We start from the raw sequence: 57,671 nt of genomic DNA, 5'->3' as shown, positions 1-57,671 counted from the left end.
CAATCCATTGGCAGGACAACTGGCCACCCTAAAAATCATCACAGTTTATACAGGGGTGGGTGGTATAGTATTGGCCACTATTTTAAGCCTGCTTTTCTCAAAGAGAATCTCCCAACCCCTATTGGATATGAGTAAAACTGCTTTGGCTATGGCCAGTGGGGATTTTTCCCGTCGCGTAACAGTAAAGTCAAATGACGAAATAAGCTTGCTGGCCAACTCCTTGAATACCCTTTCTGCCCAACTCCAGGAGAAACTGGCTCAATTGGAGAGGCTTGACCGTACACGCCGGGAGTTTGTCACCAATCTGTCCCACGAAATGAAAACGCCACTTAGCATTATTCAGGCTTTTACGGAAGCTTTGCAGGATAACCTTGCCGTTGATGAAAACGAAAAAAAACAATATTTGAACAACATAAGTGAAGAGGTCCAACGATTAAGACGTTTAGTAACCGAAGTATTAGATCTTAAGAAAATGGAAGAGGGATATGACGACTTTGAGAAAGAATATGTAGATTTAAGAGTAATTGCTGAATCTTTACAGAGTAAATTTTGCACCCTGGTAGAAGAAAAAGGTATTGATCTATCATTTAAGATAGATAAACGAATACCACTGGTTTTCTGTAACAAAGACAGGATAAAACAGGTACTAATCAACCTCATTGATAATGCTCTACGTCACACTCCCGGAGGCGGGCAGGTATTAGTCACTATTTCTACGAAGGCAAACAATGTTCTCATTGAAGTGCGGGATACGGGTGAAGGAATCCCTAAGGATGATTTACCGATGATTTGGGAGCGATTTTATAAAGTAGACAAATCCCGCACACGGGTTACTGGGGGGACCGGTTTAGGCCTGGCCATTGTTAAGAGAATAGTTGAAGCCCATGGCGGATGTATTGAAGTGCAGAGCAAACCTGGTGAAGGTACCGTATTTACCATTATCATTCCTTGTGATAAGTGATAATATCACGAAAAGTTTAAAGTAAATAACCAGCTTTGTGAAATCTTTAAGGTAAACTGAAGAGGTATAATCAATAGCCTTGGAGGTAAAAACAATGCTCGGTTATAGAGTGGGTATATGGGGGTTTATCGAGAGTTTCATGCTTATTTTAATTATGGCCATACCTTTGATGTTTCTTATCGGAGTGATTATCTATTGGATAGAATGGTTAAAACAAGGCCAATCAGTGGATAAAAGAACGCTCCCTTCTTTAGAAAAAAGAAAATATAATGAAACACAAGATGATGCGGGCTTTGACAGGAAACGGCTCGTTGATGATAAAATCCCTCTATCAATAGATAAGGCGTCTAAAGACTTTAACGGTCTTTAGACGCCGCTTTTTTTTATCGACCCATCATGCCTCTGCCCATAGGACCACGGAAGGATTTGTTGGAACCATCTTTTTCACTGGCATTATGCATACCGGCAAATCCCTGTCCCATTGAATGTTGAGGCATATTTTTGTGGAATTCGGCCATTTCTTTCTGGTTGTTTTTGTGGATTTCAAGCATTTGCTGGTAAGAAGCGGTGCCTTCTTGCATCATCTCTGGTCCCATCACAAAAGGCTTGTTAGTATCCGACAGTTGAGTGGTCTGGGAACTGGCGGATGAATCGGCAGACGTAGTGTCTTGGGAAAGACCTGCGGCTGCATCTACATTTTTTGGCGTAAACATGTCTTGGGGCCGGTTCTGGTTCATATACACCCGTTGCTGGACAGTTTCGGGGGGTTGACCCACGAAGGCAGCCTTCATGGTGCTGGCATTGGCAATGCCTACTAAAGAGAGACCTAAGGCTACAGTGGTTACGGTAAGGAAAATACGGTTTTTGTTCACTTGATACTCCTCCTTATGTTTTTAGTGATTTGTGGTATGACGGCTGGAGTGAACCTTCCAGCGCCTTCACTAACTTTTTCGAGGAGGAAGACACGGTATAGGGGGGTAAGGTTCATGTAAATTTTGTCACAAAAACGTTAGACTGTTGCGAGAGGCTTGTTAAAGTTATCTGTTAGTATAGCTATGTCAATAATTAATGCTCTAGGAAAGGAGAGGGTTTTAAAATATATGTAAATTGATTAGAAAGTTTAAGTACTTGTGTTCTTTGAAAATTAAATTAAGTGAGGTTAAGACGGTGAAATTAGCTAAATCAAGGTTTATCGTGAAGTTAAGTTCTGTGGCTTTAGTATTTTTCATGCTGTTAAATATGATCTCTTTTGGTGGTATGAATACTGCTTTAGCTGATGAAACCCATACGGATCATAGTACCACAGTAACGGAGGAAGTCTATGCTGCCCCTGAAGAGGTACCTGCCGACATTAATGACAGTAACAGTAAAAGTGATAGTAGCGCCCCTAGTGAGAATGAAGTTACTTCTGATGTAAGCAATTCAAACAATGAAAGTGGTGAAAGTCCCAATGATCCCGTTCCAACCGGGGACAACGGCACCGGTAGTGAGACGGATATTGGCGACACTGGTAGTAATGAGGGGCAGGTTAGCCTTACGCCCGCAAATGGTGATTCCCAAGAAACAGTGACGGAAAATGAGGAAGGACTGGGCTTTATTGTCAGTGGAAAAATCTACGGGATAGCGGACAGCGAGCAGGTACAATTAATGTTAATGCGCGGAGAGGATATTTTCCAGGAAGTAACCCTGGAAGAAGGTGTGGTAGAATTCAGTTTTATAGATGTACCTGCAGGTGATTACGTTTTTTGTGTCAATATTAACAGTGTCGCGGCGGCCATGATGCCCATAAAGGTTGAGGATAGCGATGTCACTGCTGATCTGCATATTAAACAAATAACCGGTGTGATAACAGGACTGGAACCGGGTGTAAATGTCAGTATCTCTCTTGTGCAGCCTGGTAAAGACATGAGCATGGATCCTATGCCTCTAAACCTGACCGCAGAAAGCCAGGAAATAAATTTTACCATTAAGGTCGTCCCAGGAAATTATATTTTAAAAGTGTCGGCCCCTGGTTATGAGGAATATCTCTCAGAAGAGATTCTAGTAGGTGAAGAGGATGTTACTTTGGACCCTATAGAGATGGTCCCAACGGATGACTCGGATGACGATTCCTCTAATGACACAGGTAACGATTCCTCAGATAACAACGATACTACCGCACCTCAGGGCACCTTTTCCAATGACCAGATACAGCAAGCTATCAGCCAGGCTGACGAACAAATTAGCCTGACGGCAAGTACTGGTGCTGATAAGGTTGAGCTTACCGAAGCGCAACTAGCGCGATTAATTGAAGCAAATAAACCCGTAGCATTATCCTTAAACGGGGTTAAGTTCATTTTTAATCCCCAGATTCTGGACGTACCCCGGAACTCAACGGTGAGTTTTAGTGCCCAGGCAGTGAGTACAGGGGATATTAACAAACTTGTGGAAGGTACCTCCTTTAAACTGGCTGATAAGATTTATGAATTTAAGATAATTGTCTCTGATAACGGGATAGAGGAAGAATTTAGCCAATATAGTGAAGCTATTAAGGTAACAATGCCTGTGCCGGAAAAATACTGGCAGGACACATCACACTTAACCCTGGATGCCTTTTACCTTAACGAACAGGAGTCTAAAGTGCAGCCTCTGCAAGCCAGCCATAATGTTGAGGAAAGAACATTGACTTTTACCACTAACCACTTTAGTAAATATGCCATCTTGAGTAGAGCGGGAGGGGTGGATAATTCCGGCGGTGAAAGCGAAGATACTTCCAATGAAAGCCCCGTACGAGATTTTACAGATACTCAAGGTCATTGGGCTCAAAATGATATTTTGGAAATGGCGGGCAAGGGGTTGGTTAGTGGATATGAGGACCATGCCTTTAGACCGGAAGTAAATATCACAAGGGCAGAATTTACAGCAATCTTGGTAAGAATACTAAAACTTGAGGATAAAGCCTCAATTACTTTTAAAGATGTGTTGCCAGACCAGTGGTATTTTGAGAGCCTTGCCAAGGCCTATCAGGCAGGAATCGTCAGTGGTTATAGTGCGGAAGAGTTTAGGCCCAATGAATTTATTACACGGGAACAAATGGCGGTCATGATTGCAAATGCCATGACCTATGCAAAGTTGGATATGCAAAAAATCGGGCACGTAACATTAGACCTGGAGATGTTTGCAGACAAAGGACGCATTGCAGGCTGGGCTAAGGAGAGCGTTCAAAAGATTATGCGTGCTAATATAACGAAAGGTATTCCCTTAGAAGGGCAACTCTTGTTTTATCCGCAAAAAAATGCCAGTAGAGCTGAAGCAACAGTTATGTTATTAAGGTTAAGCCGCTTATTTTAAAGGTTAAGGGGATCAGGATTATCCTGACCCCTTTTAAATACACAAAAATGACAAACATGACAAAAGTCTTTGTTAAACTCATGCATATACGACCTCGCCCAAGATACCCAAGATATATTGTATGAAGTTTCGTATGACCACCTACCCAAACAGTTTACTTTTTTACGAAGTAATTAAGGGGTTGATGAATTTTGTTCTTACTAGGTCTAAAACAGCATATTCAGCGAGCCCAAAGAGGTGATGAGTACGCCCGGGAACAGCTAATCCGCAATCATCGCAACTTTGTGGCTCAGATCTGTTCAATGACCTGTAAAAGGTATCTTAACTGGGAGAATGACGAAGAGTTGAGCATTGGTTTACTTGCCTTAAATGAGGCCATCGACGGATTTGACACTAACGGAAAAGTAAAGTTTACCACCTATGCCCAGATGGTGATCAAGCGCCGTCTCATTGATTATTTTCGAGGGCAGGCTAAGTTTCAACGTGAGGTACTTACGACACCTCTTGAGGAAACCAATGAACTGGAAAGGGCCGCAGAGGCCCAGGCCTTTTTAAGTTACCAGGAAAGTAACTCCCAGGAGAGTCTGGTCCATTTGATAGATTATTACCGGAGCAGATTAGCAGTGTACGGGATAGATCTAAATGAACTACCTGAATATTCCCCAAAGCACAGGGACACCAGGGAATCCCTTCTCCAGGCTGCACTCGCTCTTGTTAATGACAGGGATATGCTAGATTTCTGGAAAAAAAACGGACAGCTCCCCCTGAAAGACTTGTGTGAGTCTACCGGTTTAAGTAGAAAGGTACTGGAGAAGGGGAGAAAATACGTAATTGCCCTGGCAGTAATTTTTACTGACTCCCGGTTAACTCCTTTAAAGCAATTCACTAATATTCCTTGAAAAAAAGGGAGTGGTTATCATGAAATCTAGCAAGGCAATGATCATGTCTGTAGAAGGCCGCTGTACAGTGGCCTATACTGAGGATGGGCACTTTATGAAAATACCAAAAAAAAGTTCCCATCAGGTAGGACAAGTATTAAATATTGAAAATGTAGAGTATAATCGACCGGCAGCTAGCGGAATGTGGCGGATAGCTGCTGTCGCTGCGGCAGTCCTGCTTCTTGTATTTATGGGTACGGTATACCCTGTACAACAGGCCCAGGCTTACTTAAGTATGGAACTAAATACGGGTGGTGTAGAATTCTGGACTGATCAAAACAATAAGGTGATTAAAGTCAAATATGCCGATTCCATTAACGATTTAACAAATATCCAACTGAAGGGTAAAGATGTGTATGAAGCCGTTTCTGCATTGACCTCTGAGGTTAAAAGAATGGGAATGCTGGAAGACAAAGATGGTATATTGTTGGTAAATTTAGCTGAACTGAAAAATCAGGGAAAGAATCCCTTAGAAGAATCTAAAATTAAAGAGGCCATTATGAAGGCTCTTAATGAGGAGCAGTATAGCGGTATGATGATGGTTGTAAGCAAGCATGACAGAGAGTTTATAGAGAGGGCTAATGAATTGCGACTCACTGCCAGTCAGTATTATGTTTATGAACAGGGTAAGGCTAAAGGTTATGAATTAACAACAGAAAAAATAAAACACGGGCAAATGCGCAATGTGTTAAATGAGGTGGGAACATCACCGGAAGAACTGTTTGGTATGCATAGAACGGTCACTAAGAATAGTCTCCAGGGACAGGAGGATAGCTCAGCAAATAAGGGTTCCCGTATGCAGTCTGGATCTGGCTGGCGGACCCCCACTTCTAATCACATGAGTATGCCTGATAATAATCAATCACCAACACCAAATACTTTTGAAGGTTCGCCCATGACCCCCAAACAACCGATGAACATGAGGTAAAAACAGAATCCCTTCATAACTTTGTGGAAGAAGGTTTTCCTTTAGGAAGACCCTTTTTTTTATATACAAAACCAAAATGAAAAAGGGGGTATGAGCTGAAAGGTAATACCTTTGTCAATAGCTCCTTCTTTATCTAATGTAAATGTCACGAAAAAGTCAATTCCACGACAATGTTTCGTAAATTTGCTCATTTACAATTAAAGTGTCGATGGGAGGTGGAAGCCATTTTCACAGGAGTTTATGGTATGTCAGATAGATATTTCAGATAATAGGAGGATTGTATAAATGCAAATTAATCGACGGGATTTTCTGAAATGGATTACCGCTTCTGCAGCGGCATTAGGATTGACTTCTTTAGATCTGGTAAAAGTAGAGCAGGCCTTAGCTGCTAGTACAAGCCCCCCGGTGATTTGGCTGCAGGGTGCCATGTGTACCGGGTGTTCTATATCATTGTTGAATGCGGCCAACCCCACTATTGATGATGTGCTGCTTAATAAAGTCAGTGTGAAGTATCATCCCAACCTTGCCGCGGCCGCCGGCGACCTGGCGGTTACCTCTATCATTGACACCTCGGATAAATATGCGGGTGAGTTTATTCTCTGTATTGAAGGGGGTATCCCTACTGGTGTTAACGGAAAATACTGTGTTATTGCCGATAAAGGGGGTAAAGATTGGACGATGCTGGATGCCGTAAACGAACTGGGATCCAAAGCCAAATATGTGATTGCGGTCGGGACCTGTGCAGCTTTCGGCGGCGTAGTCAAACCTTCAACTTATACAGGCATCAAGACAGTGGCTCAAGTTTTAAAAGGCAAAACGAAAAATACCATAATCAATTTACCATCCTGTCCGGTCCATCCTAATGTGATGGTGGGCACCATTGTAACTTTATTGACCAAGGGCATGCCCAGGTTGGACCGGTATGGCCGGCCTGTGGAATATTACACAACTTATGTTCATAATAATTGCCCCCGCCGACATACCACCATGGTAGACCAATACGGCAAATTTGGCTGTTATAAAGGAATTGGCTGCAAAGGGCCAAGTACCGTGTTTACCTGTCCACTCCTCAAATGGAATAACGGTGTCAACTGGTGTATCGATAAAGCGAATATGCAGTGTATAAGCTGTGCTTCACCCACTTTCCCCGCTGGTCCCTTTTATTATGGAGGTATGGGAGACATGGGTTCCCACTCCATGAGTTCCGGGGGCATGGGTTCCGGTGAAATGGGCTCTGGTGGTACGACTTCCGGCGGAACGGGATCTGGTGGAATGAGCTCCGGTGGAATGTAATGTTGATAAAAATCTACGAGAAAGGAATCATGACATATGTCTAAGAAAGTTATTACCATAGACCCGGTAACCAGGGTAGAAGGCCATTTGAAAATCAAGGTTGAACTGGATAAGGACAACAAAGTAGCTTCAGCCAATGTTACGGGCAACCTTTACCGCGATATGGAGAATATACTAAAGAACAGACATCCCTGGGATGCCATCCACATCACCCAGAGGATTTGCGGGGTCTGTCCTGTCTCCCATGCCATAGCCTCGGTCAAGGCCAATGAGCAGGCCATGGGTTTTACCCCTAGTGAACAGGCTATTCTGCGCCGTACGGTCATTCAGAGCAGTAATTACATGCAGGACCACATCCTCCATTTTTACCACTTGAACCTCATGGACTACATTGTAGGACCCCAGATGAATCCCTGGACGCCCGGCTATAGTGTGGATATGCGGCTGAGCAGCACGGAGACGGAGCGCCTGATTAACAATTACGTGGAGGCCCTGCAAGTCCGGCGCCAGGCCCAGGAAATGGCAGCTATTCTAGCAGGCAGGGTGCCTCATGTCATGAGTATTGCTCCGGGTGGAGTGACCATGGCCCCTGATGCCGACCAGATCAGCAGGATGAAGGATTATCTGGCCACGGTCACCAGCTTCATCAATAATAAATACCTGTCTGATGTGGAACTGCTGGCCCGGGTTTACAGCGATTATTTCGATATTGGTAAAGGTCCGGGGAATCTTTTGAGTTATGGGGTTTTTGATCAGCCTGATGGCAGTACCCTCTTTAAACAGGGAATCATCAAAGAGGGAACCTCCGGTAGTGTAGATCTGGATAAAATTAAGGAATATGTGGGGTATTCCTATTACTCCAGTCCCAGCGGCTTAAATCCTGCCCAGGGTCAGACCATACCTCAATACGGTAAGAAAGACGCCTATACCTGGTTAAAGGCGCCACGCTACGAAGGAGAAGTATATGAAGTGGGACCCCTGGCTCGCATGAAAATCAACGGCGATTATGCCGGGGGCGTATCTGTGATGGACCGGATTAAAGCGAGAGCCCTGGAAACGAAAAAGATAGCTGAAGCCCTGAAAGGCTGGTTGAATGAGCTGGCCCCGGGGGTAAACGCCTACGAGAAAATCACTACGCCACCGGATGCAGGGATGGGTATCGGCCTGACTGACGCTCCCCGGGGCGCCCTGGGACACTGGCTCACAATCACCGCTAAAAAAGTTACCACTTATCAAGTAATTACTCCTACCTGCTGGAATGCCTCACCCAAAGATGACAGCGGCATTGGGGGTGCCATGGAACAGGCCTTGATTGGCACTACGGTAGCCGATCCCGACCAGCCTGTAGAACTCCTGCGCATCGTCCACTCCTTTGACCCCTGTACCGGCTGCGCAGTCCATGTCATTAATCCCGAGAAAGGTGTAGACAAGGAATTTGTCATTGGTTATCCCAATGCTGTGGGGGTCAATGGATGAAGAAAACCGCGGTTCTAGGCATTGGCAATATCCTTTTGCAGGATGACGGGATTGGGATAAGAGTGGTCGAAAAACTGAAGGAAAAAGGTTCACTGCCTTACGTTGACATAGTGGACGGAGGGACTTCCACCCTGGACATGCTGGATTTGTTTTTAGACAATGAACGTGTAGTGATAGTAGACAGCCTGAAAGGAGGATATTCTCCCGGTACCATCTACCGTCTTAAGCCAGAACAATTAGGCAGTTATTACTCCTCGGAAATTTCTCTCCATGATACCCAGGTTTTAGACCTTATCAGGCTTGCGGCTATGATGGGGAAATATCCGGAAGTCATCATTATTGGCGTTGAACCCAAGGAAATCAAAGAGTCCCTGGAGTTAACTCCGGAGATAGAAAGGGTTCTTCCCCTCATTATGGATACGGTGGAAAAGGAAGTACAGCAGATTCATTAATAACGGGGGCTTTGACCCCCGTGACCACCTCACGAAAGGATGTAAGCAATGCACGAGCTTTCCATCATGCAGAGCATCTTTGAGATCGTTATGGAAAATGCCGCCAAACACCGCCTGAAAAAAGTGGAGAAAGTCCATGTGGTGGTGGGGGAACTTTCCGGAGTAGAACCGGAGGCCTTAAAGTTTGCCTTCTCCTTTTTTGCCCGTGATTCAGTGGCTCAAGACGCCGAGTTTTCTATTACTACGGTAGGTGTGAGTGGCAGGTGCCGTGCTTGTGGAGAAAAATTGGCCGGCATCACTAATTTAAGATGTAAGTGTGAAGTCAAACCCGATTACGAGATGCTTACCGGTAAAGAGCTGTATGTGGATACCATAACCGGAGAAAGTGAACTGGAGGAAGAAAAAAGTGTGTAAAAAAATTCATGTGGTCTCCGATATTTTACAAGCTAATGATGTATTGTCACTGGAATTAAGAAAAGAATTTAGCCGTCGTGGGATCTTTGTCATCAACTTTATGGGTTCGCCCGGGGCTGGCAAGACATCGATCCTGGAGAAATTGATCAGGGAACTGAAGGATGAAGTAAAAATTGCAGTCATCGAGGGAGATGTCTATACCTCCAAAGATGCAGAACGTATTGAACAGCAAAGGGTTCCCGTAGTCCAGATCAATACCGGCGGCGGCTGTCACCTGGACAGCAACATGATTAAAGAGTCTCTCGCTAACCTGCCCCTGGAGGAAATAGAACTGCTGGTGATCGAAAATGTGGGCAATTTAGTATGCCCGGCCAGTTATGACCTGGGGGAAGACCTTAAAATGGTGGCGCTCAGTGTAACCGAGGGTGACGATAAGCCTGCCAAATATCCTGCCATGTTCCAAAGGGCCAATCTCGTCATTATCAATAAGATTGACCTGATAGAGCAGACTAATTTTTCTGCCAGGCAGGCCCTGGCTGATATCAACATCATCAATCCCGGGCTGGAAACTTTTAATGTATCTTGCCGTACGGGAGAGGGTATCCCCAGGTTAGCGGAGCATCTCAAAGAAAGAGTTAGGAAGAAACAGGCTTTTTTCAAGGGGCAGGATCCTTATCAACAGGCTATTTAGGTACTTTTCTTTATAAACAGGTTTTGACGAACGGGGTATGGCCATGATCATTAATTATGTAAAGATAGTTGACCGGCTGGAACGGCTCCGTAAGATTCTTATCTTTTCTGCAGTAACAGTGCTGGCTGTGACTGTCCTTGTTTATTGGCGCACAGACCTGCTGATTACTTTTTTGGCAAGGCCTCTGGGTCAGCGGCAGTTGGTCTTTCTTTCCCCTATGGAAGGCTTTATGACCAAAATCCAGATCGCTTTCTTTACTGCCCTTGCCCTGTGCCTGCCCTTGATACTCTGGCAAGCTATCCGTTTGGCGGCACCCTTGCTGGGGGAGAGGCAGAAGAAGGTGTTTTACTGGGTGATACCATTGGCAACCCTGTTGTTTACCGTGGGTGTGGTCTTTGGTTTTACTGTAATCACGCCTGTTACCCTAAACTTCCTCTTAGAGACGGGACAGGCCTACATGACGGCAATGTTATCGGCCGGCCGCTATTTTTCTTTTGTTATCATACTCTCTCTGGGTATGGGGGTTGTGTTTCAGCTGCCCCTCATTGTGGCGGTCCTGGCGGCAGTGGGGATTATAACTTCCCGGATGCTGCGGGAAAAACGCAAGTTTGCTCTTCTGGGCATTTTGTTACTGACGGCTCTTATTACGCCCACCCCTGATATCTTTACACTAATGGTGGCCAGTGTTCCGGTGTTTATCTTGTATGAACTGAGCATTTTAGTGGTTTCAACTCTGGAAAAGTCCAGCAAAAAAAGACAGGAAACTTTACAGGAGGTATAAATTATGCCAAGCTTAGGTTTACCCGAATTAGTACTGATTTTAGTCATCGCCTTGATTGTCTTTGGACCCGGAAAACTGCCTGACGTGGGCCGTGCAGTGGGAAAAGCGGTTCGGGAGTTTAGAGTAGCTAAAGACAGTGTTCTCAGTGAAGCTAATGATGAACCCAAAAAAGAAGTGAATCCACAGGAAGCAGGTAAATAATATTTCATTGATCATACAAAGACAGGGGTTAGGTATGGATAAGAAAATGTCGGTAGTTGAGCACCTGGGAGAACTGCGCTATCGCCTGCTCTTCTCTCTTACAGCTTTTCTCATAGGTGCACTTCTGGTTTATCTCAATATGGATAATGTCATCAGGTGGCTTCTTGCCCCTCTGGGGGGGAAGACTCTGCATTTTACCGGTCCTGCCGACGGTTTTTTTATAACCATTCAGATTGCGGTGGTGGGGGGGATTATGCTGGGGTTGCCCGTCTTTGTCTACCAAGTATTAGCCTTTATTCTGCCGGGCTGTACCCCCAAAGAAAGGAGAGTTATTTTCTCTTCCATACCCCCGGCCATTATCCTGTTTTTTCTGGGTGTTTTATTTGGTAAACAGATACTTTTTCCCTTCGTATTACATTTTTTTATAGGTATTGGCGAGGCCTATCTTAACCCTATGCTCCTTGGCAGTAAGTATTTTTCTTTTTTGGTTCTCTTAACCCTGGCCATGGGACTCCTTTTCCAGATCCCCCTGGTTATGGTAGCTTTGAGCAGGCTCGGCGTGATTAAATCCTGCAAGCTCAGAGCTACCAGGATGTATGGATATATCAGCATCTTCATGGCCATGGGTATCATTATCCCGTCACCGGATCTTTTGACATTAGCTGGGGTGTGTTTACCCGTTATCCTGCTCTATGAATCCAGTATCTGGTTTATTTACCTGATGGAAAAAGTTAAAGCCAAGAAAGAGAAGATCAACTATGCCTAAGACAGTAAGGATTCATATGCATATCAAAGGTGTGGTGCAGGGGGTGGGTTTTCGCCCCTTTGTTTATAACCTGGCCCAGAGTTTAGGGGTAAAAGGCTGGGTTAACAATACCGTCCGGGGTGTGGAACTGGAAATAGAAGGTGAGGAACCAGTTCTCTTAAAGTTTTCGGAACGGATGAACGAGGAAGCCCCTCCTCTGGCTCTCATTGAGGAAATAACAGCAACCAGACTGGCTCCGGTTAATTATGAGAATTTTGTCATCAAGGATAGTGAGGGAGGAGAAGAGAAATTTACTCTCCTTTCGCCGGATACTGCCACATGTCCCCAGTGCCTGGAAGAGTTAAAGGATCCGGAGAACAGGCGTTATCGCTATCCTTTTATCAACTGCACCAATTGTGGTCCCCGTTTCACCATTATCAAAGACGTCCCTTATGACCGTTCCCTGACCACTATGGCCGGCTTTCTTATGTGTCCTGACTGCCAAAGAGAATATGATGATCCCCGGGATCGCCGTTTTCATGCCCAACCCAATGCCTGCCCGGCCTGTGGTCCCCAGGTTAGCTTGCTGGATGGCCAGGACAGGCCCTCGGAGGTAAAGGACCCGGTAGCAGAAGCCGTAACCTTACTCAAAAAAGGACACATTCTGGCCGTTAAAGGACTGGGGGGGTATCACCTGGTATGTGATGCCTTTAATAGTAGTGCAGTACAGGTGTTAAGAAGCCGCAAGAACCGGGAGGCCAAGCCCTTTGCCGTGATGATGCCGGACATGGAGACTGTGAAAAAACATTGTCTGGTCTCAAGGGAAGAAGAGACAGCCCTGAGCAGTCAGCGCCGTCCTATCGTACTGTTAGGGAAAAAGGCGGGCTCGCCCGTAGCTCCCGAAGTGGCGCCCGGTAACCGGTGTTTGGGTGTAATGCTGCCGTATTCTCCTCTTCATTACCTGTTATTTGACCAAGGTCTGGAAGTGCTGGTCATGACAAGCGGGAATAAAAGCGGGGATGCTATAGAATATGTGGACAGAGAAGCCCTTACTAATCTTAGGGATATTGCCGATTTCTTTCTTAGCCATAACCGGGATATTCATATACGTACCGATGATTCAGTGGTCCGTATTTTCAGGGGGAAAGAGATGGTGTTGAGACGTTCCCGGGGTTATGTGCCTTTACCGCTCAAACTGCCTTTTCAAGTGGACAATATCCTGGCTGTGGGAGGAGAACTGAAAAATACCCTCTGTCTTACCAAAGGAAGCAGGGCTTTTCTCAGCCAGCATATCGGTGATTTGGAGAACCTCAGTAATATGCAGGCTTTTGAACAGGCCGTAGAACACCTGCAAAAGGTATTCAATATTAGACCCCGGGTGGTGGCCTATGATCTTCATCCCGATTACCTGAGCAGTAAATTTGCCCAGGAGATGGGGAAATGTGCTCAAGTTGCCGTGCAGCATCACCACGCCCATGTAGCTTCCTGTATGGCTGAAAACGGCTTAATGGAAGAGGTGATAGGGGTGGCTTTTGATGGCAGCGGTTATGGTACTGACGGCAACATTTGGGGCGGTGAATTTTTCGTTGGAAGTTACGGAAATTTTGCACGCTGGGCCCACCTGGAATATGTGCCTCTACCTGGGGGCCCTGCCGCTATCAGACAGCCCTGGCGCATGGCCGTAAGTTACCTTTCCACCCTGCTTCCGGGAAGCATGCCCGAAAGGTTTTTACCGGAGTTGCAAAACATCGATGGGCAAAAGTTAGCCATGGTAAAAGGTCTCGTGACACACGCACATAAAAAATTGCTGACTTCCAGTGCGGGCAGGCTTTTTGACGGCGTGGCGGCTTTATTAGGTGTGAGACAGGAAATCAGCTATGAAGGACAGGCCGCTATCGAACTGGAACAGCTGGCCTTAACCGATGTCAATGTTCCAGGCTATAGTTTCACTATTAAGAAAGATACATTACCGTGGAAGATTGAACTAGGACCTATGTTTGATGAGCTTATCGCTGACCGATTGAACAAATATCCTGTGGAAATGATTGCTGCACGTTTTCATAAGACTGTGGCGGATTTAATTTTTATAGGTTGTATGAATATCCGGAAAGAGACAGGGATTAAGGGTGTGGTTTTAAGCGGTGGTGTTTTTCAGAACATTTTGTTGCTGAGTCAAACAGTACAACTATTGGAAAGGGAAGGTTTTACAGTTTATACCCACAGTAAGGTACCTGCCAATGACGGGGGCATTTCCCTGGGACAGGCGGTAATAGCGGGAGCAGGCGTGAGAAAAAGGAGGAATTTCTAATGTGTCTTGGTGTACCGGGACAGGTGATAGAGATAAAAAACAACATAGGGGTAGTGAAAATATCAGATACGCTGATCAAAGTAGGCTTGGATTTGGTAAGGCCGGTAAATGTGGGAGATTACGTGTTAATCCATGCGGGTTTTGCTATTCAAGTTATTGATCAAGAGGAAGCATTACTTACCTGGCAGTTGATAAAGGAGATGGTGGACAGTGCTTAGTACAATTGAAAAAAACAGTACTCAACTCATCGGTCCCTTACTGGGGAAAAAAATGCAAAATCTTCGTCTTGGCCGTACAGTAACCTTAATGGAAGTATGTGGGACCCATACTCATGCTATTTTTAGAAGCGGGCTCAGGTATTTGTTGCGGGAAAGTATAAATCTCCTCTCCGGACCCGGCTGCCCGGTGTGCGTAACGCCTCAGGGTTACATTGACCTGGCCCTGGAATTGGCAGGCTATCAGGATGTCATCATTACCACTTTTGGGGATATGATGCGTGTACCTGGTACCAAGGGTTCTTTACAGCAAGCCAGGGCGGGGGGAGCCGCTGTTCAGATAGTCTATTCACCGCTGGATGCTCTAGAAATAGCCAGAGAAAATACGTTGAAAAAAATAGTTTTCCTGGCCGTGGGTTTTGAATGCTGCCATCATCGGGCAGGTAGTAGATCAATTCCAGGGTAAAGTGTACCTGAACACCATTATTGGCGGTAAACGTCTTGTGGATGTCCTGGTATCGGACCAACTGCCGCGAATTTGTTAGGGATATGATGATTTATAATTTTTTAAAGTAGGGTGAGACTAAAGATGAAGGCGACGAGCTTAGAAGGGACAGGCAAAAAATCAACATTCTTACCGTCCTGGTTTGGTTATGGCCTAGTGGTGGCTGGCATCCACATTCTTGGCCTAACGCTTTTGTTATGGCAGGGACGGGAATACCCTGAATTGTTGGGCATGGGTTTTTTAGCTTATACCCTGGGCTTAAGGCATGCTTTTGATGCAGACCACATTGCAGCCATTGATAATATCGTGCGCAAACTTGTGCAGCAGAAAAAGGACGCTACGGGGATTGGCTTCTATTTTTCTCTGGGCCATTCTACCGTGGTTTTTCTCATGACTTTAGTTACCATCCTGGCCATGCGCTGGTCCCAGCAAAATTTGCCCCAGCTCCAGGAGATCGGCGGTTTAATCGGTACCACAGTTTCAGGAGGATTTCTTCTCATCATCGGTTTTGTCAATCTTTATATCTGGCTGGATATTTATCGTTTGTTTCTGCAAGCGGGGCAAAAGAAGTATGATGACCGTCAGCTTGAGCAGCTTCTTGATGCCAGGGGATTTATCGCTCGCTTTGCCGGTTCCTTCTACCGTTTTATCAATAAAAGCTGGCATATCTATCCCCTAGGTTTTCTCTTTGGCTTGGGATTTGATACGGCCAGTGAAGTAGCGCTAATCGCCATTTCTGCCGGGGTGGCCAGCCAGACCATTCCCATTGCAGGTATTCTATCTTTTCCCATTTTGTTTGCCGCGGGGATGAGTTTAATGGACACTGCCGACGGAATTTTTATGATTACAGCCTATCGCTGGGCTTTTGCTACTCCCCTGCGCAAGATTTACTATAACCTGACCGTCACGGGTTTATCGGTGATAGCGGCCCTCTTTATTGGGGGGATAGAAATTGCTCAGGTGATTACACCGAAATTAGGGTTGCAGGGTTGGTTTTGGACCTCGGTACAGGGTTTGGAATTTAGCGGCATGGGATATTTACTGGTAGCCTTGTTCGTTTTCGTATGGGCTTTCTCTTACGGTGCCTGGAAATTGTTTAACCTTGAAAAACGGTAAAGAAGAAACTATTTAAGTGGTTACCATATCCAAAGGAGTGGATCTAATGAACAATCTAAAGGTTCTAGTAGCTGATGATGAAAGTAAAATCCGCCAGGCCATCGGTGTGTATCTTAAAAAGGAAGGGTATGAGGTAGGAGAAGCGGAGGATGGGGAAGAAGTTCTGGCTAAATTTAAGGCAGAGTCCTGGGATATTATCATCCTGGATGTGATGATGCCGAAAATGGACGGGATTAAGGTATGCCAGGAAATCAGAAAAACTTCTCATATCCCCATCATTATGTTAACAGCCAAAAACGAAGAGGTTGACAGGATTCTCGGTTTAGAGTTCGGTGCCGATGATTATATGGGTAAGCCCTTCAGCCCTAGGGAACTGGTAGCCAGAATCAAGGCTATTTTTCGCCGTATGGAAAAAGGCTCACGGAAAGAAGAGCATATCTTGAAGTTTCCCGGAATGCTCATAGACCTGCTGACACGTGATGTTTTCGTGATGAACCAACAAGTTAATCTGACACTAAAGGAATTCGACATGTTGACCCTGTTAGCCAGGTATCCCGGCCGGGTCTTCAGCAGGGAGCAACTGCTTAAAGAGGTCTGGGGTTTTGATTATTACGGAGATTTGAGAACGGTGGATACACACGTTAACCGGCTGCGAGATAAACTGCGGGTTAATGACGCACCATCATATATTAGCACTGTCTGGGGGGTTGGATATAAGTTTGAGGTATCCCAGCATAAATAGAAGGAAACTAAAGAACCCGAAGTTTTGCAAAACTTCGGGAAGGCTGAAAATATAGTAACCGTAGAAAGGTGGTTTAATTTTGGAAATCTTTATTGCGGAGGATGCTCCCAGTTCATCAGGCAAAAAGGTGGAAATATCTTAATCTACGAGGGTCTGGCCAGCGGGTGCTGCGCAGGGTCTGTGCCTGAACCTGGTCTGGAACTTAGCAAGCCCCGCCGTAATCCGGAAAATTACCAAGAACGTCAGGTGGGGGACATTACAGTCTACTTGGATAAAGCCCTTGCTTCCCTAAAAGGGTGGGCCGAAATTACTCTAACCAGTGTATGGCGTTGGAAATCCCTTTCATTTAGCTACAAAGAGGATTGATTAAGGGGAGGTTGGCTTGGCCTGGAGGACAGCTTCATGCACTGTAACCCCCTATATTCATAGATTTAGCTCCAACCGTTACGTTGCTTGTCATCATAACCTTGATAAAGGCATCGACTACCTGTGGGTCAAATTGAGACCCTTTATTTTTTTCCAGTTCTTTAAGGGCAGCTTCCACCGGAAGGGCGCCTCTGTACGGGCGGTTCGTTGTCATGGCATCGAAAGTATCCGCGACAGCCACAATCCGGGCCATCAAAGGGATTTCTTCGCCTCTTAAACCATCGGGATAACCCTCGCCGTCAAATCTTTCATGATGATTGCGAACTATAGAAAGGTATTTTTGTGCTTCTTTAATATTGGATAGTATCTGTGCACCTATCACGGGGTGAAGTTTGATGATCTCATATTCTTCCTTACTCAATTTTCCTGGCCTACTCAGGATATCGTCTCTGATGCCAATCTTGCCGATATCATGTAATTTAGCCAAGGCTCCTAGGATTCTTATTTCACTTGCAGAGAAACCCAGTTCTTCAGCAATCAGAGTGGAGTAATAGGCCACATTCACTGAATGATCCCTCGTATAATTGTCTTTAGCATTAATACTGTCAACTAGGCTGTTAATAGACCCATCAAATAATTCTTTACGGTTTTCCAGAATCTCGGCAAGCTTAAAATTTGTAAAAGAAAAAAGCATAGTTAAAAAAAAGAATGCGTAGATGATATAATTCTTAACTTTTTTGCTATCTTCCACCAGGAAATGAGCGTTGACATCGACGCCTACCAAGCCTACTGTTGTTTCTCCCTTCTTAAGTGGGGCGAAAGCTCTTATGAATTTACCACTGTCATTCGTATATAATTTTTTATCATAGCCTTCCTTGTCCCCGGAAAATGTATGTGTAAAGTTATCTATCTTTAAAGGGGTACCCATAGCGGAGTTTTTGGTATCTACAACCAGGAGTGGGCTGTTATACGACATAATTTTCCAATATCCTTTAAATTAATATTAAAGGAATATGAGTGGAGAATTTGGTGGTAAGTGGTAAAGAAAATGATAATATTGTTTAACAAAAATGTGAAGAGGGGTACACCTCCCGCGGTGTACCCCTTTTGGTATCCCTTATTATATATTTATTCTCTGAAAGAACCCTTGCGGGTGTGGAAAGTAAAAGCCAAATATAGGCCTGCTCCGGCTAAAAGTGTAAAGTTATAGCCCAAGGACATGGCCAGGACCAGAGACAGTACAGAACCCACCACTGACATCCAGCCATTAATACCCCAGATAATTGGTATCATTTCACTCATATCCTGTTCTTCTGCCCAGCGAATACCGGTAGGAAAAGGGATACCCATGAGGATGCCCAGAGGCAGCAGGAGAGCCAAAGTAGAAATTACTTTAAGCCCCAGGGTAGCCCCTTGGAAATAGGCAATAAAACCGGGAAGGGCAAGATAGAGAACGCCGGTGTAGAGGAAAATCATTAAACCAATAACCGGAAGAGGAATTTTTCTGGTCAGGGTTTTACTGAACAGGCTGCCAAGCCCTGTCGCAAAAAGCAAGATAGCTATAACTGTGGAGAAAGTCAGGGTTGGATGACCGAAGAGTAAAATCAGTTTTTGTAAGAGAGGAATTTCGATGAGCATAAAGGCCACGCCAATGAGAGAAAAATAGTTTCGTACATAGCGGACTGGCGATTCCTTTATCTCCAACCAGGGCTTAAAGAAACGGACACCAACTAAATATACGGCTACCAGGATTAACAAGATAGGCAGAGGAACTCCTTTACCGGGATTATAAAAGAAAGGATTATTATCGGTTACTATATAAGATGGTAAGTCTTTGGCGGGAGGAATAATTGACTCTGAATTATCCATAACTAAAGGTAGATGAATAATGGGCTGGTTAGACAGAGTCGCCATAGCTTGAAGCTGCTGGCTTTCTTCTTTGGTAAAAGGCGAATTTTTTACCATTAAGAGAGGGTACATGATACTGTTGTCATGGGCATGGGTCTTCCCATCACGGTATGAACTGTTAATAACCGCCAGGTACTGGGAAGCTTTTTCCTGGGGTACCCCCCGCTCCTCCAGGACTTTGAGCACAGTGGCCAAGGCTTTCTGCAGGTCCTCTTTGCCGTGCAGGACAAAAGCCAGGGTACCATCAGGTGTCAGGTGGTTCAAGTAGGCATTAAAAGCTTCTTTAGTATAGATATAGTTTTCGGAGAGAGCATAACCAAGGGTCTCCGAGGCCTGTGTCATCACCAGGGAAAGGAAGATGACATCATACTTGTTGTTGTCGCGGGTAATAAAACTGCGGCCGTCTTCTACAAATACCTTTGTTCCTGCAAAACCGTAGATATTGCCGTTATAGCCTTTGAAATACTCTGCTGCTTTCACCGTACCCGGGTTAATTTCTACAGCCGTAATATCGTGGATACCGCCCAAATGGGCCAGCAGAATATCCTTTCCGCCACCGGGACCTATTAAAAGGGCCGAGTTCTTGGCGCCAAGGGCAAAGGGGAAATAACCTACTTCCTGGGTTAGGTATGCCACTTCCCAGGGATCACCGTTAAAGGCGATCATCCGGGAAGTAGCGCCACCATCTACCAGCACTGTCTTATACTTAATGTCATCTGTTTCCACCACGTCAGTACGGGCTAGGGAATTCCAGGTGGTAAAAACGATGCGGGGATTTTTCTCCGACAGGGCTCCCAGGGTTTTGGGATTCCCTTTATAAGCAGTAAAATCTTTGGCAAAAGAATCTAAGAAAGCGCCGCCGGCAACAGTCAATATTAACATCACTGCCGTCAGACTGCTTGCTAATATTTTCTTTTTACGTGTGGTAAGGTTGAAGGAAAAAACCAATAGGACTATCAAACTTAAAATTATACTAATCCTGATGAGGCTAAAGTTATTTAAGAAAAGAATAATGAGAAAGCTGCCACAGGCTGAGCCTAGAAGGTCAGCAAAGTAAATGGTGTTGCTGTTTTGGGCATTTTCTTTAAATACCAGGGAGAGGTAATAGCCCCCCAAGATGAAAGGGAGGGCACTGGTTAAGGTATAGAGGAAAACCAGGGAGAAGTTAAAAGGAACCTTATACATGAAGAGGATGGCCAACAGAATACTCGCGGCGAGAGCAGCCAGTAGACGCTGTTTCTTTATGGGTAGAGCATCTTCATTAAAAGGCGATTCCTCCAGGCTTTTCAACCATCTATGAGCATAGACTCCGCCTACAGCCCAGCCTAACATGGCCAGGGAGATAGCGAAAAAGACAAAGTGATACCACATGAGGGCGGAAAAAAGGCGGGTTAGGGTAATCTCAAACATGAAGAGGGTAAAACCGACAAGAAAGACGGAAAAGTGAAGGACGATAGATTTTTTCTGCTGCATTATCATTCCCCGTTCCTATCCTTGAACAAAATAATAGATGGCTGTTGATACGATAATCAGAAGAGCAGTGAAAAGCAGAGTGCTTAGAGGTGAAGCGTTCTTTTCCTTATTTTTTTCCAAGGGATAAGTCTTCTTAAGATATGCCGCCAAGATAAGACCTGCTATGATACCAACAATACTTAAGAGGTGAGAAACGGATAAGAAACCAAAAACCGTGGGATTAAACCGGAAGAATTCTACGATTCCTCTTATTATGGAAAAACCAATGAGATAATGGACAAAGATCTGTCCCTGATAAGAGGCAGAGGTTCGTCTAAGCCACAGGTAGGCAAAAAGAAGATAGTCAAGGATTAATTCATACACCTGGGCAGGATGGACCAGTATACCGTTCACCTTTACTCCCCAGAAATAGGGTTCTGCCATGGGGATACCGAAAACATCGCAGCCAATACGGCCGATGGCTTGTCCCAGGATTAGAGCGGGAGCAATTATATCCGCAATCTGCCAGAGTGAAAGCTGGTGTTTTTTGATGCGCCAGATACCGGAGAAAACGCCTCCCAGGATACCCCCGTGGATAGAAAGCCCCCCATTATTGATAAAAATGATTTCTAAAGGGTTGGCAAAGTAGTAGGATGAGTCATAGGCCAGTATATAGACTAAACGCGCTCCCAGGAAACCACCTAACAGGGTATATAAGAGGACATCAAAAAAGGGATCCTCAGGGATACCCTGTTTTTTTGCTTCCCGCGAAGCCAAGAGGATGCCCGCTAAGGCACCGAGAGCTACTGTCACACCGAAAAAATAGATGGATATATGACCGAAAGAAAAGAGTTCTTTCAAAATGTATTACCTCCTTTTTTACTGGGTGGGGGCGTCATGGTCTTTATTGTACAAAAAAGAAGTGTACAAACTTTCACCAAAGTGTGAAGATATTGTGAACATATAAAGTTCATAGTTCTTTCACAAATTGATAAAAGTTTAGACACTTATTTGTACTAAACTATGGTCAGGAAAAAGAAAACGGAGGATTTCTATGAGTCTTTATTTACTATCATTTCTGGCAGGGATCGTCTCTTTTGTTTCACCCTGTATCATCCCTATGCTGTCGGGTTATTTTACCTTTATTACCGGTCTGTCCTTGAAAGAATTGCGCAACCTCCCGGATAACAAAGAATTGAAAAAGGAAATATTCCTTAAAACCCTCATGTTTGTGTTAGCCTTTACTATTATCTTTACGCTGGCCGGTGGTGCAGCCGGAGCCTTTTCTAAGTTATTAAAGGAATACAAACAGGTCTTAAACTTCATCGGGGGAGCAGCCGTAATTCTATTGGCCTTAAATATCCTTGGCCTTATAGGCAAGAAAGGTCCTGACCACTGCAAGATACCCGGTGCTGAGGGAAAAGGAAAAGCAAGTTATTTAAAGGCATTTGGCATCGGTATTGTTTTCGCTGTAGCCTGCTCTCACTGCATTGGTCCAGTCCTCTACTCTATCCTGATCATGGCAGGTTCTTTAGGGTCTATTTCCAGCGGTATGACGGTCATGTTCTTCTTCTCTACCGGTTTAGCCATACCTTATCTACTGGCCAGTCTTTATATGGACAAAATTATCAAAGCCATCCACAGGACCTGGCAGGTAGAAAAAACAGTCAATCTAGTTTTAGGTTTGATTATGCTGGGAATGGGCGTCTTAATTATGCTTGATAAGTTCACCTTATTAACGGCCTTTACCGCTAAACTGTTACCCTTTAAGCTTCCTATCGGTATGTAATAATAAAATTTTTAGAAGAATGTTGAAGGAGGAATTTAATTATGAATCACAAAAATCATGGTCCCTTACAAGGTCTGTTAATGATGTTGTGCTGCCTGCTTCCTATTGTCGCTTTCATGTTTTTTGCTCCCCAGCTCAAAAATTCGTTCTCCGGTGCCAATCTTACCTGGCTCTTTCTCCTGGCCTGTCCCCTCATGCATGTTCTCATGATGTTTGGTATGCGCGATAAAGGTCAAAACTGCCATGGTGAAGACAACAATAAGGCTAAGGAACAGAAGGCATCTCCTGTTGAGTAAAAGGAAAGGAGACACACCTGCTGAAGTTCGGGTCTGTCTCAGGGACAGGAATGTCCCCAAAAAATTATGGAAGCCCACCTAAATATTATGTAAAGGTGGGCTTTCTAAGTCACTTTATCAATTATTTTAGATTATTTATTTGGAGTAATCTCAGCTCCAGGTCCAGGTTATCCAGGTGTATAGAGTTTATTTTGGTCGTAAGAAGATAATAATTTAGTCTTTCTTTCCATAATAATAAGTTCTCCAAATCCTGGATTAAAGTGAGTTTTTGTTTTTCCAGATAAGCAATTTGTTCTGCCATAAACAGTTTTTGTGCTTCAGGTATATTTCCGGCAAACTGATCATCACGTAATTGAATTATGTAGTGGTCAAGTTTCTCCAAATAATACTTGGTTTTGTTCTCCTGCTCCTTTAAGAGATTGAGAAGTTTTGGCAAATTTACATCATCGTCTTTATGCTCCTTGTTATCACCAAAGAGGATGATGGAGAGGATATTTTTGAATTCAGAGGACAAACCAATCACTCCAAACTAATTATGTGAGTATGTAAATTATATTATTTAATCTTGACAAATCTGTTGGGGAATCGTGAAAATTTTATGAAGATTACTGTTAGGGAGTTTTCTCCAAAAACCTTCATAATTTGTACACAAATTGATAACAGTTTAGACACGACTTCATGTTATCCTTACGTTAAAAATAGTTTGAGGTGGATGAAATGAATAAAAGAGGAATCAGCATACTGGTTATTTTAATCGCGGCAGTTGTTTTAGCCGCCGGCTGTAGTGCCAAAGCAGGTAATGACCAAAAAAATAACGTGCAAAATGTAAGTTCTTCACCTACACCGGGTGAGGTTGGGAAAAAGGAAAACCCAAGCGGTAAGATTAGTTCAAAAGATTTAGAGCGTGTGAATGAAGAAGGAGCAGTGGCTGTATCGGCAACATACGCCAATCCCATAGGCCAAGGGAAAAAAGGTAATTTGACTTTTATCGTTTCCCTTAATACCCATTCGGTAGACCTAGCCAGGTATCCTTTAAATCAATATGCCAAACTTTATGATGCCAAAGGAAATCTCCTTTCCTCCATATCCGAATGGGAACAGGTAAGCGGGGATGGTCACCATATCGTCGGCAATCTACATTTTAAAGACACCGGTTTCAACTTACAAAACCTTGATGGTATCAAATTGGTTATCGAAAATTATGGTGGTGCTGCCAAACGTGAACTTGTCTGGGAGAAAAAATATTTAACCCCATAAAGGAGGTATAAAAGATGTTTCCATTCTTTTTCGACTCAACTTTTTTAATCTTGATTCCCGCCATGATCCTGGCCTTCTATGCCCAGAACCGGGTGAGAAGTGTATTTGAACGGTATGCCCAGGAAAGGAATATGGCAGGTCTTACCGGTGCGGAAGCGGCTCAGAGTCTTCTCCATATATATGGCTTAGACCACATACAGGTAGAAATGACCGAATCCCCTATGGGGGATCATTACGACCCGAGAGAGGGTGTAGTGAGACTTTCACCTCAGGTGTATAGTACTGCTTCTGTAACCAGCCTGGGGGTGGCCGCCCACGAAGTTGGCCATGCTGTTCAACACAGCCGGGGATATCTGCCGCTAAACCTGCGAAATTCTCTGATCCCCGTTGCCCAGATTGGTTCCTCCCTGGCTTTTCCCTTGCTCTTCTTAGGGCTGATTATGACTATACCGTCTCTCATCAAAATTGGTGTTTTTGCCTTTATCGGCGTAGTAGTGTTTCAGCTTATAACCTTGCCGGTAGAATATAATGCCAGTCACAGGGCTCTGGCCATGTTAGAAGAGAACAACCTGGTAACACCTTTTGAATTCCGATCTTTGGATGCCGTTTTAAATGCTGCTGCCCTCACCTATGTAGCCGCTGCTTTTATGGCGGTCAGTAACCTGGTAAGATTGTTAGCTTTAGCTGGAATCTTTCGTGATGAAACTTAAAGGAGGTCGTGATCATGGAACAATTACAAGCTTATTTACCTTATCTGGCTTTAGGTCTGCTCATGTTCTTCATGATGAGACGCGGTGGCTGCTGCGGTGGTCATGGTGGGCATTCCCACGGGAATCATGGAAACAGGAGAAGCTCCGAATCTTCAGAAGAAAATAATAAAAATCAAAAAAGCTGCCATTAAATAAGAAAAATCCTCCCCATTTTGGAGGCATGTGTTGGAGCGCACATGCCTTTTTATTCAATGAAATAGGTCTAAAAAGGGCCTTAACCGGGTTTAAGGTTAAGGCCCTACTTCTACGTTTATTTTTTTACTGCATCCAGGACGTCCTTCATACGGGGGTCAGACATCATTTCAATCATAAAATCCTTCATTTTAGGGTCCGACATAATTTTTAGCATAGCTTCACGGGTTTCTTTAGCCTTCATGACTTCCATCATTTGAGCTTGCATTTCGGGTGACTGCATCATTTCCATCATCATAGGTTTCATCTTAGGCGAACTCATGACGTTTACCATGGTGTTTTTCATATCTTTCGATGACATTACGTCAACCATCATATTGGGATTTTGCATCATTGTTTTGGACATATCTGCGGGAGTCATCATCATGTTTTGTGAGGTTTTTCCGGAAGAACAACCTGTGACAATAAGAGCTAAAATGATCATCATACCTAGAATAATTAAGACTTTCTTCATAATTAACATCCTTTCTTTAGGAAAATATAGAATTTGGTGAATTTAGTATGTAAGTTTGTTTTCTTAATCACCCCCTCTGGTAAAACATGCCATCCTTACCATAGGGAATTATATACCAATAATGTCAACAAATTGTGACAAAAATTTGTAGAAAATGTGAAAAATATGCGGGTCGTTGGAGGTAGAACGTGTGAAAAAAAGAGGAATTATTGTATGGACTGTACCGAAAATCATTAACTTCACAATTTGTTCAAAATTTGATTATAGATTTTACAATTTTTTCTGTTATGCTTAATTCATGCATTAAATAGTGATGCTCATCTCATGCTATAACTGGGATGGGTCAAAGATAAGGAAGGTGAACAATTATGGAAAAGACCAGTTTTAAAATACAGGGTATGACCTGTGCAGCCTGCGCTGCCAAGATCGAGCGAGCGCTGGGTAAAATGAAAGGTGTAACCGGCGCTAACGTAAATTTAGCCCTGGAGAAAGCTACTATAGAGTATGACCCTCAACAAGTAGGTGTAGATGATTTTAACAAAAAAATTGCTGATCTGGGTTATACCTTAGTCTCAGATAAGGTTGACTTAAAAATTATTGGTATGACCTGTGCGGCCTGTGCGGCTAAGATTGAAAGAAAACTGAATTCCTTACCGGGGGTTACCAAGGCAACGGTAAACCTGGCTACAGAAAAGGCCTCCATAGCCTATTTCTCTGGCACTATCGGGGTTCAAGACTTTAAACAGGCCATTGAAAAGTTGGGATACAAGGCTGAAATGGTCGATGACAAATTAGATGTAGACAAAGAACGGGAAGCTCGAGAAAGAGAAATTAAAAGACAGAAAGCTTACTTCATTTTTTCCGCCGTTCTCTCCTTCCCCCTGGCCTTTTATATGTTTGCTGAACTCTTCAAATGGGCCTGGGCTCCGGAAATATTATTTAACAGGTATTTCCAATTAGCTTTGGCTACACCCATCCAATTCATTGCCGGCGCACAGTTTTATAAAGATGGCTATTATGCCCTAAAAAACCGCAGTGCCAACATGGCAGTCCTGGTAGCACTGGGTACCTCGGCAGCCTATTTCTTCAGCTTAGTGGTCACTTTCTGGGGAGAACAAATCGGGGAAATGCACGTCTACTACGAAACCTCGGCCATTATCATTACGCTCATTATTTTAGGCAAACTTTTAGAGGCCATTGCTAAGGGCAAAACGTCGGAAGCCATCAAAAAATTGATGGGGCTGCAAGCTAAAACGGCCCGGGTCATCCGGGATGGCCAAGAACTTGATATACCCATTGAAGAAGTAGTAGTAGGTGATCTGATTCTGGTACGTCCCGGGGAAAAAATCCCTGTGGATGGTGTCATCAAAGAAGGATATTCCGCTGTAGACGAATCTATGTTGACCGGGGAAAGCATACCCGTGGACAAAAAAGTAGGGGACCAGGTCATTGGGGCTACCATCAACAAACACGGCAGCTTCAAGTTTGAGGCTACCAAAGTTGGTAAAGACACGGCTTTGGCCCAGATCATCAAAATCGTAGAAGATGCTCAAGGCTCCAAGGCTCCGATTCAGAGATTAGCCGACATAATTTCAGCCTATTTCGTACCTGCTGTTATCGTGATTGCTATTGCTACAGCCTTAGTCTGGTACTTTATTGTTGACCCAGGTAACTTCACGCGAGCCCTCATTAACTTTACCGCTGTTCTGGTTATTGCTTGCCCTTGTGCCTTAGGATTGGCAACTCCCACTTCCATCATGGTGGGGACAGGCAAAGGAGCAGAAAACGGTATCTTGATCAAGGGTGGAGAACATTTGGAAAATGCCCATAAGCTCGATACAGTCGTCCTTGACAAAACAGGAACCATCACCAAAGGGCAGCCCGAAGTTACTGATGTATTGAGCCTAATTTCCTTATCAGAAAATGAAATACTACGCATCGCAGCCATTACCGAGAAAGGTTCCGAACACCCCTTAGGGGAAGCCATTGTCAAACGGGGCAAAGAAGTCTTCGGTGAATTACCCGACCCGCAACATTTCGCCGCTATCCCGGGTCATGGTGTGGAAGCTACTGTTGACAATAAAGCCATATTGTTGGGTACAAGAAAACTGATGAGAGAAAGAAATGTGGCCATTGAGCAAATAGAAGATAAAATGAGTGAACTGGAAAACCAGGGTAAGACAGCCATGCTGATGGCTATGGACGGTACCATTGCAGGAATTATTGCTGTGGCTGACACTGTCAAGGAGAATTCAGCGGAGGCCATCAGAGAACTCCAGGCCATGGGTATTGATGTAGTCATGATTACGGGTGATAACAGGCGTACCGCTCAGGCCATTGCCAAACAGGTTGGAATCACCCATGTCCTGGCGGAAGTCTTACCCGAAGATAAGGCTAATGAAGTAGAAAAACTCAAAGCCCAGGGTAAAAAGGTAGGCATGGTGGGTGACGGGATTAATGATGCTCCCGCCCTGGCCACGGCTGATGTGGGGATGGCTATCGGCACAGGGACTGACGTGGCCATGGAGGCTGCCGATATCACCCTCATGCGTGGTGACCTAAGGGGCATACCGGCAAGTATTAAATTAAGCCGGGCTACCATGCGCAATATTAAGCAAAACCTCTTTTGGGCCCTCATCTATAACACATTGGGTATTCCCGTGGCGGCCATGGGCTTATTAAGCCCGGTTATAGCGGGAGCAGCTATGGCTTTCAGTTCTGTTTCCGTAGTGACAAATGCCCTAAGATTGAAGCGCTGGAAGCATAAATCAGCTTCCAGATAAAAATAAATTAAATCAACAATTTAGGAGGTTAATTATGGAGAAAAAAGTATTAAAAGTGAATGGCATGTCCTGCAACCACTGCAAAATGTCTATTGAGAAAGCCCTAAAGGGTATTGGGGTGGATGCTGCAGTAAATCTGGGTGAAAAAACTGTTACAGTTGAATATGACCCGGCGAAAGTAAAATTTGAACAAATTGTTACGGAAATTGAAGACCAGGGTTATGATGTAGTGCAATAAGTATAAGGGGCTCCGTTGGGAGCTCTTTCTACTTATTCTTAGAAACGTAACAGTACTTTTCTGTCAAGATTATTCCAAAATATAACATTGACATTACTATATATATGAATAATAATATATTTGGCTGTACTAGTGCGGAATTGCACAAAGTTGATTAATGTAGAAGAAATATCTGTAATTTTTCTGATTTAAAAGCTTGAGTGCGAGGAGTGAGAGGTTATGAGGAAGGAGAGAGTAGTAGTTATTGGCGGTGTGGCGGCAGGCACCAAGGCGGCCAGCAAAGCTAAACGGGAAAATCCGGACTTGGAAGTGATAGTACTCGCCAGAGATAAAGATGTTTCTTATGCTGGGTGTGGCCTCCCTTATTATATAGGGAGTATCATCAAAGACCGCAAGGAACTGGTAGTGAGGGAACCCGAAGAATTTGAGCGGGAACAGGGAATTTTAGTTTTAACCGGGCGAGAGGTAACCCGCATTGATCCTACCGGCAAAACGGTACGGTTTACCGAACTGAACACCGGCGCCTGTCATGAAGTTTCTTATGATTATCTTATCTTAGCTACAGGCGCTTCGCCCGTCTTACCACCTGTTGAAGGAATTACCCTCAAGAATATTTATTCCGTGAGAACGGTGGATGATGCGGAAGCCATTCGTCAGCTGGTGGATGAGGGAGCAGTTCAGAAGGCTGTGGTGGTGGGTGCTGGCTTTATTGGCCTGGAAGTGGCAGAAAACCTTACTCTGAAGGGGATCACCGTCACTGTGGTAGAGATGGCCCCTACCATTCTCCCAGGCTATGACGAGGAAATAGCCCGGTATATCCAAAACTATCTGGTAGAAAAGGGCGTAGCGATACGAACTTCCACCAGGGTTTGCGGTTTTACTGGTAACTCCGAAGGTAAAGTCCAAGGTGTTAAGCTTTCTCAGGATGTGTTGCCGGCTCAACTAGTGGTCTGGGCCGGAGGGGTTCGTCCCAATACCAAGATAGCTAAGGAAGCGGGGATAGAACTAGGGCCTACCGGGTGTATTGCCGTAAATGAATACATGGAAACTAACATTCCCGGTATCTATGCTGTGGGGGATTGTGCCGAAAACACCCACCTTTTAACCCAGGAACCTGTTGGTATCCTATGGGTTCTACGGCTAACAAAACGGGGAGGATTGCTGGTCTGAATGTTGCTCATAAAACAAAAGCGGACTTTTTACCCGGTGTTCTGGGGACCAGTGTTATTAAGCTCTTTGAACTGCAGGCTGCTCGTACAGGCTTAACAGAGGCACAAGCAACGCAAAAAGGTTATGCCGTGGAAACGGTTTTAGTTCCGGCTAACGACAAGGCCCATTATTATCCGGGTTATAGGCAGATTATTACGAAGCTTATTGCAGAAAAGGAAACAGGTAAAATCCTGGGTGCTCAGATTGTAGGGGAAGGTGTAGTTGATAAGCCTATTGATATTATTGTAGCCATGATGTCTTGCGGGGCTACGGTGGAACAACTGGCCCGCCTGGACTTGGCATATGCCCCGCCTTTCTCCATGGCCATGAGTTCTACCATCCTGGCGGCTAACGTAATGCTCAACAAGCTGCAGAGTAAATTTACAGGAATGAACCCCAAAGACCTGGTGACTGCCCTGGAAAAAGAAGAGATTGCAGTGATCGACGTACGAACGGAGGCTGAGTTTTTCGTTAAGGCCATACCTGGTGCCCTGAATATTCCTTTTAACCAATTGACAAACCGCTTAGATGAAATACCCCGCAACAAAAAAATAGTGCTTGTTTGCAAAGTGGGGAAGAGGGCTTATTTAACCCTGCCCACGCTTAAAAAATTAGGTTTTGCGGATGTGGCGATCCTCGACGGAGGTATTGAAGCCTATCCCTATACCGTGGAATAAACAGAGGAGGAGTTAGCATGGCAGAATATCTTATTAATGCTCGCGGGCTTCAATGCCCCGGTCCTATCGTTCAGCTTTTCAATCAAAGCAAACAGTGTGCTGAGGGAGACGTTATCAAGATCGAAGTTACCGACCCTGGTTTCAAAAGAGATGTCCAAGCCTGGTGCAAAAAAACAGGTAATGAACTGATTGACATAACCGAAAAAGATGGGGTAATTATTGCTACCATTAAAAAGAATTAGGAGGGGGAACATGGTCCAGTCCAATAAAAAAACCATCATCATGTTTAGCGGTGATTTAGACAAAGCCATGGCCGGGTTCATTATTGCTAACGGGGCTGCAGCAATGGGCGACGATGTCACCATGTTCTTTACCTTCTGGGGACTGAATATTCTACGCAAGCCCGAAAATGTCCCGGTGAAAAAGGGCTTCCTGGAGAAGATTTTTGGTTGGATGATGCCCAGAGGTGCAGAAAAACTGGGATTGTCCAAGATGAACTTCTGGGGAATGGGAGCCGTAATGATGAAGAAAATCATGGGGGATAAGCAGGTTAACACCCTTCCCGAACTTATCGCTTCTGCCCAGGCACTGGGTGTGAAAATGGTGGCCTGCACCATGTCTATGGATGTGATGGGTATAAAAGAAGAGGAATTAATTCCCGGCCTGGAATTTGCCGGAGTGGCCACTTATTTAGGTGAAGCTGATCAAGCGGGAGTTAATCTCTTTATCTAGTAAAAAAATAGTAAAGAAGTGAGGAGTCTAGAAAAAGAACTCCTCATTTTCTTTTTTATGATTCTATAGGTTTATTCATGATCTTTTTTGGCCTGAATATAGCTGGATTCAGTGTGTTCCGCAAATTGCAGGTAAAGTGGCCATGGGGAAGATATTCAACAGGAAACAGGAATAAAACACCCTTAACTCCCAAGAGAAAATTGGTGGCATCGCTGTAAGTTTGAAGTGCACTAATTATCTCTTAATACTTCACACTTTATACACAAATTGATCACAGTTTATCCATATTTCCTTGTTATTATCATTCGGAAAAATTTCTTTAACTGGAAGATATTTTCAGACATTAAGGAAAGGAAGGATTCGGATTGGAGAAAAAAGTGATGGCTTTAATTCTCATTATGACCTTGATAGTTACAGTATTGCCGGGAATTACCCTGGCTGCGGGTAATGACAGCCATGGTTCCGGTTCCAGTCACGGCACAGGCGACAAAAACGTTAAAGTTAACCCAAACAACAATACGCAACCTGTGGAAACCCATAGTGGACAAGAGATGACCGGGAATATGACACCTATGGAATCTCACGAAACAGCCGATGACCACGGCGGAGGCGGCCACGGTACCAAAATAACCGAAAGAAACTATGCTTTACTGTATGTTTTTTTAGTAATTAACCTGGCAGTACTGGCTATAGCAGGTTTTCTGAAATATTCCCGTAGAACGGTGGTGGCATAATCTTTGGCAAAAGTTCAACCAGGAGAAGTGAAACAAGTTCCACCCAGGATTTCGTTCATAAAAGATATTCTAAAGCAGCCCTGGTATCCAGGGATCATTGTGTGGCCAACTTTCTTTATTTTTGGTTTTATCGTCTACCAGCTACTCTTTGGTCCTGACGCAGCCCATGACAACTTTGGTACAGCAGCTACCTGGGTCTTATGGTGGCCCTTAATTCCGTTAATCTTTCTCCTTTTAGGAAGATTCTGGTGTGCCATCTGTCCCTTCGCTACCTTGAGTGACCTGGTCCAGAAGGTAGTGGGGTTGAATGGTCCGGTGCCTAAGTTCCTTAAGAAATATGGTATTTGGCTGATTGACTTTTTCTTTATTCTAATTACCTGGGCAGATCATGTCTGGGGTATCGTGGAATCACCCTGGGGATCCGGTATCCTCTTATTGATGCTTGTAACAGGTGTAGTCATCTCCGGCGCTTTCTGGGAGAGAAGAACCTGGTGCCGTTATCTCTGTTTCCTTGGCGGCTTGTCCAGTAACTATGCGAGAGCCGGTGCCGTAGAATTGCGGGCTACTCCCGATATCTGTAAGGATTGTAAGACTGCTTCCTGCTTCAAAGGAAACGGAAAAGTCCCCGGTTGTCCCATGTTTGAGTTTCCACGAACCATGGATACCAATGCGCGTTGTAACTACTGCGGTTATTGCGTGAAATCTTGCCCCAATGATTCTATCCAGGTTTCTTTAAGAGTACCTACCAGGGAACTCTGGTTTATTAGAAAACCATCCTTTGAGGAATCCTTCCTGGCTATCGTTATTGTCGGCATCGTCTTTATCCAAAACATCACTATGCTGGATGTCTGGGGTAAAATGCTGGCCTTCCTGGAGAACCTGACCGGAACGAGCAATTACGCCGTTATCTTCACCATCGCCTTCTTGATTGCGATGGGTTCCACGGTAGCTCTGCTCTTTATCACCAGTTTCTTTGCGAAAAAGACAGAGTCAACTACCGTAAACTTTGCCCGCTTTGGCTACGCGTTGATACCACTAGATTTAGCCGGGCACCTGGCTCATAACCTTTTCCACCTGTTAGCGGAAGGGAAATCCATTTTCTATACCTTTATCGCCCTATTTACAGAGATGCCGGAAGGCTCTCCTGCCCTGGTCTCCAATGACGTTATCCAACTCTTGCAGTTCGCTTTAATTGGTTTGGGGGTGCTGGGCTCCATTTATACCGTCTACCGCATTGCCAAATACAATTACCAGGATGATTTCAAGAGACCATTCCTAGTCCACACCATTCTGGTTATTCTTTTAGGCATTTTAAATATTTACCTGTTTACCTTGCCAATGATGAGCCGGATGTAGATGATAATATACACAGTCTCCTTTCATAAATGGCATAGGGGTTTATAATTTACTCTGGTTTCAAAACTACACATAAAGATAGTGGCGTGTCAGAGGTAAATTGTTATTCAATCCTTTAGAGAAAAGGATTTGATGGATATCCAGGCCGCTATAGCGGAAGGAAGCGGCACAGGACTGCAAATACAACCGCCACATGCGGACAAAGCGTTCACCATACCTTTTATGTACTGTTTCCGCATTCTTTTCAAAATTTGCTGCCCAGCGGTCCAGGGTCATAGCGTAGTGGAGGCGGAGGCTCTCTACATCCAAGAGGTGAAAGTCATATTCCGGGAGCAGCCAGATTAGTTCCCTGAGGGAGGGGATGTAACCACCGGGAAAGATGTATTTCTCAATCCAGGAATTGACCGGTCCTTCTTTTAAGTGAGTAATTGTATGTAGAAGTGAGAGGCCCTGGGGAGCTAGCAATTTGTCCACTGAAGCCATATAACGCGGTAGATTGGCTCTTCCTACATGCTCTAACATCCCTATACTCACTACCTTATCAAAGGTACGACCGCTTTCCGCCAGTGTTCTGTAGTCCATGAGCTCTACTTCTACCAATTCTTCCAGGGCTAATTCCTGAATCCTGCGTTTAGTTTCCCTATATTGCTCTTCACTGAGGGTAATTCCTAAGGTCTTAACTTGATATTGCTGGGCTGCCCGGATAATTAACCAGCCCCAGCCGCTCCCGATATCCAGCAAAGTCTCTCCTGGACGGAGTTGCAGCTTTTTTAGCACATGATCGATCTTTTGTAGTTGAGCCTGGTATAAAGAGTCTTGGGGAGAGCAAAAATAGGCGCATGAATAGCTCATGGTCTCATCCAGCCATAAGGCGAAAAAGTCATTCCCCAGGTCATAATGATGCTGTACATCCATTTTCTGTTGTTGCAAGGAATTTGGTCGCTGCCACCGTAACAGTGTTTTTCTTACTCTTGGGTTCCGCTGTAGGAAAGAGTTTTTGTTTAAAAAAGCAAGCTTGAGAAATTTCTCAAGTTCTCCTTCAAATTCTATGGCCCCATCCATATAGGCTTCGCCTAAAGCCATGACCGGGTCACCAAGTACTTTTTTAGGATCTAGCGGATTGTTAAAAATAATTCTACAGGCAGGGTTACCGTTCCCATACTGTTCTGTTGTTCCGTCCCAGTAAGTTACAGCCAGGGAACCGGTAGCCACCTGACTGAGCAGCTGGTGCATCAACTGCTTTTGCATAGACGATACTCCTTTCGACATTAAAATTAACCAAGCATAATGAACTATTTATATGTTTTCCAACGATACATAAACAAATACCCAATAATTACCATGCAAATATAAAATGAAAATTACCTCGGTATAATTAAAAAGTTTACGGCAATTTTGCGGAAAATAAATGTAAAACAGCTACAGCTTAAAATACTCTTTAGCCTTATAGTCTGGTCTGTTCCCACCTGGTCCGCCGATCCTCCCATTCCTAATCCCACCAGTAGCTTTTATGTACTGGACAAAGCCAACATCTTAAGTGAAAGTACGGAACAAACCATTATACAAACCTCCGCAGAGCTAGCACGCAAGACCAAAGCCCAGATCGTGGCGGTAACGGTCAACACCTTAGAAGGATATTCCCCGGAGGATTATGCTCTGGCCATACTGAGAAAGTGGGGCATCGGCGACAAACAGTTGAATAATGACAACCTGTAAATTTGCATATTGACAATGCCTTTAACCCTCTTTATAATAATTTTCAAAACAGCATATATACTCATCCAGAGAGGTGGAGGGACTGGCCCAATGAAACCCGGCAACCTGCTTTCATGCGAGGTGCTAATTCCTGTAGGATGATTATCCTAACAGATGAGTTTTTAGTTTTTAAAAATCTCTTCCTGTTAGGAAGAGATTTTTCGTTTTTGCTGACCATATAAAATGGAGGCTAAAACTCTTATGAGTTTTGCCTCCATTTTTGGTAGATAAGAAAAAATTAGAGGAGGTCTTTACCATGAGTAAAAATCAATTAGGCTTTGATACCTTAGCCCTTCATGCCGGGCAGAAACCTGATCCCACTACAGGAGCCAGAGCAGTTCCTATTTACCAGACGACTTCTTATGTATTTAATGACGTCCAGCACGCCGCCAACCTTTTTGCCTTGAAGGAATCGGGAAATATTTACACACGAATTATGAACCCCACCCAGGATGTATTTGAACAACGGGTGGCGGCTTTGGAAGGAGGGGTTGGCGCCCTGGCCACTGCCTCGGGACAGGCCGCTATCACTTACAGTATTTTAAACATTGCCCAGGCCGGTGATGAAATTGTTTCATCTTCAACCCTCTATGGCGGGACATATACCTTGTTCTCTTCCACCTTTGCCAAACTGGGGATTAAGGTAAATTTTGTTGATCCTTCCGACCCTGAGAATTTCCGCAGGGCAGTAACAGATAAGACAAAAGCCTTCTATGCCGAGACTATCGGCAATCCCCGCAATAATATTCTAGATATCGAAAGGGTTGCCAGTATTGCCCACGAGTCAGGTGTACCCCTAATAGTGGATAATACCTTTGCCACCCCCTATTTATGCCGGCCCTTTGAGTTTGGCGCAGATATTGTAGTTCATTCCGCCACTAAATTTATTGGCGGGCATGGTACATCTATTGGGGGTGTCATTGTTGACAGCGGGAAATTCGACTGGACTAACGGTAAATTCCCTGGTTTAACTGAGCCTGATCCCAGTTATCACGGTGTTAAATATGTGGAAGCAATGGGCCCTCTTGCTTATATCATTAAGGCCCGGGTACAGCTTCTCCGTGACACCGGGGCCTGTGTCAGCCCTTTCAATGCCTTCCTTTTTCTCCAGGGTTTGGAGACCTTATCTTTAAGAGTGCAGCGACATTGTGACAATGCCCTGGTCGTTGCCCAGTTTCTACAAAATCACCCTGCTGTGGAATGGGTCAACTATCCCGGATTACTTTCTAACCCTTATCACGAGCTTGCCAAGAAATATTTAAAAAATGGTTTCGGTTCCATCTTTACCTTCGGGGTCAAAGGAGGATACGAGGCTGGAGTAAGATTTATTCAGAAATTAAAACTATTTTCTTTGCTGGCTAATGTGGGTGACGCCAAGTCGCTAGTTATTCACCCGGCCAGTACAACCCACCAGCAGTTAAGTCCCGACGAGCAGATTGCTGCGGGTGTAAACCCGGAAATGATCAGGATCTCTGTGGGGATTGAAGACATCAAAGATATCATCGCTGACTTGGAGCAGGCTTTAGCAGATTAAGGAAAACGGGGGGGAGAAAGAGCAAATGCCCATTAATATTCCTGATAATTTGCCAACGAGAGAAATCTTACAAAGTGAGAATATTTTTGTTATGAAGGAAGAACGAGCTATTCATCAGGATATCCGGCCCTTAAAAATTGCCATCTTAAATTTGATGCCTACTAAGATCGCTACTGAAACCCAGATCCTTCGCCTTCTAGGAAATTCTCCTCTTCAGGTTGACATTGTCTTGCTACACCCCCGTACCCATCAGTCCAAAAATACGCCGGAGGAACATCTGTTAAAGTTTTATAATACCTTTGAGGACATTAAACATGAAAAGTTCGACGGCATGATTATTACCGGAGCTCCTGTAGAAGATATGGCCTTTGAAGAGGTGGATTATTGGGAAGAATTAACCGCAATCATGGAATGGTCCCTGCATCATGTATATTCCACGTTCCATATCTGCTGGGGTGCACAGGCAGGACTCTTCTATCATTATGGAGTACCTAAGTATCCCTTGCCCGAAAAGATGTTTGGGGTTTTTACCCATCAGGTGAATAGGAAAAATACGATGCTTTTACGTGGTTTTGATGATGAGTTTTATGCTCCCCATTCCAGGCATACCGAAATCAGAAGGGAGGACATCCTGAAGATACCTGAATTGGAGATACTGGCAGAGTCTCCCACAGCCGGTATATATATAGTGGCTGCCAAGAATGGACGGCAAATTTTTGTCACGGGACATTCTGAATATGATCCACTGACCTTAAAAGCCGAATATGAGCGTGATGTGGCCAGAGGTCTGCCCATTGCTCTTCCCCAAAACTATTTTCCTGAAAATGACCCGACGAAGGACCCTGTTGTAAAATGGAGAAGCCATGCCAATCTTCTTTTTGCCAACTGGCTTAACTATTATGTGTACCAGGAAACTCCTTTTGATTTGCGGCAGTTGAAATAACGTTGTCCGGAGATACTATCCAGATAAAGGAGGACCAGGAAATTCACTGCCGTTGACAGTTGGTTATTCTCAAAGTATACTTACTCCAAATATAAAAGATATTCCCTCAGTCTACGGCCGGAAAGGAATTTTATTTACGCTTAAAGGAGGTATCTCCAGTGGGTGACGTAGAGAAGGTTACAAAAGAACAGCATGACGCACAGGTGTGGAAGAGGGTACTTGAAGCCGTCAAAAGTGTCCGTTATGGCAGTGTCACCATCATCATTCAGGATGGCCGGGTGGTCCAAATAGATAAGTGTGAAAAAATAAGACTGGTATAAGGTTTTTGAAATTTCATTACTATTTGTTCATAAAATGTTCAAAATTCCTCCCAAGTTTGGTCACAACTACTTGATATGATAAACCTGCAGGTAAATCATAAACCAAATTTAAAGGAGGAATTGAAATGAAAAAAAGTATCATTTTCCTGGTTGTCGGTTTACTGCTCATTGGGATTGCCGGGACGGCAATTGCCGCTTCCGATTCTCAGGAGACGACCCAAGCTCCTGTGATTCAGGCTCCCCAGTCTCAAACCCCTGTGCCCCCTCAACCCGGTCAAGATTTTTGGCAGCAGATGTATGCTTACTGTCATGGTCCTAACGGCATGATGAGCCAGTATTTTGGTAACGGTGCTGCACCCCAGGGCTTTGGTGGGATGATGGGCGGTTACGGCGGCATGATGGGTAGTTACGGCTACAGGTAATTTCTAAACAGTACACTACTTACTGAAAGAGACATGTGCAAACACATGTCTCTTAAATTTACTGTATGTCTTTTTGATAATTAACCTGGCAGTACTGGCTATAGCAGGTTTTCTGAAATATTCCCGTAGAACGGCGGTGGCATAAGTTTTGGTAAAAGTTCAACCAAGAGAAATGAAACAAGTTCCACCAGAACCATGATACCAACGCCCGCTGTAACTGGTTATCTTGTTGGGCATCTTAAATATTTACCTGTTTACATTACCCATGATGAGCAGGATGTAGGAATAAAAAGATTCCCCGGGAGTTTTCCGGGGAATCTTTTTATTCCTTATATCTTGAAATATCTTAAATTTGTTCACTTCTTTATGTAGATGGTGAGCTAACTCGGAGAGGCCATGACGCAGCAATGACGATTATGATGCGAGATTGCATCCCGAGATGTAATTTCGCATCAATGACAAACCTCTACAGAGTACAAAAAAATAACTACAAAACACAAAAACGATGCGAAATTACATCAAATTAACGAAAAAAAGTGTATGATTTTGTCTTATTAATATGGCACGAATATTGCTTGTAAAAAATAAGTGGAGAAATATGAAAAAACTTGTGGTTTTTTTAACAATCGGCAGGAAACCGGGGGGTGGTCGAGAAATATATCGAAAAACATAAAAAATGTCGAAGATATTGCCTTGCCCTAATTAAACAAATGAGTAATGAGGATTTTACTTCTTTTTACTCATGAAGGAGGTGAAGCTGAACTCCATTGATAAAAAACTGCAATATAAAGAGGACTAATGAATTGAGGAGGAGCAAATGATGAGTAAAAAGTTTATTAAGAAAATCTTGGCACTGTCCTTAATCGTTTTATTAATTGTTGCAATTGCAGGCTGTGGTAATGATAATGCCAAAAAAGACGGAAATAATCCATCGACAAAAGACGGGAAGATTACCATTCGTGTTGGACATGTTCTGGCTCCGGACCATACATATAACCTTGCTCTTAATCATTTTGCGGAATTAGTATCTAAAAAGACCAATGGCAAAGTTGAAGTAAAAGTATTCCCCAGTTCCCAGCTAGGTAATGAACGTGACCTGGTGGAGGGTATGCAAGTACATACGGTGGAAATGGGCTTAATCTCCACTGGACCTATTAGCGGTTTTGTACCTGAAATCATGCTCTTAGACCTTCCTTATCTCTTCCGTGACCAGGCCCACGCTTACAAGGTTTTAGACGGGGAAGTAGGTGACATGATTAACAAAAAGATGTTAGACGCCGGAATTCGTAACCTGGCCTGGTGGGATCAGGGTTTCCGCAGTGTGTTTAATACCAAGCGTCCTATCAATAAGCCCGAAGACATGAGCGGCATTAAAATTCGTGTTATGGAAAACCCCTTAATGATTGATACCTTTAATATCATGGGTGCAAGTTCCACGCCTATGGCCTGGGGTGAAGTATACACCGCCCTGCAGCAAAAAACAATTGACGCAGCTGAAGGTGCCATGGAGACAGCTTACACCGGCGGTTTCGCTGAGGTTACCAAATATCTCTCTATGACTAAGCATTTCTATTCCGGGGTTCCTCTTTTGATTGATGAAAAATTCTTCCAAGGCCTGCCCGAAGATATTAAAAAAGCCCTTCAAGAAGCAGCTGTTGAAGGACGTGATTACGAGCGAAAGCTCCTCCAGTCCCGTGAACAAGAGATGCTAGCAAAAATTAAAGAAAAAGGCGTCGAAGTAAATACACCTGACCTTGAACCCTTCCGGAAAGCAGTACAACCCTTGTACGACAAATATGCTCAGAAAGTTGGCGGCAAGGACCTTATTCAGAAAGTTATCGATACCAAGTAAGCTCTCTGGTAATGCTTAGGCAGGCAGGAACCGGAATTAATAGTCGGACCTGCCTGTCTTATTCAAAAAATAAACCAAGCCATGGATACTGTCTTGACAGTAAAGGGAGGGTGGAACTTGAGAAAAATTATGGGGTTTATTAGTAAACTAGAAGAATACGTAGCCGGAGTTCTGATGGTAGCCATTGTGGTAGTTATTTTTGCCCAGGTGGTTTACCGGTATGTCCTGTCAAGTCCTCTAAGCTGGTCGGAGGAACTGGGGCGTTATCTTTTTGTGTGGATTAGTTTTCTTGGTGCCAGTATCGCCTTTAAAAAGGGCGCTCATCTAGGAATAGATGTCTTTACCAGCAAGTTGTCGGAAAAATATCAGAACTACCTGGCCGTGATTGTTAATGTTTTAGGCATCATCTTTTTGGCGATGATTGTAAAAGAATCCGCCGGGTTACTTGAGCGGGTGGTAAAGCAGGTATCCCCAGCCATGCGGATTTCTATGAAATGGCCCTATCTGGCTCTTCCGGTTTGTACCTCGCTCATGCTGCTTCACCTTCTGGAAAATACTGTCGAGCGGGTAAAAAAAATATTTTCCTCTCAGGGAAAGCAAGATAGAATGATTGGCGGAAAGGGGGAACTGCCTAAATGACTGCTGTATTGTTTGGAAGTTTGGCTCTGCTATTTTTAATTAACGTGCCCATTGCTTTAGCCTTGGGTATTGCCTCAAGTGCAGCATTACTCTATAAAGGCAACATCCCCTTACTGGTAGTCGCCCAGCGCATGTTTACCGGTACAGATTCCTTTCCCCTTATGGCGATTCCTTTCTTTATGCTAGCCGGTGCCTTGATGGATACGGGAGGGATTTCCCGTCGGCTTGTACGGTTTGCCAATAGCCTGGTGGGTCACATTCCCGGTGGCCTGGCCCACGTGGCTGCGCTCTCTGCTATGTTTTTCGCTGCGGTTTCCGGTTCAGGGGCAGCTACCACTGCAGCTATCGGCTCTATGCTTATACCGGCCTTACTTAACAAAGGTTACCGCAAAGACTTCGCCGTCTGTCTCCTGGGGGCATCGGGGCCAATTGGTATTATCATCCCGCCCTCTATTCCCTTTGTGTTGTACGGGGTGTCCGCGGGGGTTTCCATTGGTAAACTGTTTTTAGCAGGGATTGTTCCCGGCATTATGATGGGTATTGGAATCATGATTGTAAACTATATTTACGCTAAAAAAGAGGGCTACCAGCCGGAAAAAAGGGCTACTGCTTCAGAAGTCTTTTCGGCTTTTATAGATGCTTTCCCTGCCCTTCTTATGCCTTTAATTATACTTGGAGGTATTTTAGGCGGTATTTTCACACCAACTGAAGCGGCCGTCGTTGCCGTGGTTTATGGATTGTTGGTTGGTGTCTTTGCCTACCGGGAATTAAAATGGCAGCATTTAAGTAATGTTTTAACTGCGTCCGCTATCAGTACCGGTGTCGTTATGCTGCTCTTAGCTATTGCTTCCACTTTTGGTTGGATTATGACCAGTGAGCAGATTCCCCAAAAGATCGCTGCCGGTCTCTTGAGTATATCGAACAATCCTTATGTTATCTTATTGATTATTAATATTCTGCTTTTAATAATCGGTACCTTTATGGAGACCACGCCTGCTCTAATCCTACTGGTACCTGTACTTTATCCGGTCATAATGAAAATGGGGATTGACCCCATCCACTTCGGTGTTGTGATGGTAACCAACCTGGCCATTGGCATGCTGACGCCTCCTCTGGGCTTGTGTCTTTTTGTCTCCTGTAACATAGCCGATGCCAAGATGTCGGAAGTAATGAAACCGATACTACCATTCTTAGCGGCAACAGTCACAGTGCTTATGCTGGTGACTTATTTCCCGCAGTTGTCCCTCTGGTTACCAAATCTATTGATTAAATAACAGCTTAAAATTTGTCTAAAACGACGGCAGTTCTCTTAAAGAGAACTGTCGAATTGTTTGTGGATAACAATACCAAAACCTCCAGGAAAGGTGGTATGAACCAATGGGAGAGGATACATTCTTTCTTCAATATGGAGTAGAGCAACTAAAAACAATTCTGGAAGCAGCACACAACGGGATAGTGGTTATCGATGCATCAGGAAAGATTGTAATCTTTAACACAAAAGCCGAGGAGATCATAGGTTTAAAGGCTGCCGAAGCTATCGGGCGTCCGGTTGATGAAGTGATGCCCCAAACGGGGCTCTTACACGTTCTAAGAACTGGTGAGCCTCAACTGGCCCGAAAAACATTAATCGGTAGCACCTATGTACTCTCTAATCGCACGCCCGTAATCCGGGATGGCAAGGTGGTGGGGGCTATCGGGGTATTTCAGGATATTTCCGAGGTAGAGGCTCTTTTTAAGGAACTAACGGCAGTAAAAGAATGCAATCGGGAAATGGACACCATCATCGAGTCATTAGCCGATGGTATCTACATCACAGACGGCGCCGGAGTTACCCTCCGCGTAAACAGCGCCTATGAAAAGATTACCGGGGTTCGACGGGAAGAAGTTATTGGAAGACATATGGACGAGTTGGTGAAACTCGGCTATTTTTCGGAATCCGTCACCATTTTGGTGCTGCAGAAAAAGCAACGGATGACCATTATGCAGGAACTAAAGACAGGAAAGACAGTAATGGTAACCGGTATTCCGGTAGTCGGGGAAAATGGTGAGATACTCAGGGTGGTGACCTGTGTTCGTGATATGACCGAATTAAATAGATTGCAGAAGGAATTGGATGAGGCTAAAACGCTCAATGATCGGTATTACTCCGAATTGGAAGAACTTCGCTTAAGACGTCTTACGTCCATGAATTTAGTATCTAAAAGTAAAGAAATGCGTAATATCGTAGAATTGGCCATCCGTTTGGGCGAGGTGGATACTACCGTCCTGGTGCTTGGGGAATCTGGTGTTGGTAAGGAAGTGATTGCACACCTGATTCATAAATCCAGCAAAAAGAAAGATGGTCCCTTTGTCACCATCAACTGTGGGGCAATTCCCGAGAATTTAATGGAATCTGAGTTGTTCGGTTACGAATCGGGAGCCTTTACCGGAGCAAAAAAAGAGGGGAAGCCGGGACTCTTTGAGTCTGCCAATGGAGGGACCGTTTTTTTGGATGAGATCGGTGACCTGCCCAGCAATTTGCAAGTGAAGTTGTTAAGGGTTTTACAGGGTGGAGAAATAGTGCGTGTGGGTGGGACAAAGTCCATACCTATTGATGTCCGTGTCATTGCCGCAACAAATAAGAGCTTGGAGGACATGGTTAAGCAGGGCACTTTCCGTGAAGACCTTTATTATCGCTTAAATGTAGTTCCTATTCTTATCCCTCCTCTCAGGAAGCGTAAAGAAGATATACCTGCTCTGGCCATTCATTTTTTGAAAAAGTTTAACGAGAAATATAAAGTAAACAAATGGTTTGCGCCGGAAGTAATTGAATATTTTACCGCTTTTGCCTGGCCCGGCAACGTACGGGAGTTAGAAAATATGGTAGAAAGATTGTTTATAGTTTCGGGCAACAGTAACGTCATTTCTCCCGACTACTTGCCCGGTTACGTTCGTGAACAGGTGAGGGGTGAGAACGGTATCACAGTGACCATCTCTGAAATCGTACCATTGAAAGAGGCTATAGAAGATTTAGAACGGCAATTGATTTTTGCGGCTATGGCGCGGTATAAGACAACGCGTAAGGCAGCCCTGGCCTTAGGAATCGACCAGTCCAATGTAGTACGAAAACTGCAAAAATATGTCGATGCGGAAACACATCAAAAGGATGTAACTTCACATCAAAATTAAGTAATGGTTACATAAGTCGAAATATGACGACTTTAGCAGTTGACTGGCACTAAAGGGAACCTAGAATTGAGTGGAGGTTGATGTATTTTCGCATCAGACATAAAAAATAGTGTAACACAGGCACAACCTCTAATGGGCTTTATAACTGAAATCAAATAAAAGTGGGATCTCTTCTTTGTTTGGCATGGATCTTGCATATAAATATCATGGGGCAAGGCAATTTCCATATAATTGAAGACAATACAAGGAGGAGTAATTGATGGCGCTTAAAACAGGACAAGAATACATCGAAAGTTTGCGTCAGCGGAATATTAAGGTGTTTATGTTTGGCGAACGTGTGGAAAACCCGGTAGACCATCCCATTATTAGGCCCTCCATCAATGCGGTGGCCATGACTTATGAACTCGCTAATCAGCCCGAATATGAGGACCTGCTTACGGCCACCTCTAACCTTACAGGAAAAAGAGTCAACCGCTTTACCCACTTACACCAAAGCACCGAAGACTTAGTTAAAAAAGTTAAGATGCAAAGACTGCTTGGACAGAAGACTGGTGTTTGTTTCCAACGCTGTGTAGGTATGGATGCCTTTAATTCCATAGACAGTGTTACCTATGAAATAGATCAAAAATATGGCACTGAATATCATCAGCGCTTCCGTAAGTTTCTGGCCTATATTCAGGAAAATGATTTGGTGGTAGATGGGGCCATGACCGACCCCAAGGGGGATCGCAGCCTTCCGCCCAGCAAGCAGGCAGATCCTGATCTTTTCTTAAGGATCGTGGAAGAAAGGGAAGACGGTATTGTCGTTCGGGGAGCTAAAGTACACCAGACGGGGATTGTCAACTCCCACGAAGTCCTGGTTATGCCTACCATTGCGATGCGGGAAGAGGATAAGGACTATGCGGTAAGTTTTGCTGTTCCAACCGATGCCAAAGGCCTTTTCTTTATCTATGGACGCCAGTCCTGTGATACACGTAGCTTGGAAGAGGGTGACATCGACAAAGGTAATGCTAAGTTTGGTGGGCAAGAAGCGCTTACCATCTTCGATAACGTGTTTGTACCCTGGGAAAGGGTTTTCATGTGCCGTGAGTACGACTTCGCCGGTCTCTTGGTAGAACGGTTTGCCGGTTATCATCGTCAGAGCTATGGCGGCTGTAAAGTTGGTGTGGGCGACGTCCTCATCGGAGCCACTGCTGCTGTGGCCCAATTCAATGGAGTGGAAAAGGCTTCCCATATTAAGGACAAGCTTGTAGAGATGGTTCACCTGAATGAGACTCTGTACTCTTGTGGTATCGCTTGTTCCGCCGAAGGGAACCGGACAGCCTCCGGTACGTATCTCATTAATCTTTTATTGGCCAACGTTTGTAAACTAAACGTTACCCGATTCCCTTATGAGATAGCCAGATTAGCTCAGGATATTGCCGGCGGATTGATGGTAACTTTACCTTCAGAGAAAGACTTCCGTCATCCGGAACTGGGCAAGTATGTTGAGAAATACTTGCAAGGGGTTGCTGGAATACCAACTGAAGACCGCCTCCGCCTGCTCCGCCTCATCGAGAACATGACCTTAGGCCGGGCAGCCGTAGGATACCTTACAGAATCCATGCACGGAGCAGGTTCTCCCCAGGCTATGAGAGTGGTCATTGCGCGTCAGGCTAATATGGAGAAAAAGAAAGAGTTAGCCTTTGAGCTGGTCGGTATAGAAAAATAAAAGGGAAAGAATGATGTTTAATGGCACGTAAAGAAGAACTGGAAAAGGTATTGAACGAACGTGTACGCCACGTACTAAGGGAACATGGCGGGGATTTACGGGTCGTGGAATTAACCGGGGGTAATGTTTTGCGGGTGGAGTTAACAGGGGCATGCGGCTTATGCCCCGCCGCCCACTTAACACTGGAAAATGTGGTCAAAGAAACGGTGCAAGCGGCCCTACCCTGGGTAAAAGGTGTGGAAGCCGTTTTCGGGGTTAGCGAAGAGCTTCTTAAGGAGGCCAGACGATTCTTAAGTAGCAGGAGGGATGAGTAAGTGGTTTGGTGGCAGAAAATTTATGCGGAAAGAACGGTTTCCGCAGAAGAAGCAGTAAAGTGCATTCATTCGGGGGATCGGGTTGTCGTGCAGCATGCCTGCGGCGAACCTTGGTCGACTATTGAAGCCCTGGTGGCCCGGGCCGGTGAACTGGAAAACGTGGAAATTATACACCAGGTCCCTATGGGACCGGGTAAATATTGCCGGCCTGAATACGCGAAAAGTTTCCGTCACAATTCAATGTTTGCCGGCGCTCCCACCCGGGAGGCTATTGCCCAGGGGAGAGCAGAATATACGCCCGTATTCATTTCGGAAATTGCGCGGCTTTTCCGTGACGCATACCTGCCGGTAGATGTGGCCTTAATTCAGGTTTCTCCACCCGATAAAGACGGGTATTGCAGTTTAGGTATATCCATCGACTACAGTAAACCGGCGGCAGAATGTGCCCGGATTGTTGTAGCGGAAGTTAATGAGCAAATGCCCAAAGTGTATGGTGATACATTCCTTCACGTTTCGGAAATCGATTATTTCGTGGAAAACACCCATCCCCTTTATGTCTTGGATCGGCCTAAGATAGGTCCTGTGGAAGAGAAAATCGGCAACAACATTGCCCAGCTCATCAAAGACGGTGATACCTTGCAACTGGGGATCGGGGCCATTCCCGACGCTGTTTTGACGTTCCTGAAGGACAGGAAGGACCTGGGCATTCACTCGGAGATGATTTCCGACGGGGTCATGGAGCTGGTAAAGAGCGGGGTTATCACGGGCCGTAAGAAAACCCTTCACCCGGGGAAAATTGTAAGCAATTTTGCCATGGGTACTCGGGAGTTTTACGACTTTCTCCATGAAAATGCCATGGTGGAGTTTTATCCCGGCAACTATACCAATGATCCCTTTATCATCTGCCAGAATGACAATATGGTTTCCATTAACTCGGCTATACAGGTGGACCTCATGGGTCAGGTAGCGGCTGAAACCATCGGCTACCAGCAGTACAGCGGTGTCGGTGGTCAGGTGGACTTTGTCCGCGGCGCTGTTCGTGCCAAAAATGGCCGTTCCATCATTGCCATTCCCTCTACGGCCGCTAAAGGTACGGTTTCGCGTGTTGTTGCACGGCTGGACGAAGGTGCTGCAGTTACCACATCTCGCAATGATGTTCATTATATTGTGACTGAGTATGGCGCAGCCAACTTGCGTGGCAAAACATTGCGCCAGCGGGCCGAAGCCTTAATCAATATCGCCCATCCCGATTTTCGCGATGAGTTGAGGGCGGAAGCAAAAAAACGGAATTTATTATAAAGTTGTAATTAAACCAGGAGGAGGGAGATTCATGAATTTTAGACTGAGTGAAGAACAAGAATTAATTAGAAATATGGTTAGAGAATTTGTCGAGGAAGAAGTGAAGCCCCAGGCCGCCGATAATGACCGTAACCACCGTTTCCCTACGGAACTGGTGGCGCGTATGAAAGAACTAAACCTTTTGGGAATACCCTTCCCTGAAGAGTGGGGTGGAGCCGGCGCCGATACTTTAAGTTTTGCTATGGTAGTTGAAGAGTTGTCCCGGGGCTGTGCCTCTACTGGTGTTATAGTTTCGACCCATGTGGGCCTGGGATGCCAGCCAATTTATGAATTCGGGACAGAAGCCCAAAAAGAAAAGTACCTAAAGCCCCTTGCCTCTGGTGAGAAACTGGGTGCTTTTTGTCTGACAGAGCCATCGGCCGGTACTGATGCTGCTGCGCAAAAGACAACGGCTGTGTTAAGTGGTGACCACTATATATTAAATGGTAGTAAAATCTTTATTACAAACGGCGGTCAGGCCGATATTTATATTGTTATGGCTATGACTGATCAGTCCAAAGGTACTAAAGGTATCAGCGCCTTTATTGTGGAGAAAGAGTTTCCTGGTTTCCAGGTTGGCCAAATAGAAGATAAGTTAGGCATCAGAGCTTCGCAAACAGCGGAAATAATTTTCAATAACTGCAAGGTGCCTAAGGAAAACCTCCTTGGTAAAGAAGGTGAAGGATTCAAAGTAGCTATGAAGGCCCTCGATGTAGGAAGGGTCGGTATCGCGGCTCAAGCCTTGGGTATTGCCCAAGCCTGTCTAGATGCTGCTGTGAACTATGCAAAAGAGAGACAACAGTTTGGTAAACCTATCGCCTCTTTCCAGGCCATTCAGTGGATGATTGCGGACATGGCTACGCAAATTCAGGCAGCTCGTCATCTGGTTTATAATGCAGCCTGGTTAAAGGATCAGGGCGAGCCTTTCAGTAAAGAAGCGGCCATGGCCAAGCTATTTGCCTCTGAAACTGCTATGCAGGTTTCTATAAAAGCAATACAGATTCATGGCGGATATGGTTTTACTACCCATTATCCCGTGGAGAGATTTATGCGTGATGCTAAGATTACAGAAATTTACGAAGGTACTTCCGAAGTCCAAAGAATGGTAATTGCTGGACAAGTCTTACGCTAGTAAGGAAGGAGGGCGCATATGCCGAAAATTATTGCCTGTTATAAATGGGTAGTTGACGAAGCTGATATAAAAATTGAGGGTCGTACACGGGAATTAGTCTTTGATAAGACAACATACAAGATTAATGAATATGATCGTAATGCCATTGAGGTAGGAGTTCAACTGGTGGAGGAGCAGGGCGCTGAGGTAACCGCCATCACCGTTGGCAACAGCCAGGTGAAGAATTCCCTTAAAGATGTCCTCTCCAGAGGGCCAGCCCAGGCTGTGTACGTTGCTGATGACCGCTTAGGTAATGTAGATGCCGGACTCATATCTAAGTGTCTATCCGGCCTGGTCAAACAGATTGGCGAATATGACATGATTATCTGTGGGGAAGGGTCCAGCGACTGGTATAACCAGCAGGTTGGTCCTAGGGTGGCAGTACTTTTGGGAATACCTTCCATTACCTGTGTCAATAAAATCACTCTTCAGGGTGACAAGGTCATTGCCGAACGGAAGCTGGAAAATGGTATTGAAGTTGTAGAGGCCCAATTACCCGTAGTAATAACCGTTCTCCCTGACATCAATAAGCCACGGATCCCGAGCTTGAAACAAATCCTGGGTGCAGCCAAGAAACCTACCAGGAGCCTGACGGTTGAAGAAGTGGGTATAGATATGGCAACTGAGAAAGAGCCTTTCGTCATAAAGAGTGTTTTAGGTACAGATATGTCAAGGAGGCAAAACAAGATTGAGGGAGATAATCCACAGGTGCTTGCTCAGAAAGCTCTAGAAATTTTACGAAAAGAAGGACTGTTGGGTTAGAAAGGGGTGGAACCGTGACTATTTTATTCTTTAGTGAACAACAAGATCTTGCCTTAGAATTAGTAAGTGAAGCCAAACGGCTCTCTTCTGGTAATCAGGATAAAGTAATCGGTGTAGTACCCGACAGGGAGACTGCGGAAAAAGCTATAAAGCTGGGTGCTGATAAGGTTTGTGTGTTGCCTAAAATAGCCGGGGTACCCCTGGCGTCCTGCAGTGAAGCCCTAGTTAAAGTAATCAAGGACGAAAATCCTAAGCTAATACTGGTTGGTGGTACTCGTACCGGAAAAGAGATTGCGGCCTGTGCTGCAGCCATATTGGATATTGGCTGTGTCAGTGATGTACAGGAAATAAAACAGGAAAACGAAAACTTCTCTTTCCGTAGAATGATGTATGGCGGTCTTGCTACCGCCTGGTTAGAAAGCCGGGGTTCGGCAATTATCGCTACAGTTCCTCCCTATACTTTTGAACAAGGAGTAATGGAAGAGAGAACTGGCGAGATAACTGATTTTCCTCAGTATGGCAGTGACCGGATTAAAGTGGTGGAAGTTAGAGAAAAAGGTGAAGACAGTGTTAATATCAAAGACGCTAAATTAGTAGTAGGTGTAGGTAGGGGTTGGGCCTCCCAGGACGACCTAAAGCTCGCATTCCAGTTGGCTGAGGCTTTAAAAGGTGAGGTTGGCTGTTCCAGGCCCGTTGCAGAAGATTTACACTGGCTGCCAGAGGAAAGGTATATCGGTATTTCGGGTCAAGTCATCAAGCCCAACCTCTATCTGGCTACCGGTATTTCCGGTCAGGTTCAGCATATTTCAGGTATTCGGGATGCTAAGGTCATCTTCGCTATAGATAAGAATGAAAATGCGCCTATCTTCCAGATGGCCGACTATTACATTGTAGGAGACCTTTATCAAATAATACCTGCCCTTCTGAAAGAGCTGGGAAGGTAGGTTAAGGTGGTGACACTTCAATGACGGAAGAACGCTTTGATTGCATCGTAGTAGGAGCTGGAGTGGCAGGTTCGATCGCCGCCTATACCCTGGCTCAGGCAGGGGCAGAGGTACTGCTGATTGATCGCGGGAACAGCGCAGGTGCCAAGAACATGACGGGAGGACGTTTATACGCCCATTCTCTGGAGTACATTATTCCCGATTTCTGGGAAGAAGCACCCGTAGAGCGCCGGGTGGTCAGGGAAATTGTTTCCTTTGTAACGCCTGATAGTTTGGTTTCTGTTGACTTCAAGACATCCAAATATACTCCGGAAACCCCCCATTCCTTTACCATTTTGCGCGCCGAGTTTGATAGGTGGGTGGCAGAAAAAGCGGAAAGCGCCGGGGCAATGGTCGCTTCAGGTGTAAGGGTCGATAATTTGGTCGTCCGGGATGGCAAAATCGTTGGTGTAGTGGCTGATGGTGATGAATTCTATGCCGACCTGGTTATCGCCGCCGACGGAGTGAATTCCCTCCTGGCTCAAAAGGCCGGATTACGGAAGGAACTGGCGACCCACGAAGTGGCCGTTGGAGTAAAGGAAGTAATTGAACTTCCGGAAGGTGCTATTGAGGAGCGTTTTGGCCTCCAAAATGGTGAAGGATTGGCCCAGCTCTTTGTAGGTGATTGTACTAGGGGGCTGCAGGGAGGGGGCTTCTTATACACAAATAAGAACACCCTCTCCTTGGGTTTGGTTTTTGGCCTAGAAGGTCTAAAAGATACTCATCTGAAGGTTGCCGATTTAATCGAGGAGTTTAGAAATCATCCCCACATCCAACCATTGGTGACGGGAGGGAGAATTGTGGAGTATTCGGCCCACCTCATTCCCGAAGCTGGTCTGAAGATGATGCCCCCTCTGGTGGAAGATGGCCTCTTGCTGGTGGGTGATGCAGCTGGTTTTGTTATCAATACCGGTTACATGGTTAGAGGTATGGACTTAGCTATTCAATCTGGCTATCTGGCGGCCCAGGCTGTACTAAAAGCCAAAAAGGCCGGAAACTTCGGTAAAGATAACTTAAAGAAGCAATACGAAGAAAAAATTAAGGAAAGTTTCATATACAAGGATTTGAGCACTTTCAAAAAGGCCCACAGCTTTATGGAGAATCCCCGCTTGTATTCCGCTTATCCTGAGCTTATGGAAGAGATTATGTACAAGGTCTTTACGGTTACCACCACTCCTCAGAAGCCTTTACGGGAGAAACTTATGGGAGTGGTGCGGGGTAAAGTACCCCTTACCAAACTCATTGCTGATGCCTGGAAAGGAGCAACCTCCTTATGAAAAAGCTTAGTATTGAAGAGAGGCTGGGATTTAATAAATACAATGTGGATGATGGAAAGCCTCATATCATCCTTAATAAGGAAATTTGTGCAAAATGCATAAAGAAGCCCTGTACTATGGTTTGTCCCGCTGCCCTTTATACCGAGGAGAACGGCGAGCTTAAGTTCGATTATGCGGGATGTTTGGAGTGTGGTACCTGCCGCGTAATCTGTCCATGCCCCGGTGCTATTAAGTGGGATTACCCTCAGGGAAGTTTCGGAATTAATTTCAGGTACGGTTAAGAGGGGACACCTGCAGCATAGTTAAGCATAAGTAAAGGAGATATGTTTATGAGGGAAGTTGTCATATTAAGCGCTGTTCGTACGCCGATTGGCAGTTTTGGTGGCTCTTTAGCTGATGTAAGTGCTGTTGATTTAGGCGCCCTTGTTATAAAAGAAGCCTTGCAAAGGGCTAAGGTAAAGCCTGAGACTGTGGATGAAGTCATTATGGGTTGTGTTCTTCAGGCAGGATTGGGTCAAAACGTAGCTCGCCAGGCTAGTCTTAAGGCAGGGCTCCACATTTCCACACCAGCCATGACTATAAATAAAGTTTGCGGTTCCGGCCTAAAGTCTGTAGTATTTGCTGCCCAGGCCATTATGTTGGGTGATGCTGATGTGGTGGTAGCCGGTGGAACCGAAAACATGTCCCAGGCCCCCTATCTTGTTCCCAAAGCCCGTTTTGGCTACCGTATGGGCCATGGAAAGCTGGAAGACTCCATGATTAAAGAGGGGCTCTGGTGTGCCATGAATGATTATCATATGGGTATTACGGCTGAGAATATTGCTGCCCAATGGGGTATTACCCGGGAAGAACAGGATACCTTTGCTATGACTAGCCAGAACCGGGCGGAAAAAGCCATCAAAGAAAACAAGTTTGCAGAAGAAATAGTCCCCGTGCAAGTGCCGGTCAAAGGTGGGTTCAAAGAATTTTCAGTTGATGAGTTTCCACGGACAGGCGTTACTCTAGAGCAACTGGCTAAACTAAAGCCTGCCTTCAAGAAAGATGGTACTGTCACTGCCGGAAATGCTTCTGGTATAAATGATGGCGCAGCGGCCCTGGTCTTAACCACGGCTGAGAAGGCTAGGGAGCTTGGAGTTAAACCTTTAGCCAAGTTTGCAGCAGGTGCTTCGGCTGGCGTTGATCCCACTATTATGGGAATAGGTCCTGTTAATGCGACCAAAAAGGCCCTGGCTAAAGCCGGCTGGAGCATAGAGGATCTGGAATTGATTGAAGCCAATGAAGCCTTTGCTTCCCAATGCTTGGCTGTAGTGAAAGATTTGGGGCTTAATACTGATATTGTGAATGTCAACGGCGGCGCCATTGCCCTTGGCCATCCTATTGGGGCCAGTGGCGCCAGGATACTTGTAACTTTGCTGCATGAAATGGCACGACGTGGCGTACAAAAAGGTTTAGCTACTTTGTGTATTGGTGGCGGACAGGGTATTGCCGCTTTGGTGGAAAGGAGGTAACTGGATGAACTTTAATTTGACTAAAGAACAACTGATGATTAGAAAAACGGTGCGCGAGTTTGCCGAAAAGGAAGTAGCGCCCCTGGCGATAGAGATTGATAAAAGTGGTGAGTTCCCCTGGAAGAATGTGAAAAAAATGGCCCGTTACGGTTTTCTGGGTTTACCCATCTCCCAGAAGTACGGGGGTGCCGGTGCAGACTATGTGAGCTACGCCATCATGATTGAAGAGATCTCCCGGGTTTGCGCTTCCACCGGAGTTATCGTAGAATCCCATGTATCCTTAGGTGCAGAAGCGATAGAACTTTTTGGCACCGAAGAACAAAAACAAAAATATCTGCTACCCCTGGCCAGGGGTGAAAAATTAGGGGCCTTTGCCTTAACTGAACCAAACGCCGGCACTGATGCTGGTGCCATGCAAACCAAAGCGGTGCTTGATGGGGACCATTATGTCCTAAATGGAAATAAGATGTTTATCACCAATGCCGGTGCTGCTGATAGCTATGTTGTATTTGCCATGACCAAACCTGGTGTAGGGACTAAAGGTATTTCCGCCTTTATTGTAGAAAAAGAGATGCCTGGCTTTAGTGTTGGTCATCCTGAGGATAAAATGGGAATCCGCGCTTCTAAAACGGCGGAACTGGTTTTTGAAAATGTCCGTGTTCCCAAAGAGAACCTTCTGGGTCGTGAGGGGGAAGGCTTCAAGATTGCTATGACTACCCTCGACGGGGGACGGATTGGTATTGCCTCCCAAGCTTTAGGTATTGCCCAGGGAGCTCTGGATGCTGCCATCAAATACGCCAAGGAACGTGAACAGTTTGGCAAACCTATCGCCTCTTTCCAGGCGGTACAGTGGATGCTGGCTGATATGGCCGTTGAGGTACAGGCGGCAAGATTCTTTGTTTATTACGCCGCCTTCCTTAAATCCCAAGGTCAGCGCTTCAGTAAGGAAGCTGCTATGGCCAAATTATATGCGTCCAAAGCAGCTATGTTCTGCGCTGATAAAGCTGTACAGATCCATGGCGGCTACGGATATATGCGGGATTACCAGGTGGAAAGATTCTTACGTGACGCTAAGATTACCGAGATTTACGAAGGTACTTCCGAAGTCCAGCGTATGGTTATTGCCGGTAATATACTTCGCTAAATTCATAACCCGATTAGGAGGTTCATCATGAATATTGTCGTGTGCATAAAACAAGTTCCTGATACCACCGAGGTAAAAACCGATCCCAAAACCGGTACACTGATTCGGGACGGGGTTCCCAGTATCATCAATCCCGAGGACAAAAATGCCTTAGAGGCTGCCCTGGTACTCAAAGAACAATATGGTGCCAAAGTCATTGTCCTTACAATGGGGCCTCCCCAGGCCGATGATGCTTTGAAAGAAGCTTTAGCCATGGGTGCTGATGAAGCCATTCTTATAAGTGACCGGGCTTTCGCCGGTGCCGACACCTTGGCCACCTCCACTGCTTTGGGCAATGCAATCAGGAAAATCGGTAACTTCTCGGTGATTTTCTGTGGAAGGCAAGCCATTGACGGTGATACAGCCCAGGTAGGACCTCAGTTGGCTGAATATCTGAACATTCCCCAGGTTACCTACGTTAAGGACATTCAACTGTTTGAGGGGAAAGTTCAGGTAAAACGTGCTTTGGAAGATGGCTTTGAAGTTATTGAAGCTCAATTACCGGTCCTGCTCACTGTTATCAAGGATTTGAATGAACCACGCTATCCGTCCATAAAAGGTATTGTAGATGCCTATCGCAGCAAGCAGACTACCGTCTGGTCCGCTGCCGATCTCGGTGCTAATTTGCAAGAGGTAGGATTAAAAGGTTCACCTACCCAGGTGCGCAGAATCTTTACGCCTGCCCCTAAAGGCAAAGGGGAAATGTTGCAAGGACAGCCACAAGAGATGATTTGCGACCTCATTTCACGTTTAAAGAATAAAAAAGTCGTTTAAGAGGGAGGAGCAGTCATGAGCGTAGTTGTTTTAAAAGATAAATGTATCGGCTGCAAGCTTTGTGTACCCGCGTGCCCCTATAATGCCATTGAGGTGGTAGACCGCAAAGCCATAATTAAAGATAACTGTACCGGCTGTGGAGCTTGTGTCACCTCCTGTAAAAAAGACGCCATTATATCTGAGGGTCAAAAGGCTGGCCAATCCAACCTGAATCAGTATCAGGGGGTATGGGTTTTTGCTGAACAGCGAGAAGGAAGATTAGCCGATGTGGCTATCGAGCTTTTAGGAGAAGGACGTAAGCTAGCAGATCAATTAGGACAAAAACTAGCAGCAGTTCTTTTGGGAGATGAGGTTGAGAGCCTGGCTGGGCAGCTTTTTGCTTTTGGCGCTGACAGGGTTTACTTGGCCCAGGACCCTATCCTTAAACACTATCGTACTGAAGCCTATGCTACTGTAGTGGCGGACCTGGCCCAGGCTGAAAAACCAGCTATTGTTCTTTACGGTGCTACCCATGTTGGACGAGATCTGGCTCCACGAGTTACCCGCCGTTTGAGAACCGGGTTGACCGCAGATTGTACTGAACTAGATATTGATAATGAGTCAGGACTCCTGTTACAAACCCGCCCCGCCTTTGGCGGCAGTATCATGGCCACCATTGTTTGCCCCAACCATCGTCCCCAGATGGCTACTGTTCGTCCCGGTGTTTTCTCTAAGCCGGAAAAAGTGGAGGGTAGAAAAGGTGAAATTGTAACGGTCCCTGTAAAGATTGCCGAGAAAGATATTCGCACAACCATCCTGGAAGTGGTTAAGGAAGCCAAACAGGGTGCCAATTTGGAAGAAGCCAGTGTTATCGTTGCCGGGGGAAGGGGTATTGGCAACGCCGAGAAGTTTAAGCTCCTTGATGAAGTTGCCCGGCTTCTCGGAGGAGAAGTAGCTGCCTCCCGGGCAGCAGTGGAAGCCGGTTGGTTAGGTCCAGAGCGCCAAGTTGGGCAGACCGGGAAAACCGTTAGGCCTAAACTGTATATTGCCTGTGGTATCTCCGGCGCTATCCAACATAGGGCCGGAATGCAAGGTTCTGAGGTTATTGTCGCCATTAACAAAGATCCTAACGCGCCAATCTTTACCATAGCCGACTATGGCATTGTGGCTGATGTTCATGAAATTCTCCCTATCCTCAAGGAGGAGTTGGCCCGTTTGAAAGATGAAGACCAGGGGGAAGTAGCTTAATAGAATACCTGTTATGAAAGGAAGGGGTAATTTATGTTACAAGGGAAGTCCGTCGAAGAATTAGTAGTTGGTGAAAAGGCTTCGTTTACTAAAACCATTAGTGAAGCTGACGTGTACATGTTTGCAGGGATTACCGGTGACTTGAACCCGGCCCATGTAAACGAAGAATACGCTAAAGGTACTATTTTCAAAGAAAGAATTGCCCATGGCATATTAAGCACTGGTCTCATTTCCGCAGTATTAGGAATGCAACTGCCAGGTCCTGGCAACATCTACATTTCTCAAACGGTGAAATTTACCGCACCTGTTAAAATAGGCGATACTATTACAGCAGAAGTTGAGGTATTAGAAATTAACGTGGAAAAAAACAGAGTTAAGCTTCGTACTACCTGTACCAACCAGAACGGGCAAATCGTCATTGATGGTGAAGCAATATCCATGCCGGTTAAAAAAAATAAATAGCTAGGAGTATCAGTGAGGAGGAGCTAAGTTGAATATCCGAAAAATAATGGTACTCGGGGCAGGAACTATGGGTAGTGGTATTGCTCAGGCTGCTGCTACAGCTGGCTTTTCAGTTCTGTTGTGTGACGTGGCTGAGGAAGCGGTAGTCCATGGTTTTCACGTCATCGAAAAGAACCTTAGCAATGCTGTTAAAAAAGGTAAATTAGATGAGTATGAAAAAAAGCGGATTCTTGCTTTGATTGCTACCACTACAGAAAAATCCCGGGCTGTAGAAGTTGATTTAGTCATCGAAGCAATCGTGGAAAATATCGACGTTAAGAAAAAAGTTTTGGCTGAGTTAGATGAAATTTGCCCTAGCCATACTATTTTAGCTTCCAACACATCTGCCCTTAGTATTACCGAAATAGCTAGGGCAACCAAACGGCCCCATCAGGTTATCGGTATGCACTTTTTCAATCCCGTTCCGGTAATGAAGTTGGTAGAAGTGATCCGTGGAGAGGATGCCAGTGATGAAACGGTGGAGGTTATTAAAGAACTGGCGGAGAAAATGGGCAAACAACCTGTTGATGTAAAAGAGGCGCCGGGTTTTATCGTCAACCGTATTCTCATTCCTATGATAAACGAGGCTGCATTCCTTTTAATGGAGGGTGTATCTTCTGCGGATGATATTGATACCGCTATGAAACTAGGGGCTAACCATCCCATTGGTCCCTTGGCTTTAGGTGATCTGGTAGGTCTGGATGTTTGTTTAGCTATTATGGAAACCCTATATAACGAAACCGGTGATTCCAAGTACCGGCCGTGCCCTTTACTGCGGAAGAAAGTCCGTGCTGGTCATCTAGGGCGTAAGAGTGGTCAGGGATTTTTCGTGTATTAATTTTCTTACAAAGGTTGAGACTTTGTTTGAATCTTTGTCTTTGTTAAAATAAATGAGCAGAAAGAGGCATGTGCGCTTAGCACATGCCTTACTTATCCTTATATCTTAAATTTATTTACTTGATTATGTAAATCCTGAGCCA

General features: G+C 45.0%; 61 protein-coding genes, 1 pseudogene and 1 riboswitch (1 of these 63 only partly in view). Of the genes and pseudogenes, 55 read left to right on the top strand and 7 right to left on the bottom strand.

Annotation, left to right across the window (positions count from 1 at the left end):
* Nucleotides 1-961 carry the 3' portion of a sensor histidine kinase gene (locus tag BR63_RS11025; RefSeq protein ID WP_034420169.1) on the top strand. 491 nt of this gene lie to the left of the window's left edge, so 961 of the gene's 1,452 nt are visible here — the last part of the coding sequence; its start codon lies off the left edge, out of view; its stop codon occupies nt 959-961.
* A 94-nt stretch (nt 962-1,055) separates the two neighbouring features.
* Nucleotides 1,056-1,331: a hypothetical protein gene (locus tag BR63_RS11020; RefSeq protein ID WP_034420166.1), complete on the top strand. Its 276-nt coding sequence runs from the start codon at nt 1,056-1,058 to the stop codon at nt 1,329-1,331.
* A gap of 13 nt (nt 1,332-1,344) precedes the next feature.
* Here the strand turns inward: BR63_RS11020 and BR63_RS11015 are convergent, their stop codons facing one another.
* A complete protein-coding gene (locus tag BR63_RS11015; protein ID WP_034420164.1) occupies nt 1,345-1,833 on the bottom strand; it encodes a hypothetical protein in 489 nt (162 codons plus the stop codon).
* Between the two features lie 295 nt (nt 1,834-2,128).
* Here BR63_RS11015 and BR63_RS11010 point away from each other — a divergent pair, with 295 nt between their 5' ends.
* The 17 genes and pseudogenes from BR63_RS11010 to BR63_RS10930 all read left to right on the top strand — a co-directional run bounded on the left by BR63_RS11010 (nt 2,129) and on the right by BR63_RS10930 (nt 17,462).
* Nucleotides 2,129-4,291, top strand: coding sequence for an S-layer homology domain-containing protein (locus BR63_RS11010; protein WP_153801999.1), 2,163 nt, complete (start codon nt 2,129-2,131; stop codon nt 4,289-4,291).
* Nucleotides 4,292-4,482: 191 nt separating this feature from the next.
* Nucleotides 4,483-5,190 (top strand): RNA polymerase sigma-I factor, encoded by a 708-nt coding sequence (gene sigI, locus BR63_RS11005; protein WP_034420160.1) that lies wholly within the window; start codon nt 4,483-4,485, stop codon nt 5,188-5,190.
* Between the two features lie 19 nt (nt 5,191-5,209).
* Entirely contained in the window at nt 5,210-6,157 is a 948-nt protein-coding gene (locus BR63_RS11000) for an anti-sigma factor domain-containing protein (RefSeq protein WP_034420158.1), read from the top strand.
* A 285-nt stretch (nt 6,158-6,442) separates the two neighbouring features.
* Entirely contained in the window at nt 6,443-7,450 is a 1,008-nt protein-coding gene (locus BR63_RS10995; RefSeq protein WP_051965407.1) for a hydrogenase small subunit, read from the top strand.
* A gap of 36 nt (nt 7,451-7,486) precedes the next feature.
* Complete coding sequence (locus BR63_RS10990) at nt 7,487-8,926, top strand: nickel-dependent hydrogenase large subunit (RefSeq protein WP_034420157.1); 1,440 nt, start codon at nt 7,487-7,489, stop codon at nt 8,924-8,926.
* On the top strand, nt 8,923-9,378 hold the full coding sequence (locus tag BR63_RS10985) for a HyaD/HybD family hydrogenase maturation endopeptidase (RefSeq protein ID WP_034420155.1): 456 nt from the start codon (nt 8,923-8,925) through the stop codon (nt 9,376-9,378). The genes BR63_RS10990 and BR63_RS10985 overlap by 4 nt, the downstream gene beginning before the upstream one ends.
* Nucleotides 9,379-9,426: 48 nt before the next feature.
* Nucleotides 9,427-9,792, top strand: a complete 366-nt coding sequence (locus tag BR63_RS10980; protein ID WP_034420153.1) for a hydrogenase maturation nickel metallochaperone HypA/HybF — start codon at nt 9,427-9,429, stop codon at nt 9,790-9,792.
* Nucleotides 9,785-10,483: a hydrogenase nickel incorporation protein HypB gene (gene hypB / locus BR63_RS10975; RefSeq protein ID WP_034420151.1), complete on the top strand. Its 699-nt coding sequence runs from the start codon at nt 9,785-9,787 to the stop codon at nt 10,481-10,483. Before BR63_RS10980 ends, hypB begins: the two co-directional genes overlap by 8 nt.
* A 43-nt stretch (nt 10,484-10,526) precedes the next feature.
* Nucleotides 10,527-11,264, top strand: coding sequence for a twin-arginine translocase subunit TatC (gene tatC / locus BR63_RS10970; RefSeq protein WP_034420150.1), 738 nt, complete (start codon nt 10,527-10,529; stop codon nt 11,262-11,264).
* Nucleotides 11,265-11,267: 3 nt separating this feature from the next.
* The gene (locus BR63_RS10965) at nt 11,268-11,465 is read left to right on the top strand and encodes a twin-arginine translocase TatA/TatE family subunit (RefSeq protein WP_034420149.1); all 198 of its coding nucleotides are present in this window, start codon (nt 11,268-11,270) and stop codon (nt 11,463-11,465) included.
* A 34-nt stretch (nt 11,466-11,499) separates the two neighbouring features.
* Entirely contained in the window at nt 11,500-12,231 is a 732-nt protein-coding gene (gene tatC, locus BR63_RS10960) for a twin-arginine translocase subunit TatC (protein ID WP_034420148.1), read from the top strand.
* Nucleotides 12,224-14,518 (top strand): carbamoyltransferase HypF, encoded by a 2,295-nt coding sequence (gene hypF / locus BR63_RS10955; protein ID WP_034420147.1) that lies wholly within the window; start codon nt 12,224-12,226, stop codon nt 14,516-14,518. The genes tatC (BR63_RS10960) and hypF overlap by 8 nt, the downstream gene beginning before the upstream one ends.
* Nucleotides 14,518-14,736, top strand: a complete 219-nt coding sequence (locus BR63_RS10950; protein WP_034420145.1) for a HypC/HybG/HupF family hydrogenase formation chaperone — start codon at nt 14,518-14,520, stop codon at nt 14,734-14,736. Before hypF ends, BR63_RS10950 begins: the two co-directional genes overlap by 1 nt.
* A 52-nt stretch (nt 14,737-14,788) precedes the next feature.
* Nucleotides 14,789-15,157: pseudogene (locus BR63_RS10945) on the top strand (hydrogenase formation protein HypD); the annotation flags it as partial.
* A gap of 165 nt (nt 15,158-15,322) precedes the next feature.
* Nucleotides 15,323-16,354, top strand: coding sequence for a HoxN/HupN/NixA family nickel/cobalt transporter (locus BR63_RS10940; RefSeq protein ID WP_034420143.1), 1,032 nt, complete (start codon nt 15,323-15,325; stop codon nt 16,352-16,354).
* A gap of 46 nt (nt 16,355-16,400) precedes the next feature.
* Nucleotides 16,401-17,096, top strand: coding sequence for a response regulator transcription factor (locus BR63_RS10935; protein ID WP_034420142.1), 696 nt, complete (start codon nt 16,401-16,403; stop codon nt 17,094-17,096).
* Nucleotides 17,097-17,120: 24 nt separating this feature from the next.
* Nucleotides 17,121-17,462, top strand: a complete 342-nt coding sequence (locus BR63_RS10930; RefSeq protein WP_034420141.1) for a CC/Se motif family (seleno)protein — start codon at nt 17,121-17,123, stop codon at nt 17,460-17,462.
* Nucleotides 17,463-17,496: 34 nt separating this feature from the next.
* Here the strand turns inward: BR63_RS10930 and BR63_RS10925 are convergent, their stop codons facing one another.
* The 3 genes from BR63_RS10925 to lgt all read right to left on the bottom strand — a co-directional run bounded on the left by BR63_RS10925 (nt 17,497) and on the right by lgt (nt 21,683).
* A complete protein-coding gene (locus tag BR63_RS10925) occupies nt 17,497-18,438 on the bottom strand; it encodes an HD-GYP domain-containing protein (RefSeq protein ID WP_051965405.1) in 942 nt (313 codons plus the stop codon).
* A gap of 152 nt (nt 18,439-18,590) precedes the next feature.
* Nucleotides 18,591-20,843: a spermidine synthase family protein gene (locus tag BR63_RS10920; RefSeq protein WP_034420140.1), complete on the bottom strand. Its 2,253-nt coding sequence runs from the start codon at nt 20,841-20,843 to the stop codon at nt 18,591-18,593.
* A 15-nt stretch (nt 20,844-20,858) separates the two neighbouring features.
* Entirely contained in the window at nt 20,859-21,683 is an 825-nt protein-coding gene (gene lgt / locus BR63_RS10915; protein WP_034420139.1) for a prolipoprotein diacylglyceryl transferase, read from the bottom strand.
* 193 nt (nt 21,684-21,876) lie between these two features.
* Here lgt and BR63_RS10910 point away from each other — a divergent pair, with 193 nt between their 5' ends.
* Both BR63_RS10910 and BR63_RS10905 read left to right on the top strand, forming a co-directional pair.
* Nucleotides 21,877-22,611, top strand: a complete 735-nt coding sequence (locus BR63_RS10910; protein WP_034420138.1) for a cytochrome c biogenesis CcdA family protein — start codon at nt 21,877-21,879, stop codon at nt 22,609-22,611.
* A 41-nt stretch (nt 22,612-22,652) separates the two neighbouring features.
* Complete coding sequence (locus BR63_RS10905) at nt 22,653-22,907, top strand: DUF2933 domain-containing protein (RefSeq protein ID WP_051965404.1); 255 nt, start codon at nt 22,653-22,655, stop codon at nt 22,905-22,907.
* Between the two features lie 121 nt (nt 22,908-23,028).
* Here the strand turns inward: BR63_RS10905 and BR63_RS10900 are convergent, their stop codons facing one another.
* A complete protein-coding gene (locus BR63_RS10900) occupies nt 23,029-23,421 on the bottom strand; it encodes a hypothetical protein (protein WP_034420136.1) in 393 nt (130 codons plus the stop codon).
* A gap of 203 nt (nt 23,422-23,624) precedes the next feature.
* Here BR63_RS10900 and BR63_RS10895 point away from each other — a divergent pair, with 203 nt between their 5' ends.
* From BR63_RS10895 to BR63_RS10885, 3 genes are read left to right on the top strand one after another with little or no spacing between them, the layout of a single operon-like run.
* Nucleotides 23,625-24,164 carry a hypothetical protein gene (locus BR63_RS10895; RefSeq protein ID WP_034420135.1) on the top strand — a complete coding sequence of 180 codons (540 nt, stop codon included), beginning with the start codon at nt 23,625-23,627 and terminating at the stop codon, nt 24,162-24,164.
* Between the two features lie 14 nt (nt 24,165-24,178).
* Nucleotides 24,179-24,874 carry a zinc metallopeptidase gene (locus BR63_RS10890; protein ID WP_034420134.1) on the top strand — a complete coding sequence of 232 codons (696 nt, stop codon included), beginning with the start codon at nt 24,179-24,181 and terminating at the stop codon, nt 24,872-24,874.
* 14 nt (nt 24,875-24,888) lie between these two features.
* Nucleotides 24,889-25,065 (top strand): hypothetical protein, encoded by a 177-nt coding sequence (locus BR63_RS10885; RefSeq protein ID WP_153801998.1) that lies wholly within the window; start codon nt 24,889-24,891, stop codon nt 25,063-25,065.
* Nucleotides 25,066-25,184: 119 nt separating this feature from the next.
* Here BR63_RS10885 and BR63_RS10880 read toward each other — a convergent pair whose 3' ends face one another.
* Nucleotides 25,185-25,580 carry a hypothetical protein gene (locus BR63_RS10880; protein ID WP_051965403.1) on the bottom strand — a complete coding sequence of 132 codons (396 nt, stop codon included), beginning with the start codon at nt 25,578-25,580 and terminating at the stop codon, nt 25,185-25,187.
* A gap of 368 nt (nt 25,581-25,948) precedes the next feature.
* Between BR63_RS10880 and BR63_RS10875 the strand changes: the two genes are divergently transcribed.
* The 8 genes from BR63_RS10875 (at nt 25,949) to BR63_RS10845 (ending at nt 33,309) form a co-directional block, all read left to right on the top strand.
* A complete protein-coding gene (locus BR63_RS10875; protein ID WP_187142668.1) occupies nt 25,949-28,363 on the top strand; it encodes a heavy metal translocating P-type ATPase in 2,415 nt (804 codons plus the stop codon).
* Nucleotides 28,364-28,397: 34 nt separating this feature from the next.
* Nucleotides 28,398-28,601, top strand: a complete 204-nt coding sequence (locus tag BR63_RS10870) for a cation transporter (protein ID WP_034420131.1) — start codon at nt 28,398-28,400, stop codon at nt 28,599-28,601.
* Between the two features lie 219 nt (nt 28,602-28,820).
* A complete protein-coding gene (locus BR63_RS19555) occupies nt 28,821-29,771 on the top strand; it encodes an NAD(P)/FAD-dependent oxidoreductase (protein WP_243269981.1) in 951 nt (316 codons plus the stop codon).
* Nucleotides 29,729-30,487 (top strand): rhodanese-like domain-containing protein, encoded by a 759-nt coding sequence (locus BR63_RS19550; RefSeq protein WP_243269980.1) that lies wholly within the window; start codon nt 29,729-29,731, stop codon nt 30,485-30,487. Before BR63_RS19555 ends, BR63_RS19550 begins: the two co-directional genes overlap by 43 nt.
* 17 nt (nt 30,488-30,504) lie before the next feature.
* The gene (locus BR63_RS10860; RefSeq protein WP_034420129.1) at nt 30,505-30,729 is read left to right on the top strand and encodes a sulfurtransferase TusA family protein; all 225 of its coding nucleotides are present in this window, start codon (nt 30,505-30,507) and stop codon (nt 30,727-30,729) included.
* A 10-nt stretch (nt 30,730-30,739) separates the two neighbouring features.
* On the top strand, nt 30,740-31,219 hold the full coding sequence (locus BR63_RS10855) for a DsrE/DsrF/DrsH-like family protein (RefSeq protein WP_034420128.1): 480 nt from the start codon (nt 30,740-30,742) through the stop codon (nt 31,217-31,219).
* A 365-nt stretch (nt 31,220-31,584) separates the two neighbouring features.
* Entirely contained in the window at nt 31,585-31,953 is a 369-nt protein-coding gene (locus BR63_RS10850; RefSeq protein WP_034420126.1) for a hypothetical protein, read from the top strand.
* Between the two features lie 3 nt (nt 31,954-31,956).
* Nucleotides 31,957-33,309, top strand: coding sequence for a 4Fe-4S binding protein (locus BR63_RS10845; RefSeq protein ID WP_243269979.1), 1,353 nt, complete (start codon nt 31,957-31,959; stop codon nt 33,307-33,309).
* A gap of 66 nt (nt 33,310-33,375) precedes the next feature.
* On the opposite strand, the gene BR63_RS10840 is transcribed toward BR63_RS10845, so the two are convergent.
* A complete protein-coding gene (locus tag BR63_RS10840; protein WP_034420124.1) occupies nt 33,376-34,557 on the bottom strand; it encodes an SAM-dependent methyltransferase in 1,182 nt (393 codons plus the stop codon).
* 147 nt (nt 34,558-34,704) lie between these two features.
* On the opposite strand from BR63_RS10840, the gene BR63_RS10835 reads away from it, so the two are divergent.
* The 23 genes from BR63_RS10835 to BR63_RS10725 all read left to right on the top strand — a co-directional run bounded on the left by BR63_RS10835 (nt 34,705) and on the right by BR63_RS10725 (nt 57,529).
* A complete protein-coding gene (locus BR63_RS10835; RefSeq protein ID WP_051965402.1) occupies nt 34,705-35,025 on the top strand; it encodes a TPM domain-containing protein in 321 nt (106 codons plus the stop codon).
* 58 nt (nt 35,026-35,083) lie between these two features.
* Nucleotides 35,084-35,185: riboswitch (SAM riboswitch) on the top strand.
* A 135-nt stretch (nt 35,186-35,320) separates the two neighbouring features.
* The gene (locus tag BR63_RS10830) at nt 35,321-36,598 is read left to right on the top strand and encodes a homocysteine synthase (RefSeq protein ID WP_034420123.1); all 1,278 of its coding nucleotides are present in this window, start codon (nt 35,321-35,323) and stop codon (nt 36,596-36,598) included.
* Nucleotides 36,599-36,623: 25 nt separating this feature from the next.
* The gene (metA, locus tag BR63_RS10825; protein WP_034420121.1) at nt 36,624-37,541 is read left to right on the top strand and encodes a homoserine O-acetyltransferase MetA; all 918 of its coding nucleotides are present in this window, start codon (nt 36,624-36,626) and stop codon (nt 37,539-37,541) included.
* Nucleotides 37,542-37,744: 203 nt separating this feature from the next.
* Nucleotides 37,745-37,861, top strand: a complete 117-nt coding sequence (locus tag BR63_RS10820; RefSeq protein WP_243270118.1) for a YezD family protein — start codon at nt 37,745-37,747, stop codon at nt 37,859-37,861.
* 125 nt (nt 37,862-37,986) lie between these two features.
* Entirely contained in the window at nt 37,987-38,283 is a 297-nt protein-coding gene (locus BR63_RS10815; RefSeq protein WP_034420120.1) for a hypothetical protein, read from the top strand.
* A gap of 817 nt (nt 38,284-39,100) precedes the next feature.
* Entirely contained in the window at nt 39,101-40,135 is a 1,035-nt protein-coding gene (locus BR63_RS10810; protein WP_034420118.1) for a TRAP transporter substrate-binding protein, read from the top strand.
* Nucleotides 40,136-40,252: 117 nt separating this feature from the next.
* Entirely contained in the window at nt 40,253-40,774 is a 522-nt protein-coding gene (locus BR63_RS10805) for a TRAP transporter small permease (RefSeq protein WP_051965400.1), read from the top strand.
* Nucleotides 40,771-42,048 carry a TRAP transporter large permease gene (locus BR63_RS10800; protein ID WP_034420116.1) on the top strand — a complete coding sequence of 426 codons (1,278 nt, stop codon included), beginning with the start codon at nt 40,771-40,773 and terminating at the stop codon, nt 42,046-42,048. Before BR63_RS10805 ends, BR63_RS10800 begins: the two co-directional genes overlap by 4 nt.
* Before the next feature lie 103 nt (nt 42,049-42,151).
* A complete protein-coding gene (locus BR63_RS10795) occupies nt 42,152-43,942 on the top strand; it encodes a sigma 54-interacting transcriptional regulator (protein ID WP_051965399.1) in 1,791 nt (596 codons plus the stop codon).
* A 259-nt stretch (nt 43,943-44,201) separates the two neighbouring features.
* Nucleotides 44,202-45,653 (top strand): 4-hydroxyphenylacetate 3-hydroxylase family protein, encoded by a 1,452-nt coding sequence (locus BR63_RS10790; RefSeq protein WP_034420114.1) that lies wholly within the window; start codon nt 44,202-44,204, stop codon nt 45,651-45,653.
* A 20-nt stretch (nt 45,654-45,673) separates the two neighbouring features.
* Nucleotides 45,674-45,967, top strand: coding sequence for a NifU family protein (locus BR63_RS10785; protein WP_034420113.1), 294 nt, complete (start codon nt 45,674-45,676; stop codon nt 45,965-45,967).
* The gene (locus BR63_RS10780) at nt 45,968-47,266 is read left to right on the top strand and encodes an acetyl-CoA hydrolase/transferase family protein (protein ID WP_034420112.1); all 1,299 of its coding nucleotides are present in this window, start codon (nt 45,968-45,970) and stop codon (nt 47,264-47,266) included.
* A 31-nt stretch (nt 47,267-47,297) separates the two neighbouring features.
* Nucleotides 47,298-48,437, top strand: a complete 1,140-nt coding sequence (locus BR63_RS10775; RefSeq protein ID WP_034420111.1) for an acyl-CoA dehydrogenase — start codon at nt 47,298-47,300, stop codon at nt 48,435-48,437.
* A gap of 18 nt (nt 48,438-48,455) precedes the next feature.
* Nucleotides 48,456-49,238 (top strand): electron transfer flavoprotein subunit beta/FixA family protein, encoded by a 783-nt coding sequence (locus tag BR63_RS10770; RefSeq protein WP_034420110.1) that lies wholly within the window; start codon nt 48,456-48,458, stop codon nt 49,236-49,238.
* A gap of 14 nt (nt 49,239-49,252) precedes the next feature.
* Complete coding sequence (locus BR63_RS10765; RefSeq protein WP_034420109.1) at nt 49,253-50,182, top strand: electron transfer flavoprotein subunit alpha/FixB family protein; 930 nt, start codon at nt 49,253-49,255, stop codon at nt 50,180-50,182.
* A gap of 20 nt (nt 50,183-50,202) precedes the next feature.
* On the top strand, nt 50,203-51,498 hold the full coding sequence (locus tag BR63_RS10760) for an FAD-dependent oxidoreductase (RefSeq protein WP_034420108.1): 1,296 nt from the start codon (nt 50,203-50,205) through the stop codon (nt 51,496-51,498).
* Nucleotides 51,495-51,779 carry a ferredoxin family protein gene (locus BR63_RS10755; RefSeq protein ID WP_034420107.1) on the top strand — a complete coding sequence of 95 codons (285 nt, stop codon included), beginning with the start codon at nt 51,495-51,497 and terminating at the stop codon, nt 51,777-51,779. The genes BR63_RS10760 and BR63_RS10755 overlap by 4 nt, the downstream gene beginning before the upstream one ends.
* 48 nt (nt 51,780-51,827) lie before the next feature.
* Nucleotides 51,828-53,006, top strand: a complete 1,179-nt coding sequence (locus BR63_RS10750) for an acetyl-CoA C-acetyltransferase (RefSeq protein WP_034420106.1) — start codon at nt 51,828-51,830, stop codon at nt 53,004-53,006.
* A gap of 4 nt (nt 53,007-53,010) precedes the next feature.
* Nucleotides 53,011-54,150, top strand: a complete 1,140-nt coding sequence (locus BR63_RS10745; protein WP_034420105.1) for an acyl-CoA dehydrogenase — start codon at nt 53,011-53,013, stop codon at nt 54,148-54,150.
* 27 nt (nt 54,151-54,177) lie between these two features.
* A complete protein-coding gene (locus BR63_RS10740; RefSeq protein WP_034420103.1) occupies nt 54,178-54,963 on the top strand; it encodes an electron transfer flavoprotein subunit beta/FixA family protein in 786 nt (261 codons plus the stop codon).
* A 15-nt stretch (nt 54,964-54,978) separates the two neighbouring features.
* Nucleotides 54,979-56,190, top strand: a complete 1,212-nt coding sequence (locus BR63_RS10735) for an electron transfer flavoprotein subunit alpha (protein WP_034420102.1) — start codon at nt 54,979-54,981, stop codon at nt 56,188-56,190.
* 33 nt (nt 56,191-56,223) lie between these two features.
* Nucleotides 56,224-56,652 carry a MaoC family dehydratase gene (locus BR63_RS10730; protein ID WP_034420100.1) on the top strand — a complete coding sequence of 143 codons (429 nt, stop codon included), beginning with the start codon at nt 56,224-56,226 and terminating at the stop codon, nt 56,650-56,652.
* 34 nt (nt 56,653-56,686) lie between these two features.
* A complete protein-coding gene (locus tag BR63_RS10725; RefSeq protein ID WP_034420243.1) occupies nt 56,687-57,529 on the top strand; it encodes a 3-hydroxybutyryl-CoA dehydrogenase in 843 nt (280 codons plus the stop codon).
* Nucleotides 57,530-57,671: the final 142 nt, after the last annotated feature.

Origin of the sequence: Thermanaerosceptrum fracticalcis (genome assembly GCF_000746025.2) — a bacterium.
Lineage (GTDB): Bacteria > Bacillota > Peptococcia > DRI-13 > DRI-13 > Thermanaerosceptrum > Thermanaerosceptrum fracticalcis.
The sequence above is the reverse complement of the archived record's forward strand: the minus strand, read 5'-3'. Positions and strand labels throughout refer to the sequence as shown.

Bases quoted from the DNA above. Each gene is read 5' to 3' on its own strand.
- BR63_RS10905 (WP_051965404.1), top strand. From the start codon at position 22,653: ATGAATCACAAAAATCATGGTCCCTTACAAGGTCTGTTAATGATGTTG.
- BR63_RS10740 (WP_034420103.1), top strand. From the start codon at position 54,178: ATGAATATTGTCGTGTGCATAAAACAAGTTCCTGATACCACCGAGGTA.
- BR63_RS10795 (WP_051965399.1), top strand. From the start codon at position 42,152: ATGGGAGAGGATACATTCTTTCTTCAATATGGAGTAGAGCAACTAAAA.
- BR63_RS10855 (WP_034420128.1), top strand. From the start codon at position 30,740: ATGGTCCAGTCCAATAAAAAAACCATCATCATGTTTAGCGGTGATTTA.
- BR63_RS10810 (WP_034420118.1), top strand. From the start codon at position 39,101: ATGATGAGTAAAAAGTTTATTAAGAAAATCTTGGCACTGTCCTTAATC.
- BR63_RS10875 (WP_187142668.1), top strand. From the start codon at position 25,949: ATGGAAAAGACCAGTTTTAAAATACAGGGTATGACCTGTGCAGCCTGC.
- BR63_RS10745 (WP_034420105.1), top strand. From the start codon at position 53,011: ATGAACTTTAATTTGACTAAAGAACAACTGATGATTAGAAAAACGGTG.
- BR63_RS11000 (WP_034420158.1), top strand. From the start codon at position 5,210: ATGAAATCTAGCAAGGCAATGATCATGTCTGTAGAAGGCCGCTGTACA.
- BR63_RS10735 (WP_034420102.1), top strand. From the start codon at position 54,979: ATGAGCGTAGTTGTTTTAAAAGATAAATGTATCGGCTGCAAGCTTTGT.
- BR63_RS10775 (WP_034420111.1), top strand. From the start codon at position 47,298: ATGAATTTTAGACTGAGTGAAGAACAAGAATTAATTAGAAATATGGTT.
- BR63_RS10895 (WP_034420135.1), top strand. From the start codon at position 23,625: ATGAATAAAAGAGGAATCAGCATACTGGTTATTTTAATCGCGGCAGTT.
- BR63_RS10995 (WP_051965407.1), top strand. From the start codon at position 6,443: ATGCAAATTAATCGACGGGATTTTCTGAAATGGATTACCGCTTCTGCA.
- metA (WP_034420121.1), top strand. From the start codon at position 36,624: ATGCCCATTAATATTCCTGATAATTTGCCAACGAGAGAAATCTTACAA.
- BR63_RS10800 (WP_034420116.1), top strand. From the start codon at position 40,771: ATGACTGCTGTATTGTTTGGAAGTTTGGCTCTGCTATTTTTAATTAAC.
- BR63_RS10755 (WP_034420107.1), top strand. From the start codon at position 51,495: ATGAAAAAGCTTAGTATTGAAGAGAGGCTGGGATTTAATAAATACAAT.
- BR63_RS10925 (WP_051965405.1), bottom strand. From the start codon at position 18,438: ATGTCGTATAACAGCCCACTCCTGGTTGTAGATACCAAAAACTCCGCT.
- BR63_RS10880 (WP_051965403.1), bottom strand. From the start codon at position 25,580: ATGAAGAAAGTCTTAATTATTCTAGGTATGATGATCATTTTAGCTCTT.
- BR63_RS10940 (WP_034420143.1), top strand. From the start codon at position 15,323: ATGAAGGCGACGAGCTTAGAAGGGACAGGCAAAAAATCAACATTCTTA.
- BR63_RS10920 (WP_034420140.1), bottom strand. From the start codon at position 20,843: ATGCAGCAGAAAAAATCTATCGTCCTTCACTTTTCCGTCTTTCTTGTC.
- BR63_RS10830 (WP_034420123.1), top strand. From the start codon at position 35,321: ATGAGTAAAAATCAATTAGGCTTTGATACCTTAGCCCTTCATGCCGGG.
- tatC (WP_034420150.1), top strand. From the start codon at position 10,527: ATGATCATTAATTATGTAAAGATAGTTGACCGGCTGGAACGGCTCCGT.
- BR63_RS10890 (WP_034420134.1), top strand. From the start codon at position 24,179: ATGTTTCCATTCTTTTTCGACTCAACTTTTTTAATCTTGATTCCCGCC.
- tatC (WP_034420148.1), top strand. From the start codon at position 11,500: ATGGATAAGAAAATGTCGGTAGTTGAGCACCTGGGAGAACTGCGCTAT.
- BR63_RS10950 (WP_034420145.1), top strand. From the start codon at position 14,518: ATGTGTCTTGGTGTACCGGGACAGGTGATAGAGATAAAAAACAACATA.
- hypF (WP_034420147.1), top strand. From the start codon at position 12,224: ATGCCTAAGACAGTAAGGATTCATATGCATATCAAAGGTGTGGTGCAG.
- BR63_RS10990 (WP_034420157.1), top strand. From the start codon at position 7,487: ATGTCTAAGAAAGTTATTACCATAGACCCGGTAACCAGGGTAGAAGGC.
- BR63_RS10860 (WP_034420129.1), top strand. From the start codon at position 30,505: ATGGCAGAATATCTTATTAATGCTCGCGGGCTTCAATGCCCCGGTCCT.
- BR63_RS19555 (WP_243269981.1), top strand. From the start codon at position 28,821: ATGAGGAAGGAGAGAGTAGTAGTTATTGGCGGTGTGGCGGCAGGCACC.
- BR63_RS10790 (WP_034420114.1), top strand. From the start codon at position 44,202: ATGGCGCTTAAAACAGGACAAGAATACATCGAAAGTTTGCGTCAGCGG.
- BR63_RS10750 (WP_034420106.1), top strand. From the start codon at position 51,828: ATGAGGGAAGTTGTCATATTAAGCGCTGTTCGTACGCCGATTGGCAGT.
- BR63_RS11020 (WP_034420166.1), top strand. From the start codon at position 1,056: ATGCTCGGTTATAGAGTGGGTATATGGGGGTTTATCGAGAGTTTCATG.
- BR63_RS10985 (WP_034420155.1), top strand. From the start codon at position 8,923: ATGAAGAAAACCGCGGTTCTAGGCATTGGCAATATCCTTTTGCAGGAT.
- BR63_RS10785 (WP_034420113.1), top strand. From the start codon at position 45,674: ATGGCACGTAAAGAAGAACTGGAAAAGGTATTGAACGAACGTGTACGC.
- BR63_RS10840 (WP_034420124.1), bottom strand. From the start codon at position 34,557: ATGCAAAAGCAGTTGATGCACCAGCTGCTCAGTCAGGTGGCTACCGGT.
- BR63_RS10935 (WP_034420142.1), top strand. From the start codon at position 16,401: ATGAACAATCTAAAGGTTCTAGTAGCTGATGATGAAAGTAAAATCCGC.
- BR63_RS10980 (WP_034420153.1), top strand. From the start codon at position 9,427: ATGCACGAGCTTTCCATCATGCAGAGCATCTTTGAGATCGTTATGGAA.
- BR63_RS10760 (WP_034420108.1), top strand. From the start codon at position 50,203: ATGACGGAAGAACGCTTTGATTGCATCGTAGTAGGAGCTGGAGTGGCA.
- BR63_RS10885 (WP_153801998.1), top strand. From the start codon at position 24,889: ATGGAACAATTACAAGCTTATTTACCTTATCTGGCTTTAGGTCTGCTC.
- BR63_RS10815 (WP_034420120.1), top strand. From the start codon at position 37,987: ATGAAAAAAAGTATCATTTTCCTGGTTGTCGGTTTACTGCTCATTGGG.
- BR63_RS10965 (WP_034420149.1), top strand. From the start codon at position 11,268: ATGCCAAGCTTAGGTTTACCCGAATTAGTACTGATTTTAGTCATCGCC.
- BR63_RS10770 (WP_034420110.1), top strand. From the start codon at position 48,456: ATGCCGAAAATTATTGCCTGTTATAAATGGGTAGTTGACGAAGCTGAT.
- BR63_RS10730 (WP_034420100.1), top strand. From the start codon at position 56,224: ATGTTACAAGGGAAGTCCGTCGAAGAATTAGTAGTTGGTGAAAAGGCT.
- BR63_RS19550 (WP_243269980.1), top strand. From the start codon at position 29,729: ATGGGTTCTACGGCTAACAAAACGGGGAGGATTGCTGGTCTGAATGTT.
- BR63_RS10910 (WP_034420138.1), top strand. From the start codon at position 21,877: ATGAGTCTTTATTTACTATCATTTCTGGCAGGGATCGTCTCTTTTGTT.
- BR63_RS10870 (WP_034420131.1), top strand. From the start codon at position 28,398: ATGGAGAAAAAAGTATTAAAAGTGAATGGCATGTCCTGCAACCACTGC.